The sequence below is a fragment of the Novosphingobium sp. genome (genome assembly GCF_019748365.1).
Lineage (GTDB): Bacteria > Pseudomonadota > Alphaproteobacteria > Sphingomonadales > Sphingomonadaceae > Novosphingobium.
Window position 1 is genome coordinate 1 of the sequence record NZ_JAIEPN010000188.1, and the last position, 57,410, is coordinate 57,410.

The 57,410-nt window shown below is 64.9% G+C and carries 48 protein-coding genes and 1 tRNA gene (1 of these 49 running past the window's edge); 27 read left to right on the forward strand and 22 right to left on the reverse strand.

Annotation, left to right across the window (positions count from 1 at the left end; genetic code table 11):
• On the reverse strand, positions 1-260 hold a 260-nt coding region (locus K5Q19_RS20205; RefSeq protein ID WP_292948862.1), incomplete at its 3' end, for a GcrA family cell cycle regulator.
• Between the two features lie 123 nt (positions 261-383).
• On the opposite strand from K5Q19_RS20205, the gene K5Q19_RS20210 reads away from it, so the two are divergent.
• Complete coding sequence (locus K5Q19_RS20210) at positions 384-1,283, forward strand: ABC transporter permease (protein WP_292949054.1); 900 nt, start codon at positions 384-386, stop codon at positions 1,281-1,283.
• Between the two features lie 38 nt (positions 1,284-1,321).
• Here K5Q19_RS20210 and hspQ read toward each other — a convergent pair whose 3' ends face one another.
• Entirely contained in the window at positions 1,322-1,702 is a 381-nt protein-coding gene (gene hspQ / locus K5Q19_RS20215; RefSeq protein WP_292948864.1) for a heat shock protein HspQ, read from the reverse strand.
• Positions 1,703-1,868: 166 nt separating this feature from the next.
• On the opposite strand from hspQ, the gene K5Q19_RS20220 reads away from it, so the two are divergent.
• Positions 1,869-1,958: transfer RNA gene (locus K5Q19_RS20220), tRNA-Ser, on the forward strand.
• A gap of 150 nt (positions 1,959-2,108) precedes the next feature.
• A complete protein-coding gene (locus tag K5Q19_RS20225) occupies positions 2,109-2,723 on the forward strand; it encodes an integrase arm-type DNA-binding domain-containing protein (protein ID WP_292948866.1) in 615 nt (204 codons plus the stop codon).
• Positions 2,724-2,755: 32 nt separating this feature from the next.
• On the opposite strand, the gene hutU is transcribed toward K5Q19_RS20225, so the two are convergent.
• The 4 genes from hutU to hutI form a co-directional block, all read right to left on the reverse strand.
• Positions 2,756-4,432: a urocanate hydratase gene (gene hutU, locus K5Q19_RS20230; RefSeq protein WP_292949056.1), complete on the reverse strand. Its 1,677-nt coding sequence runs from the start codon at positions 4,430-4,432 to the stop codon at positions 2,756-2,758.
• Between the two features lie 103 nt (positions 4,433-4,535).
• Complete coding sequence (gene hutG, locus K5Q19_RS20235; protein WP_292948869.1) at positions 4,536-5,321, reverse strand: N-formylglutamate deformylase; 786 nt, start codon at positions 5,319-5,321, stop codon at positions 4,536-4,538.
• Positions 5,318-6,838: a histidine ammonia-lyase gene (gene hutH / locus K5Q19_RS20240; RefSeq protein ID WP_292948872.1), complete on the reverse strand. Its 1,521-nt coding sequence runs from the start codon at positions 6,836-6,838 to the stop codon at positions 5,318-5,320. Before hutH ends, hutG begins: the two co-directional genes overlap by 4 nt.
• Positions 6,839-6,900: 62 nt before the next feature.
• Positions 6,901-8,112, reverse strand: a complete 1,212-nt coding sequence (gene hutI / locus K5Q19_RS20245; RefSeq protein WP_292948875.1) for an imidazolonepropionase — start codon at positions 8,110-8,112, stop codon at positions 6,901-6,903.
• A gap of 57 nt (positions 8,113-8,169) precedes the next feature.
• On the opposite strand from hutI, the gene K5Q19_RS20250 reads away from it, so the two are divergent.
• Both K5Q19_RS20250 and K5Q19_RS20255 read left to right on the forward strand, forming a co-directional pair.
• Entirely contained in the window at positions 8,170-9,516 is a 1,347-nt protein-coding gene (locus tag K5Q19_RS20250) for a formimidoylglutamate deiminase (RefSeq protein ID WP_292948878.1), read from the forward strand.
• A gap of 120 nt (positions 9,517-9,636) precedes the next feature.
• A complete protein-coding gene (locus K5Q19_RS20255; protein WP_292948881.1) occupies positions 9,637-10,362 on the forward strand; it encodes a UTRA domain-containing protein in 726 nt (241 codons plus the stop codon).
• Between the two features lie 18 nt (positions 10,363-10,380).
• Here the strand turns inward: K5Q19_RS20255 and K5Q19_RS20260 are convergent, their stop codons facing one another.
• Both K5Q19_RS20260 and K5Q19_RS20265 read right to left on the reverse strand, forming a co-directional pair.
• Entirely contained in the window at positions 10,381-10,656 is a 276-nt protein-coding gene (locus K5Q19_RS20260; RefSeq protein ID WP_292948884.1) for a hypothetical protein, read from the reverse strand.
• Positions 10,657-10,665: 9 nt separating this feature from the next.
• Positions 10,666-10,836, reverse strand: a complete 171-nt coding sequence (locus tag K5Q19_RS20265; RefSeq protein WP_292948886.1) for a hypothetical protein — start codon at positions 10,834-10,836, stop codon at positions 10,666-10,668.
• Positions 10,837-10,989: 153 nt separating this feature from the next.
• Between K5Q19_RS20265 and K5Q19_RS20270 the strand changes: the two genes are divergently transcribed.
• From K5Q19_RS20270 to K5Q19_RS20290, 5 genes are all read left to right on the forward strand, one after another.
• Positions 10,990-11,532, forward strand: a complete 543-nt coding sequence (locus K5Q19_RS20270) for a heme NO-binding domain-containing protein (RefSeq protein ID WP_292948889.1) — start codon at positions 10,990-10,992, stop codon at positions 11,530-11,532.
• Between the two features lie 175 nt (positions 11,533-11,707).
• Positions 11,708-12,244: a heme NO-binding domain-containing protein gene (locus K5Q19_RS20275; protein WP_292948892.1), complete on the forward strand. Its 537-nt coding sequence runs from the start codon at positions 11,708-11,710 to the stop codon at positions 12,242-12,244.
• A 51-nt stretch (positions 12,245-12,295) separates the two neighbouring features.
• Positions 12,296-14,203 carry an ATP-binding protein gene (locus K5Q19_RS20280; RefSeq protein ID WP_292948895.1) on the forward strand — a complete coding sequence of 636 codons (1,908 nt, stop codon included), beginning with the start codon at positions 12,296-12,298 and terminating at the stop codon, positions 14,201-14,203.
• Between the two features lie 28 nt (positions 14,204-14,231).
• A complete protein-coding gene (locus K5Q19_RS20285) occupies positions 14,232-14,570 on the forward strand; it encodes a hypothetical protein (protein ID WP_292948897.1) in 339 nt (112 codons plus the stop codon).
• Positions 14,571-15,101: 531 nt separating this feature from the next.
• Positions 15,102-16,544 (forward strand): sigma-54 dependent transcriptional regulator, encoded by a 1,443-nt coding sequence (locus K5Q19_RS20290; protein WP_292948936.1) that lies wholly within the window; start codon positions 15,102-15,104, stop codon positions 16,542-16,544.
• A gap of 12 nt (positions 16,545-16,556) precedes the next feature.
• On the opposite strand, the gene K5Q19_RS20295 is transcribed toward K5Q19_RS20290, so the two are convergent.
• Positions 16,557-17,678 carry an aromatic ring-hydroxylating dioxygenase subunit alpha gene (locus K5Q19_RS20295; protein WP_292948939.1) on the reverse strand — a complete coding sequence of 374 codons (1,122 nt, stop codon included), beginning with the start codon at positions 17,676-17,678 and terminating at the stop codon, positions 16,557-16,559.
• Between the two features lie 88 nt (positions 17,679-17,766).
• Here K5Q19_RS20295 and K5Q19_RS20300 point away from each other — a divergent pair, with 88 nt between their 5' ends.
• From K5Q19_RS20300 to K5Q19_RS20310, 3 genes are read left to right on the forward strand one after another with little or no spacing between them, the layout of a single operon-like run.
• Complete coding sequence (locus K5Q19_RS20300; protein ID WP_292948942.1) at positions 17,767-19,380, forward strand: NAD(P)/FAD-dependent oxidoreductase; 1,614 nt, start codon at positions 17,767-17,769, stop codon at positions 19,378-19,380.
• Positions 19,380-20,783, forward strand: coding sequence for an APC family permease (locus K5Q19_RS20305; protein WP_292948944.1), 1,404 nt, complete (start codon positions 19,380-19,382; stop codon positions 20,781-20,783). Before K5Q19_RS20300 ends, K5Q19_RS20305 begins: the two co-directional genes overlap by 1 nt.
• Before the next feature lie 2 nt (positions 20,784-20,785).
• Positions 20,786-21,412: a TetR family transcriptional regulator C-terminal domain-containing protein gene (locus tag K5Q19_RS20310; RefSeq protein WP_292948947.1), complete on the forward strand. Its 627-nt coding sequence runs from the start codon at positions 20,786-20,788 to the stop codon at positions 21,410-21,412.
• Positions 21,413-21,418: 6 nt separating this feature from the next.
• Here K5Q19_RS20310 and K5Q19_RS20315 read toward each other — a convergent pair whose 3' ends face one another.
• The 3 genes from K5Q19_RS20315 to K5Q19_RS20325 all read right to left on the reverse strand — a co-directional run bounded on the left by K5Q19_RS20315 (position 21,419) and on the right by K5Q19_RS20325 (position 25,933).
• The gene (locus K5Q19_RS20315; protein WP_292948950.1) at positions 21,419-22,444 is read right to left on the reverse strand and encodes a cyanophycinase; all 1,026 of its coding nucleotides are present in this window, start codon (positions 22,442-22,444) and stop codon (positions 21,419-21,421) included.
• Between the two features lie 50 nt (positions 22,445-22,494).
• Positions 22,495-24,246, reverse strand: a complete 1,752-nt coding sequence (locus K5Q19_RS20320) for a M10 family metallopeptidase C-terminal domain-containing protein (protein ID WP_292948953.1) — start codon at positions 24,244-24,246, stop codon at positions 22,495-22,497.
• Between the two features lie 187 nt (positions 24,247-24,433).
• Positions 24,434-25,933, reverse strand: coding sequence for a glycerol-3-phosphate dehydrogenase (locus tag K5Q19_RS20325; protein ID WP_292948955.1), 1,500 nt, complete (start codon positions 25,931-25,933; stop codon positions 24,434-24,436).
• Between the two features lie 253 nt (positions 25,934-26,186).
• Here K5Q19_RS20325 and K5Q19_RS20330 point away from each other — a divergent pair, with 253 nt between their 5' ends.
• On the forward strand, positions 26,187-27,488 hold the full coding sequence (locus K5Q19_RS20330; RefSeq protein WP_292948957.1) for a dienelactone hydrolase: 1,302 nt from the start codon (positions 26,187-26,189) through the stop codon (positions 27,486-27,488).
• A 43-nt stretch (positions 27,489-27,531) separates the two neighbouring features.
• Here K5Q19_RS20330 and K5Q19_RS20335 read toward each other — a convergent pair whose 3' ends face one another.
• On the reverse strand, positions 27,532-28,542 hold the full coding sequence (locus K5Q19_RS20335) for a LysR family transcriptional regulator (protein ID WP_292948960.1): 1,011 nt from the start codon (positions 28,540-28,542) through the stop codon (positions 27,532-27,534).
• Between the two features lie 95 nt (positions 28,543-28,637).
• On the opposite strand from K5Q19_RS20335, the gene K5Q19_RS20340 reads away from it, so the two are divergent.
• The 5 genes from K5Q19_RS20340 (at position 28,638) to K5Q19_RS20360 (ending at position 33,738) form a co-directional block, all read left to right on the forward strand.
• Complete coding sequence (locus tag K5Q19_RS20340) at positions 28,638-29,594, forward strand: LysR family transcriptional regulator (protein ID WP_292948963.1); 957 nt, start codon at positions 28,638-28,640, stop codon at positions 29,592-29,594.
• A gap of 139 nt (positions 29,595-29,733) precedes the next feature.
• Positions 29,734-30,870, forward strand: coding sequence for a TauD/TfdA family dioxygenase (locus K5Q19_RS20345; protein WP_292948966.1), 1,137 nt, complete (start codon positions 29,734-29,736; stop codon positions 30,868-30,870).
• Positions 30,867-31,586, forward strand: a complete 720-nt coding sequence (locus K5Q19_RS20350) for a class II aldolase/adducin family protein (protein ID WP_292948969.1) — start codon at positions 30,867-30,869, stop codon at positions 31,584-31,586. Before K5Q19_RS20345 ends, K5Q19_RS20350 begins: the two co-directional genes overlap by 4 nt.
• Before the next feature lie 106 nt (positions 31,587-31,692).
• Positions 31,693-32,778: an alcohol dehydrogenase family protein gene (locus tag K5Q19_RS20355; protein WP_292948972.1), complete on the forward strand. Its 1,086-nt coding sequence runs from the start codon at positions 31,693-31,695 to the stop codon at positions 32,776-32,778.
• 6 nt (positions 32,779-32,784) lie between these two features.
• The gene (locus K5Q19_RS20360; RefSeq protein WP_292948975.1) at positions 32,785-33,738 is read left to right on the forward strand and encodes an NAD(P)-dependent oxidoreductase; all 954 of its coding nucleotides are present in this window, start codon (positions 32,785-32,787) and stop codon (positions 33,736-33,738) included.
• A gap of 33 nt (positions 33,739-33,771) precedes the next feature.
• Here the strand turns inward: K5Q19_RS20360 and K5Q19_RS20365 are convergent, their stop codons facing one another.
• The 6 genes from K5Q19_RS20365 to K5Q19_RS20390 all read right to left on the reverse strand — a co-directional run bounded on the left by K5Q19_RS20365 (position 33,772) and on the right by K5Q19_RS20390 (position 44,269).
• Positions 33,772-35,391, reverse strand: a complete 1,620-nt coding sequence (locus K5Q19_RS20365) for a GMC family oxidoreductase N-terminal domain-containing protein (RefSeq protein ID WP_292948978.1) — start codon at positions 35,389-35,391, stop codon at positions 33,772-33,774.
• Positions 35,391-36,578 (reverse strand): mandelate racemase/muconate lactonizing enzyme family protein, encoded by a 1,188-nt coding sequence (locus tag K5Q19_RS20370; RefSeq protein WP_292948981.1) that lies wholly within the window; start codon positions 36,576-36,578, stop codon positions 35,391-35,393. The genes K5Q19_RS20365 and K5Q19_RS20370 overlap by 1 nt, the downstream gene beginning before the upstream one ends.
• Entirely contained in the window at positions 36,575-38,017 is a 1,443-nt protein-coding gene (locus K5Q19_RS20375; RefSeq protein ID WP_292948984.1) for an aldehyde dehydrogenase family protein, read from the reverse strand. The genes K5Q19_RS20370 and K5Q19_RS20375 overlap by 4 nt, the downstream gene beginning before the upstream one ends.
• Positions 38,010-39,320 (reverse strand): MFS transporter, encoded by a 1,311-nt coding sequence (locus tag K5Q19_RS20380; protein WP_292948987.1) that lies wholly within the window; start codon positions 39,318-39,320, stop codon positions 38,010-38,012. Before K5Q19_RS20380 ends, K5Q19_RS20375 begins: the two co-directional genes overlap by 8 nt.
• A 28-nt stretch (positions 39,321-39,348) precedes the next feature.
• A complete protein-coding gene (locus K5Q19_RS20385; protein ID WP_292948991.1) occupies positions 39,349-41,403 on the reverse strand; it encodes a tetratricopeptide repeat-containing sulfotransferase family protein in 2,055 nt (684 codons plus the stop codon).
• A 124-nt stretch (positions 41,404-41,527) separates the two neighbouring features.
• Complete coding sequence (locus K5Q19_RS20390; protein WP_292948993.1) at positions 41,528-44,269, reverse strand: TonB-dependent receptor; 2,742 nt, start codon at positions 44,267-44,269, stop codon at positions 41,528-41,530.
• Between the two features lie 557 nt (positions 44,270-44,826).
• On the opposite strand from K5Q19_RS20390, the gene K5Q19_RS20395 reads away from it, so the two are divergent.
• The 8 genes from K5Q19_RS20395 to K5Q19_RS20430 are packed head-to-tail and all read left to right on the forward strand — an operon-like array spanning position 44,827 to position 54,753.
• Positions 44,827-46,038: an aromatic ring-hydroxylating dioxygenase subunit alpha gene (locus tag K5Q19_RS20395; RefSeq protein WP_292948996.1), complete on the forward strand. Its 1,212-nt coding sequence runs from the start codon at positions 44,827-44,829 to the stop codon at positions 46,036-46,038.
• A complete protein-coding gene (locus K5Q19_RS20400; protein WP_292948999.1) occupies positions 46,028-47,293 on the forward strand; it encodes a cystathionine gamma-synthase family protein in 1,266 nt (421 codons plus the stop codon). The genes K5Q19_RS20395 and K5Q19_RS20400 overlap by 11 nt, the downstream gene beginning before the upstream one ends.
• 3 nt (positions 47,294-47,296) lie before the next feature.
• Positions 47,297-48,757, forward strand: a complete 1,461-nt coding sequence (locus tag K5Q19_RS20405; RefSeq protein WP_292949002.1) for an NAD(P)/FAD-dependent oxidoreductase — start codon at positions 47,297-47,299, stop codon at positions 48,755-48,757.
• A gap of 2 nt (positions 48,758-48,759) precedes the next feature.
• Positions 48,760-49,971, forward strand: coding sequence for an FAD-binding oxidoreductase (locus tag K5Q19_RS20410; protein WP_292949005.1), 1,212 nt, complete (start codon positions 48,760-48,762; stop codon positions 49,969-49,971).
• Complete coding sequence (locus K5Q19_RS20415; RefSeq protein ID WP_292949007.1) at positions 49,968-51,227, forward strand: sarcosine oxidase subunit beta family protein; 1,260 nt, start codon at positions 49,968-49,970, stop codon at positions 51,225-51,227. Before K5Q19_RS20410 ends, K5Q19_RS20415 begins: the two co-directional genes overlap by 4 nt.
• A gap of 13 nt (positions 51,228-51,240) precedes the next feature.
• A complete protein-coding gene (locus K5Q19_RS20420) occupies positions 51,241-51,504 on the forward strand; it encodes a sarcosine oxidase subunit delta (RefSeq protein WP_292949010.1) in 264 nt (87 codons plus the stop codon).
• Positions 51,501-54,266, forward strand: a complete 2,766-nt coding sequence (locus K5Q19_RS20425; RefSeq protein WP_292949013.1) for a 2Fe-2S iron-sulfur cluster-binding protein — start codon at positions 51,501-51,503, stop codon at positions 54,264-54,266. The genes K5Q19_RS20420 and K5Q19_RS20425 overlap by 4 nt, the downstream gene beginning before the upstream one ends.
• Entirely contained in the window at positions 54,259-54,753 is a 495-nt protein-coding gene (locus tag K5Q19_RS20430; RefSeq protein WP_292949016.1) for a sarcosine oxidase subunit gamma family protein, read from the forward strand. The genes K5Q19_RS20425 and K5Q19_RS20430 overlap by 8 nt, the downstream gene beginning before the upstream one ends.
• 27 nt (positions 54,754-54,780) lie before the next feature.
• Here K5Q19_RS20430 and K5Q19_RS20435 read toward each other — a convergent pair whose 3' ends face one another.
• The 3 genes from K5Q19_RS20435 to K5Q19_RS20445 form a co-directional block, all read right to left on the reverse strand.
• A complete protein-coding gene (locus tag K5Q19_RS20435) occupies positions 54,781-56,145 on the reverse strand; it encodes an FAD-dependent oxidoreductase (protein ID WP_292949018.1) in 1,365 nt (454 codons plus the stop codon).
• A gap of 103 nt (positions 56,146-56,248) precedes the next feature.
• Positions 56,249-56,647, reverse strand: a complete 399-nt coding sequence (locus K5Q19_RS20440; protein WP_292949021.1) for a PilZ domain-containing protein — start codon at positions 56,645-56,647, stop codon at positions 56,249-56,251.
• 190 nt (positions 56,648-56,837) lie between these two features.
• Positions 56,838-57,410, reverse strand: the 3' portion of a protein-coding gene (locus K5Q19_RS20445; RefSeq protein ID WP_292949024.1) for a pirin family protein. 126 nt of this gene lie beyond the right edge of the window; only the last 573 of its 699 coding nucleotides appear in the window; the start codon falls outside the window, past its right edge; its stop codon occupies positions 56,838-56,840.

A 57,410-nucleotide genomic window follows, 5' to 3' on the forward strand; every position in this document is an offset into this window, starting at 1 on the left:
GGGGCCGGACGCGGCGCGGCGGCGCGCGGTTCGGCTGGCGCGGCGGGTTCTGGGGCCGGACGCGGCGGCTTGGCGGGGGCGGCCTCGCTCTTCTCGTTGGGCTTGACCGGCGAAGGACGCGCCTTGAGGCCGAGGCGATGGGCCTTGCCGATCACGGCATTGCGGCTGACCCCGCCCAGTTCTTCGGCGATCTGGCTGGCGGTCGCGCCGCCTTCCCACATCTTGGTCAGTTTTTCGATCCGCTCGTCCGTCCAGCTCATGCCGTCTCAAATCCTTCAGAACTCGTCCTGCGCAGGTGTTTTGCCGCAGGACCGTGCCCAACCCGTCAGGGTGGGCGGTGCAATGCCTTGCCTTGCCCCGACATGCGCGATACCGCACCGGACATGGCCGATCAACCAACTCCAGAAATCTCTGGGCCCCACGCCGGGGATGCTTCCAACCGCGAACTACCCAGCCGAGCGGGGGATTTTCCACCGCCGGGCGAAGTGCGCTTCCGCAGCATCAATCGCTTGGGGCTGTGGACCCTCTATATGAAGGAGGTGCGCCGCTTCTTCAAGGTGCAGACCCAGACGATCTGGGCACCGGCGGTGACAACGCTGCTCTATCTGATGATCTTTACCCTTGCTTTGGGCGGCGGCGGCCGCGTGGTGCTTGGCGTGCCGTTCGCCACCTTCGTCGCGCCGGGGCTGATCGCGATGGGCATGATCAACAATTCCTTCGCCAATTCGAGCTTCGGACTGCTGGTCGGCAAGATCCAGGGCACGATCATCGATTACCTGATGCCACCGATATCGAATGCCGAACTGATCCTCGCGCTAGTGGCTGCCGCCGTGACGCGCGCGATCCTTGTCGGCCTCGCCGTCGCGGGGGCGATGATGTTCTGGCCGGGCGTGGACCTCACCGTCCAGCATCCCTGGGCGGTGATCTGGTTCGGCCTGATGGGTTCGATCCTCCTCGCCCTGATCGGCGTGCTGACCTCGCTGTGGGCGGAGAAATTCGATCACAACGCGGCAATCACCAATTTCGTGATCACGCCGATGTCGATGCTGTCGGGCACGTTCTACGTGATCAGCAATCTTTCGCCCACGTTCCAGATGATCAGCCGCTTCAACCCGATCTTCTATGTGATCTCGGGCTTCCGTTTCGGCTTTCTGGGGCAGAGCGACATCGGCACGACCAACGAGGCCGTGCTGCACGGCGCGATCGGGCTCGGCGTGCTCAACCTCGTGCTGTGGGTGGCGATCTACTATATCTTCCAGTCGGGCTGGAAGCTGAAGAACTGAGGGCAGGCGAGGCGGCGGCTCGCCCTCAGCGCATCGGATCAGTGCGAGAGGCCGCGGCGCAGGCGGTAGCGACCGTCGCGAAAGGCCTCGAACATTTCATGCACCGACGGGTGATCCACCGGCCCGCCTTCGGCATCCGACATCAGGTTCTGCTGGCTGACATAGGCGACGTAGCTGTTCTCGTCGTTCTCGGCGAGCAGGTGATAGAAGGGCTGTTCGCGCGGCGGACGAATTTCGGCAGGGATCGATTCGTACCACTCTTCGCTGTTCGCGAAGACCGGGTCGATATCGAAGATAACCCCGCGGAAATCGAACAGCTTGTGGCGGACGACATCGCCGATGCCAAACCGCGCTTTTGCAACATGAGGAGCCGTGATCTCACGGCCAGCCTGGGGCGAAAAGAAAATCGCTCTGTCCATGAATAGGAATATAGGGCGATGAGGGACGGAAACAAGCGAGCCGAGGTGCAATGCCGTGGATTGTAGGGCAGGTGTAACCTATTTTCCCTTGGCAAGCGGCAGACCATGCGCTAACGGCGCCCTTCCTCGACCGGGACGGCCTCGAGCCGGCTCAACGACACTTCGCGGAGAGGTGGCAGAGTGGTCGAATGCACCGCACTCGAAATGCGGCATACGGGTGACCGTATCCAGGGTTCGAATCCCTGCCTCTCCGCCAAGTGCCCATCTACAGACGTTCGCTAACGTCTGTAGATAATCTGGCAAATGCCTAGAATTCCATGGTATTTTTCCACCACTGATCGGCAACGTCTGTCACCGGGTCGGAACATTGGGCCGCTCGGTGGTGGGATAAGTGGTGGGAAGCTCAATGCCTCTGAAGAATGCCCAGATCCTGTCAACAGGCCCCGGCATGCATGTCGATGGAAATGACCTCTATCTCAATGTGACCCCCCAGAGGGCCAAGAGTCGCATTTCCCGATACCAGTTCAAAGGCAAGCGCTGCGAGATGGGCTTTAGCTCACTTGTTGGTCTCCCCGCGCCTGAAGCGCGCGCACTGGCCGCTAGGCTCAGGGCCAATGTCGCAAACGGGATTGACCCGCTCGCCCAGCGCCACGCGGCACGCGAGGCCGAGAAGGCAGCCAAGCGGGCAGCGGAACGGGAGTTGCGGCGGCAGCAGCATACTTTCCGGGCTGCAGCAGAAACCCATAGCAGCCTTGCCAACAATCCCAAGTTAAAGAAGCCGGCAGAGACTGCCGATCATGCGGACGGCTGGGGCTGGTACATGGCGGGACAGCCGTTCCATGAAGCATGGCGTCTCGTGATCGCGTTGGATGCAAACGCTGACAATGCTCGTCACTTGTCGCACCTTTATGATCACTTATGCGCCGCCAGGGCATGCTCCAGATCGGCTAGGCCGCTGACACTGGTCTCGACCGAGCCATCGGCGCGCTGCAACGCGGCCGACAGCGACGGCAAGCGATAGCGCGGGCGAACGGCATCGACCTGTACCGCAAACTAGGTCATCTCCTGCGCTAAGCCGAGGATCGCGGGTAGCTCGAGGCCCTTTTCGCGCGCGCAATCAAGGGCGAGATCGTACCCGGCATCTGCGTGGCGCATCACGCCCGTAGCGGGGTCGTTCCACAGCACGCGTTCGATCCGCGCCGCCGCTTCCTCGGTGCCATCGGCCACGATCACCATCCCGGCATGCTGCGAATAGCCGATCCCGACGCCGCCGCCGTGGTGAAGCGAAACCCACGTCGCCCCGCTGGCGGTGTTGAGCAGCGCATTGAGCAGCGGCCAGTCGCTGACCGCATCGGAACCATCGCGCATCGCCTCGGTCTCGCGATTGGGGCTGGCGACAGACCCGGAGTCGAGATGGTCGCGGCCGATCACCACCGGCGCCTTGAGCTCGCCGTTCGCGACCATTTCGTTGAAGGCGAGGCCAAGCCGGTGCCGGTCGCCCAGACCGACCCAGCAGATCCGCGAAGGCAGGCCCTGAAACTTGATGCGTTCGCGCGCCATATCGAGCCAATTGTGCAGATGGGCATCGTCTGGCAGCAGTTCCTTGACCTTGGCGTCGGTGCGATAGATATCCTCCGGATCGCCGGAAAGCGCGGCCCAGCGGAACGGGCCGATGCCCCGGCAGAACAGCGGGCGGATGTACGCGGGCACGAAGCCGGGAAAGTCGAACGCATCGGCCAACCCCATGTCATGGGCCACCTGACGGATATTGTTGCCATAGTCCAGCGTCGGAATACCCATCCGGTGGAAGGCCAGCATGGCCTCGACATGTTCGCGCATCGAAGCGCGCGCCTCGCGGTCGACCGCTGCCGGATCATCTTCGCGGCTGCGCATCCAGCGGTCGAGGGTCCAACCCTTGGGCAGATAGCCATTGATCGGATCATGCGCCGAGGTCTGGTCGGTCACCACGTCGGGACGGACTCCGCGGCGGACGAGTTCGGGATAGAGTTCGGCGGCATTGCCAAGCAGGCCCACCGACACCGGCGCCTTGGCGGTGGTGACGATGTCGAGGGCTTCTTCGAGGCTTTCGGTTGCACGGTCGAGGTAGCCGGTGGCGAGCCGCATCTCGATCCGGCTCGGCTGGCATTCGATGGCAAGGCAGGATGCCCCCGCCATGGTCGCTGCGAGCGGCTGCGCGCCACCCATGCCGCCAAGGCCGGCGGTGAGGATCCAGCGGCCGGACAAGTCGCCGCCATAGTGCCGGCGCCCCACCTCGACAAAGGTCTCGTAGGTGCCCTGAACGATGCCCTGCGTGCCGATGTAGATCCAGGAACCGGCGGTCATCTGGCCGTACATCATCAGCCCGGCACGATCGAGCTCGTGGAAATGCTCCCAGGTCGCCCACTTCGGCACGAGATTGGAATTGGCAATCAGCACGCGCGGTGCATCGCGGTGGGTGCGAAACACGCCGACCGGTTTGCCCGACTGGATCAGCAGGCTCTGGTCGTCCCCCAGCGCGCGCAAGGCGGCGACAATCCGGTCGAAGCTCTGCCAGTCGCGCGCCGCCCGGCCGATGCCGCCATAGACCACCAGCTCCTGGGGATTCTCCGCAACACCCGGATCAAGGTTGTTCATCAGCATCCGCAGCGCGGCTTCGGTCTGCCAGCTTTTCGCGGTGCGCTCGGGGCCGTGGGGCGCACGGATGATGCGGCTGTTGTCGAGGCGGTTCATCATCGACCTTTCATGGTTGGCATGGTGTGATGGTGGACATGCTACGCGGATCGCGCGGCTGAAGGCTGATCGGGTCGCTGGAGCATGGCCATGACCGGTTTGCTCATTGACTGCCTGCAGCAAAATCGATGCAGGCTTCGAGGACCTTGCGAAGCGTAGCACGAGCCTCCGCGGCGCGGGCCTCGTTCCATTCGGTCGATGGTTCATCAAGATAGACGCGCTGGGCCAGCTCCATCTGCACCGCATGGACACCTGCGGCCGGATTGCCGATCCGGCGGGTGATCCAGCCGCCACGGAACCGGCCATTGACGACGCGTGGCTCCGGACACAGTGAGGCGATCCGCTCTGTCAGCGCGGCATCGCAGGCGCTTCCGCCATTCGTGCCGATGCTGAACGCGGGCAATTCGCCGTCGAACAGACGCGGCACGCGGCTGGCGATGGAGTGGGCGTCGTAGACGACGACCGTGCCATGCAGGCCGCGCAGCCTTGCGATCTCTGCATCGAGCGCGCTGTGGTAGGGGTCGAAAAAGCTCGCCCGGCGCGCCGCGACTGCGGCGGCATCGGGTTCTTGCCCTGCGCGGTAGAGCGGCGTGCCGTCGAAGCTGGTCATCGGGCACAACCCCGTTGTCGCCTGACCGGGATAGAGCGATGCGCCCGAGGGATCACGGTTTACGTCCACCACGATACGGGACATGGCGGTTGAAACCAGCGTCGCTCCGAGGTCCCGGGCGAAACTGTAGAGCTTGTCGACATGCCAGTCAGTATCGACAAGCGCGGCAGCCGGATCCATCAGCGCGGACGAAACGGCATCAGGCATCCGGATGCCGGCGTGCGGTACGCTCACAATCAGGGGGGCGTCCCCCTGCGCAAGATGCAGCCAATCGTTCATTCGACCCCCGGCAAGTCCGCCAGCGCGGCCAGACGCCCCGAACGGATCAGGCCGATGGCTGCCAGGATATCGGGGTGGAAGTGGCGATCGTCCGTAAGCGTCGGGACTGCACCACGCAGCAGCGCGCGGGCTGCCTCAAGCGTGGCGCTCGAGCGGAGCGGCGCGTGAAAATCGCAGCCCTGCGCTGCCGCCAGATACTCGACCGCGAGGATACCGGCGAGGTTTTCGGCCATCGCCGTCAGCCGGCGCGCACCATGGCCTGCCATCGAGACATGATCCTCCTGGTTCGCCGAAGTCGGGATCGAATCGACCGAAGCGGGATAGGCGCGCTGCTTGTTCTCCGAGACCAGTGCGGCCGCGGTCACCTGCGGGATCATGAAGCCCGAATTGAGGCCCGGCCGGGGGGTCAGGAATGCCGGCAAGCGGGAAAGCGCCGGATCGACCAGCATGGCGATGCGGCGTTCGGCAAGGCTGCCGATCTCGCAGAGCGCCATCGCCAGCATATCTGCAGCAAAGGCCACCGGTTCGGCATGGAAGTTGCCGCCGGATAGAGCTTCGTCAGTATCGGCAAAGATCAGCGGATTGTCCGATACGCCGTTGGCTTCACGGATCAGCGTGGTGCCCGCCTGGCGAAGCAGATCGAGGCACGCGCCCATGACCTGAGGCTGGCAGCGCAGGCAGTAGGGGTCCTGAACACGCGCATCGTCGACCAGATGCGAGGCGCGGATGGCCGAACCTTCCATCAGGCGGCGGAGAGCGCCTGCGGTCTCGCGCTGACCGGGATGTCCGCGCAGGTCATGGATACGGGCATCGAAAGGCGTATCGGATCCCTTGGCGGCCTCGGTCGACAGGGCCCCGGTCAACAAGGCACTGCGATAGAGGTCTTCCGCCGCCAGCAAACCTGCAAGCGCGTAGGCCGTTGAAAACTGGGTCCCGTTGAGCAGGGCGAGACCTTCCTTGGGGCCGAGCTCGAGCGGGGTCAGCCCAGCCATTCCGAGGGCCTCGGCTGCGCCCAGCCTTTTCGTGCCGATCTGGACTTCGCCCACCCCGATCATCGCCGCTGCCATATGCGCCAGTGGGGCAAGATCCCCGCTTGCGCCAACCGAGCCTTGCGAGGGAACCACCGGGGTCAGGTCATGCTGCAGCATCAGCTCGAGCATCCGGACGGTTTCAGGCCGGACACCTGAAGCCCCATGGCCGAAGCTGGCAAGCTTGAGCGCCATCATCAGCCGTGTCACCGGCACTGGCATCGGTTCGCCGACACCTGCGGCATGGCTGAGCACGATGTTGCGCTGCAGGGTCGCCAGATCTTCGCTCGCGATCGAGACGCTCGCCAGCTTTCCGAAGCCGGTGTTGATTCCATAGGTCGGTACGCCCCTGCCGATGATGCGCGCGACTGCAGCGGCGCTTCGCGCAATGGGCGCGGCGGTGGCGCCGGATAGCTGCGCGGCGGCACCGCCCACAATCTGACGGCATTGCGCCAGAGTGATCTGGCCGGGGGCGAGTTCAACGACCATTAAAGCGGCATCCTCTTGTCTTCACCATGTGCGATCATTGACCGCTCGCCGAAAGCCCTTCCTCACTGGCCCCACCGGATGCGCTGCCAAAGGGGATTGGGCCCGATCTGGCAGACCAGCTCTTCCGGCGTATCGATGTCCCAGATGGCAAGGTCGCACCACTTGCCGGCTTCGAGCGAACCGGTCTGCTCGTGCAGGCCGAGCGCGCGGGCGGCGTTGATCGTCATCCCGGCGAGCGCTTCGGCGGGAGTAAGGCCGAACAGGACAGCGGCAAAATTCATGGTGACGAGCGGCGAGGCGAGCGGCGAAGTGCCAGGGTTGCAATCGGTGGCGATGGCGATCGGCACTCCGGCTGCGCGCAACTCTGCGACAGGCGGTTTGCGGGTCTCGCGCAGGAAATAAAACGCGCCGGGGAGCAGCACCGCGACGGTACCCGATGCCGCCATCGCTGCAATCCCGGCGTGGCTGACATGCTCGAGATGATCGGCTGACAGCGCGCGGTGCCGCGCGGCCAGCGCCGCGCCGCCGCTGTCCGAAAGCTGCTCGGCATGGAGCTTCACCGGCAGGCCCGCCTTCGCCGCGGCAGCGAACAGGCGGTCGATCTGGGCGGGCGTGAACGCAATCGTCTCGCAAAAGCCATCGACGGCATTGGCCAGCCCGGCTGATGCGGCCGCCGGAATCATGACGTCGCACAACAGATCGACGTAGTCATCAGACCGGCCGGCAAACTCCGGCGGAACAGCATGCGCGCCAAGGAATGTGGTCGAAACCGAGACCTGTCGTTCATTGCCCAGCCGCCGTGCGGTGCGCAGCATTTTCATCTCATCGATGGGCGACAGGCCATAGCCGGACTTGATTTCAACCGTAGTGACGCCCTCGGCGATCAGCGCATCGAGCCGGGGCAGCGCGGAGCCGACCAGTTCGAGCTCGCTGGCCGCCCGTGTCGCCCGCATGGTCGAGAGAATGCCGCCGCCTGCCCGCGCAATCGCAGCATAGTCTGCGCCTGCAAGCCGCATCGCGAACTCGTTCGTGCGATTGCCGGCATAGACCAGATGGGTATGGCAATCGATCAGGCCCGGCGTGATCCAGCGGCCGCCGCAGTCGATCGTCTCGCTCGCCATCAGTGCTGGTGCGCGTTCAGCCGCGCCGGCCCACATGATCCGGCCATCGCGCGCTGCGACAAGCCCGTTTTCGACAATGCCGAGGCCGCCAGCTGTCATCGACGCGAGCCTTGCGCCGTGCCACAAGCGATCACAATCGACGGACCTGGTCATGCCTTGCTTCCTCTCATGTCCTGATTTATATGTCTAGTCATATCTGGAGATCAGTGCATGATCCTTTGGTTTGGCGAAGCACTCTTGCCCGATGGTTGGGCAAACCGCGTGCGGGTGACGGTGAGTGGCGATCGCATCGCGGAGGTGGTATCTGATTGCGAACCCGGCTCCACCGATGAGCGCCATGCCGTGGGCCTGCCCGGCATGGGAAATGTCCACAGCCATGCCTTCCAGCGCGGTATGGCAGGACTTTCCGAGCAGCGTGGTGCGCCCGATGATGATTTCTGGAGTTGGCGGGAAGTGATGTACCGCTTCCTCGATCGCCTCGACCCGACGGCGATCGAGGCGATTGCGGCGCTGGCCTTTGCCGAGATGCTCGAGTCTGGCTACACGCATGTCGGCGAGTTCCACTACCTGCATCATGATCCGGCCGGGCATCCTTATGCTGCGCTGGCGACGACCGCGCAGAGTATTGCTGCGGCGGCGCAGACGACCGGAATCGGGCTCACGTTGCTGCCGGTTTTCTATGCGCATGCAGACTTTGGCGGCATGCCCGCAAAGCCCGGCCAGCGGCGGTTTGTGTGCGATCTCGATGGTTTTGCTCGCCTGTACGAGAGTTGCCGGACCGTGCTGCGTCCCGGTGACAGGATCGGCCTCGCGCCGCACAGCCTTCGCGCTGTCACCCCCGATGAACTGGCCGTGCTGCTGCCGTTGGCGGGGGAAGGACCGGTGCACATTCACGCGGCAGAACAGACCAAGGAGGTAGACGATTGCGTAGCAGCGCTCGGCGCTCGTCCTGTCGAGTGGCTGCTGGCCAATGCGCCAGTCAACGAGCACTGGTGCCTCGTTCATGCCACCCATCTCTCGCCAACTGAGACGGATGCGCTTGCTGCCAGCGGGGCTGTGGCGGGACTTTGCCCGATGACCGAAGCCAACCTTGGCGATGGCAACTTTCCCGCAGTCCGCTATCTGGCAGGCGGCGGGCGCATGGCAACCGGGACGGACTCCAACATTCTGGTGGATGCGGCCGCAGAACTGCGCCATCTCGAATACAGCCAGCGTCTTCTTCACCGCGGTCGCAATCTGCTGGCCAGCGACGACTATCCTTCGGTGGGCCGCCGCCTGTTCGATGCCGCGCTTGATGGCGGCGCCCGGGCACTTGGTGTCGATTTGGGTATCGCGCCGGGATGCTCTGCCGACATCATCACCCTGGCAACGCAGCATCCTTCGTTTGCTGCAGCATCTGGCGACGGCGTGCTCGATCGATGGATCTTCTCCAGCCGTGGACAAGCGATCGATGCGGTTTGGCGCAGCGGGCGGAGGGTGGTGAGCAATGGCCGCCACCATGCCCGCGAGGCCATCGAACGCTCCTATCGTGCTGCGATCATCGCTGTCCTGGGCTAGGCATATTGCTCCGATCCGGGTCTTTACCGGCAGTCATGGAGAGTTTAGCGATAGGTTCTGGAGCAAGGGCAGGCACGCGGGACGCACTGAGGGCCAGCACGGGATTGACAGGAACTGATCTTGAAGCCCCACAAGGCCAAAGCTCTGCATGCACAGATCCGCGAGGACATCGAGACCAGGATCGTGACCGGACAGTTGATGCCCGGCGATCAGCTTCCGTTCGAAGTCGAACTGATGCAGCAATATGGCTGTGCGAGGATGACGGTTAACAAGGCCATGTCGGGCCTTGTCGCTGACGGCCTTGTTGTGCGCCGCAAGAAAGCGGGAAGCTTTGTTGCCCATCCCAAGCTTGAACAGAATGTCATGGAGACGATGGACATTCCCGAGTACGCGCGGCGCTTGGGAAAGTCTTACCGGTTCCGGCGCCTCTCGCGGACGGAGGAGTTCCTCGACAACGCGGCGGCGAAGGAAATGGGTGTGCGGCCACGCCGTGAGGTCGTGCGCGTGACCGGACTTCACATCATTGGCGGCCAGCCGCTGGCGCATGAAGCCCGTGTGATCTTCCTTGATGCGGTGCCAGAGGCGCGCGATGCCTTGTTTGAAAGCGAAGCACCGGGCAAGTGGCTTCTGGACCATGTTCCCTGGAGTTCCGCGGAGAACGAGATTTCGGCAACGCTCGCCGGGCCCGAGATTGCAGAGCTGCTCGATACTCAGCCCGATGCCCCCTGCCTCGTGCTGCTGCGCAGTACCTGGCGCGATGGCGTGCAGGTTACCTTCGTGCGCCAGACTTTCCCGGCGGATCGCTATCGCTTCAAGGGCCGGTTCACCCCGGGCAGCGATCGGTAACCGGACAAGACGGCCAGCTTATTCGAGGGTGAGCAGTTCTGCACGCTCGAGATCGAGGCCCACCTTTGCGACCGGAGTGACCGGGCCTGAGAACGCAATGCTATTGTGATCGATCCGCACTGCGGGGGTTGCGCCGTTGGGCTGCAGGATCGCGAACTCACTTGCGTCAGGCGGCCTTGCGGCACTGGCTGCGGCAACGCTTCCGGAGCCGCAAGCCGTTTCCAGATACAGGGCTTGAGACGTAAGCACCTTGACCAGCGGCTTGATGCGCAGCGCATACTCGCCAGCGTTCATTGTCTCGATCTAGCCGATTGCCGGTACGGTGCCGAGCAGCTCGGCACGAGCTGCAGGCATGAACTTGGCATGCGCGAGCGCGATGGCCTCGCCGACGCAGCTTGACAGCATGGCGGTGGCAAGGATCGTGCGGCCCGGCAGCAGGGCCATGGTGTGTGAGATGCTCTCGTCGATGTTCATTGTATCCCGTCGTCGAAGCTGCGGCGCTCCGGTTGCGGCAGGGCACGCAGGCGCGGTGATGCACCGCTTCGGCATCAATCGTGCAAATCCGCATTAACCACCAAAAAATTCGGGGGTCTTGTCACGTTACGTTTGTCATGCAAACGGCGAGGCATGAAGGGACTGGTCTTTTCCGAAATGCTGGGCTGGGCGGAACACGCCTATTCACCGGCGCTGGTCGATCGGATGATCGTGCAATCGGGGGTGCCGAACGACGGCGCCTATACCTCCGTAGGCAATTATCCGCATGGTGAGGCGCTCGCGCTCTTCGGCGCGCTGTCTGAACTGACGGGCGAGCCGATTGGCGATCTGGCGCGGGCCTATGGCTACTGGCTCGCAGGGCGGTTCGTGACGCTCTATCCGGAGCTGGTTGGCGTCTATCCCGATGCGGAAAGCCTGCTTGCGGGTGTGGGCCCGCATATCCATGAGGAAGTGACCCGGCTCTATCCCGAAGCCCAGCCGCCGCAGGTTCATTCAAGCCCGATCGAGGGCGGGATGCAGCTCGACTACGTTTCCCACCGGCCTTTCGCGCCGCTGGCGCACGGGCTGATCGAAGGGTTTGTGGCGCACTTCGGCAATCACCACACGATTGCGCGCGAAGATCTGGATGCTGGCGGAAAAGCCGCGCGGTTTACGATTTCGCAAATCTCGAACTGAACCCTTCTTTGCAGTTTGCGATCGGTATTTTTGCAAACTGCAATGAGTGTTGGTGCAAATTGCGAAGGCTCGTTGCGTGCAATTGTGCCCGTTCACCTGCGTGGCCAACTGTTTGAACCCATGGCACGTTGCTTGCTTCAGACCCGGTGAGCGGCACTCACTCCGGGAAAATTACATGAAGGGCGTTATCTTCTCCGAGCTCATCCGGTGGGTGGAGGAGTCCTATTCCCCGAGCGTGGCCGATCAGATGATCCGGCAGGCGCAGCTTCCGGGCAATGGCAGCTATACCAGCGTGGGCACTTATCCCCACGTGCAGGCGCTCGCGATGATCGGGCAGCTCGTCGAGATCACCGGCGAGCCGGTCAATGCTCTGGCCGAAGCCTATGGCTATTGGCTCTCGGCGCGGTTTGCCGAACTCTATCCCCAGTTCTTCGTCGGCTTTGATGATGCGATCACCTTTCTCAAGGCGATTGACGGGATCCATCAGAAGGAAGTGACCAAGCTCTATCCCGACGCGCTGACGCCCAGCGTAATCGCCGAGGTGGATGGGCAGGACCTGCTTGTAAGCTATGCCTCGCACCGCCCGTTCGCGGAAGTCGCGCATGGCCTCATCCGGGGGTACATCGGTCACTTCGGTGATGATCTCGTCATCCTGCGGGATGAAACGACGCCGGGGCCCCATGCGGCGCGCTTCATCCTGCAGCGCAAGTAGGGTATTAACCGCAGGCCTTTAGATAGCGGTCGTTCACGAGCAGGCTTGGGCATGGATGCGGCAGCAGCAATGATACCGGAAGAGGTCGAGGCGGAACTGGCGCTCCTGCGCCGCCGTCTTGCGCGTTCGGAAGCGGCGCGCGCGGAGGCTGAAGCGCTGCTCGAGGTCAAGAGCCGGGTTCTGGCGCAGGCCAACGAGCAACTGAAAGCCAATCGCGAGCACCTGCGCATCGAGCTGGGCCAGCGCACGCGCCAGCTGCTCGAGGCACAGCGCGTGGCGGGCTTCGGCACGATGATCTGGGATGCCGAGGCCTTCAAGGGCGAAATGTCGCCGCATTGTCAGGCCCTGCTCGGTCTGCACGGTCTTGCCGCGATCGATGGCGTAATGTCCGTGGACGGCTCGCATCCGATGCTCGACCGGGTGGTCCCGGAAGAACGCCGGAAAGTGTTCGAGTTCTCAAAGCGGCTGACGATCCGTGCGCTGGAGCTCAAGCGGAGCGGCGTGGCCGGTCACAAGGATACCAGTCACCAGGTCTGCACCACCGAGGATTGCCAGACTTGCGCGCATATGGCCGATTGCGACCGCATGCTGGAGTTTCGCATCATCGGCCTGTCTGATGGCGAGCCCAATCGCATGATCCGGGCGCTGGCGGAAACCTCGTTCGACGAGGACCTTGGCCGCGCCCTGGTGTTCATCACGGTGCAGGACATCACGCGCGAGATCGAGGCGGCGAACGAAGCCGATGCGCTGCGCCAGCGCGATCAGCGGCGCATGCGCGAACTTGAGCAGCTTGCTGTCGAGCTGCGCGCCGCGCGGGAAGTGGCAGAGCGGGCCAATGCCGCCAAGACCCGTTTCCTCGCAATGATGAGCCACGACATCCGCACGCCGATGAACGGTGTCATCGGCATGCTCGAACTGTTCGATGATGCGGGCCTCAGCGAAAGCCAGCATGAAATGCTGCAGCTGATGCGCTCGAGCGGTGATCAGCTGCGGATGCTGCTGGATGACATCATCGATCTGGAGCAGGCCGAATCCGGCAAATTGACGCTCGCGGCCTTTCCGCTCGAAGTGGGCACATTTCTCGGTACGTCGATCGGCTTCTGGGCGCGCGCGGCACGCAACAAGGGCCTCACGCTCCAACTGGAGCGCGCGGCTTTCGGCTATGATCGGCCGCTGGTCGAATGGATCGTCGCGGACCGCTACCGTCTGCGTCAGATCATCGACAATCTCGTCAGCAATGCGGTCAAATATACCAAGCGTGGCGGTATCGTCGTGCGGGTCGGCCCCGTTGCCGAAAACCGCTTCCGGTTCGAAGTGATCGATACCGGCATCGGCATCCCGCCCGAGCGCCGCGCCGAGATCTTCGTCGATTTCGGGCAGCTGCACACCGTTGATGTGCAGGCGGGCGGATCGGGCCTTGGCCTCGCTATCTGCCGCCGCATCGTCGATCTGATGGGGGGTACCATCGGGGTGGAGGCCGGGCCCGGCGGTATCGGCTCCTGCTTCTGGGTCGAGCTGCCTTTCGTCGAGGTCGACGGGCCGACCGCAGCCAAGCAGAAAGAGGAAAAGCGACTGCGCCGCTTCGATGGCGGGCGGCTTCGCGTGCTTGTGGCGGAAGACGTGGAAACCAACCGCATTGTCGCGCGCGGCATGCTTGGCAAGCTTGGCTGCGATGTCGACCTGGTGACCAATGGCGAGGAAGCGGTCGAGGCCGTACGGAACGGACAGTTCGACGTCGTGTTGATGGACATGAGCATGCCCGTGCTCGATGGTCCTGAAGCGACCCGCCGGATCAAGGCGATCCCGGGGGCGGTCAGCCGCACGCCGATCATCGCCCTTACCGCCTATTCAGGACGTGCTGAACTTGCGCCGATGATGACCGCCGGCGCCATTGGTGTCGTGAAGAAGCCGATCGTGCTCGAAGAGCTCTACCGCGCCATCAGATCGGTCTGCCACTGAGCGCACCGCCCTTACGGAGTTTTCTGCAATGTCCTTTCCAGCGGCCGCGAATCTGGTCGATCCGCAAGCGGTCGAAGCGCTGTTCGGGGGCATGGACCCAGACACCCGCAACCTGCTCCTGGATGCCGCGGCCGCCGATGCGACCGAGTGGACCGAGCGGCTGGTGCAGGCCTGGCAGGATGGTGATGTCAACGATCAGAGCAAGGCACGCCATTCGCTGAAAGGCATCTGTGGCAACTTCGGCATGGCCTGCCTGTTCGAACGCTGCGTGGGCGATCTTGCCGTTTCTGCTGCGGCGCAAGACCTGCGCGACTGTCGCGATGCCAGCCTTGCGGCTTTGCGCGTTGCCGTCAGTCGCTTTCCGTAGGCCCCTGCGCTGTCAAAACTGCGCGCTGGATAAGCGCGATATCCTTCAGGAACGAGCGCGTGCGCAAAAAATCCGTCGCGCTTGTCGGCAGCGCGCAGGCCGTTGTCGGCGCCGGCCATTGTGGCAATTGTGCGCTTAAGGAGAGAGCAAGGGGTCTGCCAGCCTTGCATTTCGCCGGCGAACCAATGGAAAACTTCTCTGGACGCCAGAGTAGCGAGGGGACAAGGCAGATACGCTCTTTGCAATTTGCACAGGATCCCGCATGCAAATTGCGAAAAAAGTGTGTCGCAGAATGCAAATCGCAGGTCGCGAAATCACCGAAATGCAAGCACTCTCCGGCTTGGCATGCTTCCTGCCAAGCAAAGCGCACCAAAGCGTGCGGACCTACGCCTGGATGCAGATATCGGCGGTCCGCTCGCAAAGGGACAAAGCCGATCGACCGATAGCGCCTGCCGCCAGGGTAGCCGCTTTCGATTGATCGGTTGCAATTTGGAAAGCACTGCGTTTGCATAATGCAAGCGGCACCGTGAAGTGGATCAGCGTATGGCGCGCGAGAAAATTCTGATCGTGGAGGACCTTGCCTCGCTGGCAATGGCTTACGCTGCCCAGATCGAGAAGGCAGGATACCAGCCGTTCGTCGCCCATTCCGCAGGCGCCGCGCTGGCGGCGATAGCCGAGACACCCGACTTCGGCGCCATCCTGCTGGACCTGCAGCTGCCCGATGCCGATGGTCTGGATTGGCTGCGTGCCAATCCGGCGATCTGCGAGACCTATCCGGTCATCGTCGCCACGGCGGACGGTTCGCTTTCGCGCGCGATCGAGGCGATGCGGATCGGTGCGTTCGACTTCCTGGTCAAGCCGATGGCCGGCGCCCGGCTGGTTGCGGTGCTGGCGAGCGCCATCGAACTCGGCAAGTCCGCCAGCCCCGCAGCGCCCGCGGGTGCGCAGCCGAAGGTGAAGAAAACCAAGCCCGGCACGTTCATCGGCAATTCGCCGCAGATGCAGGAAGTCTACCGCCAGATCGAATGCGTCGCCTCAAGCCGCGCCACGGTGTTCATCACCGGCGAAAGCGGGACCGGCAAGGAAGTCTGTGCCGAGGCCATCCATGGGGCGAGCGGACGTGCCGGCGGCCCCTTCATCGCGCTGAACTGCGGCGCGATCCCCGAGAACCTGCTGGAATCCGAGATCTTCGGCCACCTCAAGGGCTCGTTCACCGGCGCGGTGAGCGACCGCGTCGGCGCCGCGCAGGCCGCGCACAAGGGCACGCTGTTCCTTGACGAAATCTGTGAGATGGCGCTGCCGCTGCAGGTCAAGCTGCTGCGATTCCTGCAGACCGGCTCGATCCAGCGCGTCGGCTCCAACCGGGTCGAGGAAGTCGACGTGCGCATCGTCTGTGCAACCAACCGCGACCCTGTGCGCGAAGTGGCCGAAGGGCGCTTCCGCGAAGACCTGTTCTACCGCCTCGCCGTGGTGCCGCTCCATCTGCCGCCGCTGCGTGAGCGCACCGGCGATGTTCGCGAGCTTGCCGAGGCATTCCTCCAGCGCTTCGCGCGCGAGGAGAACAAGACATTCAGCCCGCTTGGTGCGGCCCAGCTTTCCGCGCTGGAACAGTATCGCTGGCCGGGCAATGTGCGCGAACTGCAGAATGTGATGCGCCGCGCGGCAGTGCTGCACATGGGGCCCGATCTGCCGGCTTCGGCCTTTCCGCTGACCAGCCAGATCGCTGCGCCGCCCCCTCCGGCCGAACGGCCTGCTCAAGCCAGCGCGCGGCTTCCGCTCGAAGCCGACAGCGCCACCGATCTGCTGGCCGTGGTCAACGCGGTGAAGGGGCTCACGCTCGACGAGCTGGAGCGGATCGCCATCGAGGCGGCGATTGACAACGCGGGTGGCAGCCTGCCTTCGGCGGCCAAGGCGCTCGGGGTAAGCCCCTCGACACTCTATCGCAAGCGTGAGCGGTGGATGGCCGCGGGCTGAGCGCCCGCGCGCCTAAGGCTCGCCGCAGCGCTCGATATAGCGCCGGATATCGAGGCTGAGGTCCTCGATCGGTGCATAGTAGCCATGGGTGTGGACCCGCGCGGCGATGCCGGATTGCACGCGTTCGCACACCGCCCAGTCCTGCCGGTTGACGAGGTCCCAGAAATCGACCGCGTCCGACGGGTCGAACTCCGCCTTCGCGATCTCGTCCGGGTGGAACAGGAAGCGGCACTCGATCAGCGTGCGGTCGGCGGCGAGCGGCCACAGCACGAAAGCGGCGGCGTGCTCGCAGCTCACGCTGAACATCAGGTTGGGATAGATCAGCTCGCCCTTGTGGCGGACCTTTTCCTCGTCGGAAAGGCCGGGGAAGGGCGCCCGGTTGGTCGTGCCGGTCATCGTGTAGGTATACGCACCCTCGCGGTGCGGGATGCCCGCTTCCCAATCGAGGTCGATCCCGCCGCGCACCTTGAACGCGGGCACGATCGCGGTCAGCTCGGGGTGGACACCGGGGCAGTGATAGCACTCGTTGTAGTTCTCGAGGATCAGCTTCCAGTTCGCGTTGACTTCGTAGCGGATCGTCTGCGCGGTGCGCAGATCGGCGAGCGGATAGTTGGCGAGGCGGCGCGCCGGTTCGGCCAGCTCGGCGGCGAAATCGGGGGCAGTTTCGGGCGAGAGATTGAGGAAGACGAAGCCGCCCCAGGTCTCCACCGCCACGGGATGAAGGCTGAACGCGCTCTTGTCGAAGCCCGGCGCATCCTGAAGCTGGGGCGCCGCCAGCAGGCGGCCATCGAGCGCATAGGACCAGCCGTGATAGGGGCAGCGGATCATCGTCTTGCCGACAACGCCGGCATCGAGCGTCACGCCCCAGCGCGCGTCGCTTACCGCATCGCACATCCGCCCGCCGCGGTGGCGGCAGACGTTGTAGTGCGCATGGAGCGCGCCATCCTTGCCGCGCACGACGATCACGCTTTCGCCCGCTACATCAAGCACCTGATGATCGCCGGGACCGGGCATGTCCTCTTCGCGGCCCGCGCAGAACCACTGGCGATGAAAGATCGCGGCCTTGTCACGCGCGAAGGCTTCGGCGGTCAGGTAGGCGGTGCTTTCGAGCGACTGTTCCATTCCGCCGTTCATGTGCGCGCTCCTTATTGGACGCTTGCCTTATAAGCGCCATTGCGGCACTCATCCAACCAGAAAGCAAGGGGGCACTGGCCGCGCGACCATGGATGTGACGGGCAAGGTCTGGGATGCGATCGTCGTCGGCGCGGGGCACAATGGGCTGACCGCGGCGGCCTATCTTGCGAAGGCGGGCCGTTCGGTGCTGGTCCTGGAAGCCCGGCCGATCGTCGGCGGTGCCTGCGTGACCGAAGACGTCATCCCCGGCCACCGCGTCTCCTTCACATCCTACATCGCCTCGATGCTGATGCCGACGGTGATCCGCGACCTCGATCTTGGCCGCCACGGCCTGCGCATGGTCGCCTGCGATCCGATCCTGACGGTGCCGCTGGGAGATGGTGAGATCATCCGCTGGTGGGCAGACCCCGAGCGCACCGCACAGGAAATCGCCCGCTTTTTCGCGCGCGATGCCGAGGCGTTTCTCGAAGTCGATCGCAAGCTGAAAGCGCTCGCCGCCTATCTCCAGCCTTTCTTCCTTGAATCCCCGCCAGACCTTGCTGCGCGCGGGCTGGACCGGGTCAGGGAAGGGCTGCGGATGATCCGCCGCTTCCGCCGGATCAAAGGCACCGAGATCGGCGAGATGGTGCAGTTCCTCACCGGCAGCCTCGGCGAGTTTCTCGACCGGCATTTCGAATCCGATGCTGCCAAGCGGATGATCCTGGCCAACAATGTCTACGGGAAACACGGCGGCCCCTATGAGCCGGGCTCGGCGGTCGGCCTGCTGTTCCACCTGCTCGCGGGCGGTGACAATGCGGTTCAGGGCTTTAACGGCCATGTCATGGGCGGCATGGGCTCGGTCTCGGGCGCGATTGCCGCTGCCGCGCGCGGCTTCGGGGCGGTGATCGAGACGAGCGCGCCAGTGGGCAGCATCGACGTGTTCGGCGGGCGCGCGACCGGCGTTACGCTGCTCGACGGGCGGCAGGTACGCGGGAAGGTCGTGCTCTCCAACGCCGATCCCAAGCGCACCTTCCTCGGGCTGCTGGCCAAGACCGATCTGCCCGATGATTTCCGCCGCGATATCGCCGGGATCAAGATGGGCGGCCCGGCGGCCAAGCTCAATATCGCGCTTTCGGGCGAACCCACCGTGATCGGCCGCAAGCCGGATGCGAGCCCGCTCGAGCGCGCGCTGCTGACGATCGCGCCCACGCTCGAAGGCGCGCAGCGCTGCGCTGATACCGCGCGATTTGGCGATGTACCGGAAGAGCTGTGGATCGATTGCGTGATCCCCAGCCTTGTGGATGACAGCCTTTGCCCGCCGGGCCATCACATGCTGACCTGCTTCATCCAGTACGTGCCCTATAGATTGCGTGAAGGCACATGGGACGAGAAGCGCGAGGCATTGGCGGAAGCGATCATCGATCAGATCAGCCGCCATATGCCAAACCTGCGGGAGATGATCCTTGGACGGGTCATGCTCACCCCGCTCGATCTGGAGCGGATCTACGGCCTTACCGAAGGCAATATCTTCCACGGCGACCTGCATCCCGGCGCGCTGTTCTCGATGCGTCCGGTGCCGCGCTGGTCGCAGTATCGCACGCCGGTCGAGGGGCTCTATCTCTGCGGTGCCGGCGCGCATCCGGGGGGCGGGGTGACCGGCGCACCGGGGCATAATGCGGCTTGCCAAGTGCTGCGCGACACCAAACGGCAGGGCAAGCCCTGATGGCCGGCGGCGCGCCCCATCCACCCAAGGTGATGGGCGTTGCCGATCTTGCGATGTTCTATGTCGTGACCGGGGTCAGCTTGCGCTGGATCGCGACGGCGGCGGCCTTCGGGCCCAGTTCGATCGTGATCTGGGTGGGCGCGCTCTTGTGCTTCTACCTGCCGTTCGTGCTCGCCATCGTCGAGCTTTCCTCGCGCTACCCGCAGGAGGGCGGGCTCTATATCTGGACGCGCGAGGCCTTCGGGCCTTACGTCGGCTTCATGGCGGGGTGGAGCTACTTCACCTCGAACCTCCCCTATTTCCCCAGCGTGCTCTATTTCGATGCGGGCAATGCGCTCTACATCGGGGGGACGAGCTGGCTGCACCTGCGCAGCAATCCGGTGTTCTTCATGAGCTTTGCGCTCTGCGCGCTGGCTTTCATCACCGCGATCAACATCTTCGGTCTGCGCTTCGGGCGCTGGCTGCACAATCTCGGTGCGGTCGGCATGTGGGGGCCGGCGCTGATCGTGATCGTGCTCGGCGTGACGGCGTGGTGGCAGTTCGGCTCGGCAACGGAGTTCACGCCCGCCTCGTTCGTGCCGGTGTTCGATATCCGGCACATGATCATGTGGGCCGCGATCGCCTTTGCGCTCTCGGGCGCGGAGACCGCCTCGTTCATGAGCGGCGAGATCAGGGACCCGCGCCGCACGATCCCGCGCGCGCTGCCGATTGCGGGCGCGGTGATCGTCTCGTGCTACATCATCGGCACGTTTGCGGTTCTGCTCGCGATGCCGTCGAGCGAGGTCAACACGCTGCAGGGCCTGATCCAGGCCGGCGCGGTTGCGGCCGAGAAAGTGGGGGCAGGGTGGATCGTGATCCCGCTCGCGCTCCTCATCACGCTCGGCAATCTCGGCGCGGCGAGCGGCTTTCTCTCCTGCGCCGCGCGCATTCCCTTTGCGGTGGGGATCGACCGGCTGTTGCCGCCGGTCTTTGCCAAAGTTCATCCCAAGTGGGGCACGCCCTATGTCGCGATCCTCGTGCAGGGCGGGCTGGGCGCGGTGCTCTGCATCCTTGGGCAGGCTGGAACGGGCGTGAAAGGCGCCTATGACGTGCTGGTGAGCATGGGTATCATCGCTGCCTTCCTGCCGTTCGCGCTGGTGTTCCTCGCCGTGATCCGCCTGCAGGGGCGGCCATCGGAGGTGGAACTTACCCGGCTGCCCGGAGGCCGCGTGACTTCGACCGTCTTCGCGTGCATAGGGCTTGCCACCACGCTGACGGCGCTTGTGCTGGCAGCCTTTCCGGCCACGGATGAACCGAACAAGCTCCTCGCAGTGATCAAGATTCTTGGCCTTACCGCCGTGCTGCTGAGCAGCGGCACTCTGGTCTATTACCTCGGCCAGCGCTCGGCACGGCGCAGCGCCTGATCGTGGCGAGTCCAGCACCCGAGCTGCCCGGCGCACCGCGCCGCCGCCGCGCGCCTCCGCTGGTGCGGCGCGCGGACCTCGTTGCGGCCACGCTGAGCTGCCTTGCCCGTCTTGGCGCCAAGGGTACCACGGGGCGCGAGATCTGCCGGCAGGCGGGGGTCAGCCACGGCCTCCTGCGGCACTACTTCCGCAATCCGGACAACCTCCTGCTCGAAACTTACGAGCAGCTCTGCGAGGATATGCTCGCGCAGCTCGAAGCGGCGGCCTTGCCTTATGCGGACGACCCGCGCGAAGCGCTGCACCGTTATTTCGTCGCGGTCTTTTCGGACGATTGGGCCGGCCCGGACATCATCGGCGCGTGGATGGTGTTCTGGCAGCAGGCGCGCAGCCGCGCCGATTTCGCTGTGGTTTCGGATAGCTTCAACTTGCGCCAGCGGGCCCTGCTTGAGCGCCTTGTCGCAGTGCTTCCTGCCCGCGCTGATGCGCTCCCCATGGCCGACGCCATCGCGCTGCTTTCGGCGGTGCTCGACGGGCTCTGGATCGAATACTACCTTTCGGATGAGCGCACCCCGCGCGAGCGCTGCATCGCGCTGTGCGATGCCGCTGTGCGCCGCCTCTTTGGCGCCTGAACGGGATCAGGGCAGCGCGGTGATCGTGCCCCCGGCCGCGCTGTAGTTCTTTTCGGCGATCGGATCTTCGACTTTGCCCGCAGGGAGCCGCACCAGCGACTGCGGCCCCGCAATTGTTACCCGCACGCGCGCGGCGACCAGGGGACCGGGGGCGGCCAGGCGCGGGAGGGCTGCACCGGAGACTATCGACACACCGGTGCCGGGCGTCGAGGGATAGACCCGCCCCGTCCCGTCCGGCTCGACCGCGAGGGCGACGCCTTCATCGATGCCGAGTCCGAGCAGCGGCGGGGCATCGGCCGGGCGGCTCGCCTGCGCCTTGGCGAGGAAGGCGAACAAGCGCCCAAGCCGGTCGCGCTGGGTAAAGTGGCTATCGGTGATCACGCCCTTGAGCAGGTCCAGATGGAGAAATCCGGTCTCGATCGTGGTGCCCTTGCCGAAGGGATCGGCCAATGCCTTCACGCTTGTCAGGCTCTGGCCATCCATGGCGCCATAGAGATACTCGCCCAGGATCGCGAGACCGGCGCTGGTCCCCGCCAGTGGCTTGCCCGCCCGGACATGCGCGTCGAGCGCCTCGGCAATCGGCGTGCCGCGCCAGCGCCGCACGTAGCGCGCCTGATCACCGCCCGCGATGTAGATACCATCTGCCTTGCCCAGCGCTGCCAGCAGGTGCGGATCGCGGCTGGCGGAGCGGGCATGCGTGACGAACGTCTCGGCCGAGAGCACGCCGCCGATCTCGCGGTAGAACTCGGTGCCGGCCTCGCCGTGCTGCGAGGCGCGCAGGATCACGATATGGCCATGCCCCGCCTTGGCGATGAACCAGCGCATCGCCTCGAGGGTGCGATCGCCCCCGCCGATCAGCAGCAGTCCGCCCGAAACCGGGGCAGGGGCGGGGCCTGCAGGATCACCCTCGAGATAGACGTCGAGCGCCCGCGCGGTCGCCGTGGGCGCCGCCAGCGCCGCCGCAAGCGCAATCAGCGCGGCCGAAACGGCTCTGGGGAATGGCGGCAAAGCGGGCTCCTTGCGAAACGGCACGTGCGCCTTCTGGCACAACCCTGCCTGCCTCGCAAAACGCCGGACCGCGCCTAGAGAATGAAATCCGCCGCGACGAGTGCCGGGCCGCCATCGATCCGGATCGCGAAATCGGCGGTGCCGTTGCCGTCGATATCGCCGCTGACAAGCCCGACCCCGTTTGTGATCGCATAGCGCAGCTGACCCGCGACCTTGGAGAAGGCCGCACTGCCGATCCACGTGAAGGCGTCGTTCACGGCGGCGGTCTGCTTGATCGCATCGACGCCGGAAAGATCGATCCGGTCGTCATGTGCCCGGTTGAAGTCGACGATCACATCCGCGTTGGTCGCCGTGGCCCCCGAAAGTTCCTTGATCGAGGCGAAGCGGAACACATCGCCGCCTTCGCCGCCTGCCAGTATGTCGCGCCCGCCGCCGCCGATCAGGACGTCGGCCCCGCCGCCGCCGGAAAGCTGGTCCGCCCCGTTCCCGCCATCGATCACATTGGCGCCACCATCGCCAATGAGAATGTCTGCGCCGGTGCCGCCAATCAGGTTTTCGATACCCGTCAATGTATCGATTCCGGCACCGCCAGTGGCTTGCGCACCGGTGATCGCAAGACTCACGCGCACCGCCGCGCTGCCGGTGGCAAAGCTTGCCGTATCGCTTCCCGCGCCGCCATCGAGCGTGTCATTGCCCGCACCGCCGATGAGCACATCGTCGTTCTCGCCGCCGGACAGCGCGTCATTGCCCGCGCCGCCATCGATGAGGTCATTGCCAACGCGCCCCAGCAGCGTGTCGTTGCCGGCATTGCCGCGCAGCGTATCGCCCCCTGCGCCGCCGTCGAGCGTATTGTCGAGTTGGTTGCCCAGGAGCGTATCCCCGCCCGAGCCGCCCAGCGCGTTTTCGATGTTGCAGCGAAATGCGATGCCGATGTTATTGGTGAGCGTCACACCGTTGTAGGCGAGCGACGAATAGGCCCCCGGGTTCAGGTCGACCGTGCAGCCATTGCTGAACGCTGCGACACTGAACGTGTCCGTCCCGCCCGCATCCCAGATCGCCTCGAACGAGGGGGCAGCAGGGTTGAAAGCGTAAGTGTCATCCCCGGTGCGCGTCTTCATGTTGGCGCCGTAAAGCGCCTGGATCGCCTGAATGTCATAGACCATCGGCGTCTTGACGAGGAATTCGGCCGTCCCCGTTGCGGGGTTGGTCCACCAGACCTTCTCGGGCGAGGTATAGGACATGATGGTATAGCGCTGGTTGTCGTATCCGGCCGGAATTTTCGGCGTTTCGAACGGATGCTTGAGGCCGAGGCTGTGGCCGATCTCGTGCAGCATCGCCATGTAGTTGTAGGTGCCCGGCGCGAAGGACTGGCCGATCATGGCCTTGTCGATCCAGATATCGCCATGGGCATTGCTGCGCCCGTCCGAAACGCCGAGCGAATAGCCCCAGTAGCCTGCCGAAACTGCCGAGGTTATGGCGATGCGGATATCGCCCACTGTGCCGTCGGCGGTCTCGGCCACTTTCGTGAAGCTGATGTTGGCGATGTCCGCCCAGGCGTCGAATGCCCTGGAGATCATCGCGGCCTGGCCACTGCTTACCGCCACCGTCACCGCCGCCGTGTTTTCGCCGCGGCCGTAAGGGCTGGTGAACTGGCTGGCGGCGCCGTCTGCCCAGGGGAAGCTGTAGCTGATCTGCGTGGTGCCGCCGGCGTCCTTGCTTGACCAGACCAGCCGGAACGCCGCTTGCGAGGGGAGAAGCGCGTTGATGAAGGCGTTGGTGCTGGCGCCGACGCGCCCGACAGAGGAAAGATCGCTGAAGCGGGGCATGGTTGGGGCTCGCGCTGGAAAGGGTTTCCAGCGCAGTCATGTCAGCACTTGCTGAAGTCCCGTATAAGCGCCCTGCGCGGGCTTTTCCGTAACGGGAATCCTCGCTTTTGCCACGTTGGCCGCGCCCAAATCGCGGCTCAGTGCAGAACTGCGCGCCGCGCGATGGTTAAGCGCCTTGCACGTGAGTTTAAGAGATCCGCGCCGCGAGATAGCCCTCGACTGCCTCGGCTGTACCCGGCGGCACATGGAGGCCCAGCTTGCTGCGGCGATAGAGCACGTCCTCTGCCGTACGCGCCCATTCCTGCGCGGCGAGGTATTCGACTTCCGCCTGTGTCAGTCCGCCGCCGAAATCGGTGCCCAGCGCGTCCAGCGTTTGCGCGGTGCCGAGGATGGCGCGCGCGCGGGTGCCATAGGCGCGGGCAAGCCGCGTGAGCAGCGCTCGCGGCAGACTGGGATGCGCCGACGCCAGTTGCGCCGCGAAGGCTTCGAAATCATCGCCGGGAATGTCGCCGCCGGGCAGATCGGCACCGGCGGTCCAGTCTCCCCTGGCGCCCGGGTAGAACGGCACCAGCTTCTCCATCGCGTGTTCGGCCAGCTTGCGATAGGTTGTGATCTTGCCGCCGAACACGCTGAGCAGCGGCGCTTTCCCGTTGCCGCCATCGAGATCGAGCACGTAATCGCGGGTGACGGCCGAAGCACTGGCAGCGTGGTCGTCATAGAGCGGACGGATGCCAGCATAGCTCCATACCACGTCTTCGGGATGGATCTGCTTCGCGAAGTAGCGGCGCACCGTTTCGCACAGGTAGTCGGTCTCTTCCGGTGAAATCTGCGCCTTGCCGGGCTGGCCTTGCCATGGCTCGTCGGTCGTGCCGATCAGCGTGTAGTTGTGTTCATAGGGGATCGCGAAGACGATGCGGCGATCGGGGTTTTGCAGCATGAAGGCGTGATCGCCTTCGTAGAGCTTGGGCACGATGATATGGCTGCCCTTGATCAGGCGCACGCCGCGGTCCTGGCTGGCGCTGGCGGCGCGCTGGAGCACGTCTTCCACCCAGGGCCCTGCCGCATTGACCATGCCGCGCGCCATGACCGTACGCGCGCCGTTACCTCCGACGATCTCGGCCTTCCACAGCGCACCCTCGCGCGTTGCCGAAACCAGCTTGGTCCGCGTCTCGATCCGCGCGCCGCGCTCGGCCGCATCGCGGGCATTGAGCACGACGAGGCGGCTGTCTTCGACCCAGCAGTCGGAATAGACGAACGCTGTTTTTGCCCCCGGCTTCAGACCGTTGCCCAGCGGCGAACGGGTGAGGTTGACCGTCCGCGTCGCGGGCAGCTTCTTGCGTCCGCCAAGGTTGTCATAAAGGAACAGCCCCAGCCTCACGAGCCAGGCCGGGCGCGGCGAATTCATCTGCGGCAGTACGAAGGCCAGCGGCCAGATGATGTGCGGGGCCATGCCGAGCAGCCGCTCGCGCTCGATCAGCGCCTCGCGCACGAGGCGGAACTCGTAATACTCGAGATAACGCAAGCCGCCGTGGATCAGCTTGGTGCTGGCCGAAGACGTGTGGCTGGCAAGGTCTTCCTGCTCGACCAGCAGGACAGACAAGCCGCGCCCGGCCGCATCGCGGGCGATCCCGGTGCCATTGATCCCCCCGCCAATGATCAGCAGGTCATAGGTTTCCGGATCCGGCACGTGGTTGCTCCTGCCTGCCAATGGGGCACTAAGATGGTGGCGTCCGCTCCTTAGCCAAGCTCACGTGGTCGGACAAATGCAGCTAGCGCAACAAGGGATGCGAATACAAGATGGCGTAAGGGCCGGTAATTGCGGTAACAGGGGCCATGCGAGAGGATAGGCCAAACCCGGCGCATGACCGGGAAACACGAATGAATCACCCGGATTGTGCGCTGTTTCGCGCCATTTCCCCTAGCCGCGGGACGATTCGCGCTTGAAGCCGCTGTCGGTTTTTGCCGCGATGCTAACGGCATCGTCTGTCGCCGCCGCGCCTGCCGAAGCCGCGCCGCCGAGCATTCCGGAAGTCGGCGCCCCCTCGCTTGCCGCGCTTGGCCCCAATGGCGTTGGCGTGATCGAGAAGGTCGTGGTCGACAAGAACGCGGTCGATCCGCTCGGCAGCCTCGCCAAGGGCGCACTCGTCCGCGCCGACCGCACGATGCCGCTGGTGATCTGGTATCCCGCGCACGTCGGCCCCAAGGACCGCCGCGCCACCTACCGGGCGAGCCTCGTGTCCGAACCGCCCAAGCCGCCGGCCTATTTCACCGTGCCCGCGCTTGCGGTGACCGATGCGAGGCCCGCCGGGAAGGGCTACCCGATCGTACTCCTCTCGCATGGCTACAACAACGATCCGGTCATGCTCTCGTGGCTGGGCGAGAACCTTGCGACCAAGGGCTACGTCGTCGTCGCGATCCGGCACCACGATCCGGCCATCACCGATACGGCCAAGACCCCGGCCACACTGATCCGCCGCCCGCTCGATATCACCTACGTCCTTCGCCGTCTCCGCAGCGGGCTGCTCGGGCCGCTTGGCGATATCACGCGCATTGCGCTCGCGGGCTATTCGTTTGGTGGCTATGGCGCGCTGACGGTGGCCGGGGCCGAGCTTGATGCGGCGAGCCCGGCGGTGGGGCGCTTGCCCCCTGCGCTTGTCGAACGCTATACCGGCAAAGGCGAGGAGGCGGCCGCGCTCCACGATCCCGCGATCAAGGCGGTTGTTGCCATTGCCCCGGCTGGCGGCGCACCCTGGGCCGCCTGGGGCGCAGACGGCCTGTCGGCGATCAAGGCACCGCTGCTGGTCGTCGCCGGGACGGCTGACCGCACTGTCGGCTACGATCCCGGCCCCGCGGCCATCTTCCGCGATGCCAAGGGTTCGGATCGCTGGCTGCTGGCACTCAAAGGCGCAGGGCATGCCATCGGCACCAACCCGGCCCCTGCGGAAATGCGCGGCACTGTCTGGGATTTCGATTGGTTCGAGGACCGCATGTGGCGCAAGCCGCGCGTCAACTCGATCGCGCTCCATTTCATCACGGCGTTCCTCGATCTCCAGCTGAAAGGTGAGGCGGCCAAGGCCGAATACCTTGCCGTGCCGTCAGAGGAATCGGATGGCGCCAAATGGACGAGCGAGGACAAGCGCTACGATGCTGTCAGCGAGGGCGGGGCAAACCCCACGTGGAAGGGCTTCGTGAAGGACCATCAGGACGGGCTGCTGTTGAAGCACTTGCCGCCGACGCCTTAGGTTCAACAAGTCCCTCGCAATGACGATATTGAGGGCGGCTCTCTCAGCCGCGCATTTCCGGCACCATCTCGGTGGGCGCCGGGGCATCGCGGCCCATGCCGCCAGAGAAGTGCCGGATGATCCATTCGCGTAGGAGGAAGATCGCCGGATCGCCCAGATCCTCGGCGTGGGTCTTGAGGTAATAGCCGAAGCCATCCGCCGAAACGCGGTCGTAGGGCATGACAAGTTGCCCGCTGGCGATTTCCTGCGCGAACATGTCGATGTCCGCGAGCACCACGCCCGAAGCGGCGATGGCATAGCGCACCGCCGAAAACGCGGTGTCGAAGGCAAGTCCGTCACCGGACTCGATGTTGAGACGCTGCTGCGCGGCGTAGCTCGACCAGAGCAGCCCGCGCGGTTCGCCTTCCAGCTTCACGTGCAGCAGTTCGTTGTCGTGCAGGAACTGCTCCAGCGTCTTGCTCTTGTGCGTTGCCGCCGTCTCCGGCGAGCAGAGCGGGGCGACGCGCACCATCCAAAGGAGGTCCGCCACGGCATCGTCGACATTGGGCCGGTCGAACACGATGGCCATGTCGACATTGTCGCGCGGGGCGCCGGTGACGTTGGACGTCACCACATCGATGCGGATCTCGGGATGTTCCTTGTGGAACTTGGCCAGCAGCGGCAGCGCGTTCTGGTAGAGCAGCGAGGGCGGAATGTGCAGCCGGATCGGGCGGCTTTCCAGATCCTTGTTGCGGATGGTGTTGATCGTCTGCTCCATCCGGTCGAGGCACTTGCTCACGACCGGAAGCAGGATCGAGCCCGCAGGCGTCAGCTTGAGCCCCGTCGGCCCACGCTCGAACAGCGGGCGCCCGATCAGATCCTCAAGGCTGCTGACATGGCGGCTCATCGCGCTTTGCGACACCGTGAGCGCCTGCGCGCCCGCGGTGAAGCTCATGTGCCGCCCCACTGCCTCGAACGCACGCAGCGCGTTCAGTGGCAGCCAGCGGCGGTTGATGAGGCGATCGGGCGCGATTTCGGGTTCTCCGTTGCGTTGCGTGTATTTTGCGCTGCGCATTGATCTACGTCAATCCGCGTTGCCCGTACGAACGTTCTTGCCGCAGGATAACGGTTTATAATATGAGGCTTCACGCATTTTTATCGTGAGGTCCGATGCTGCTCCCCGCCGAGTTCGATTTCCATGCGCTGGAAGTCTTCGTCCTCACTGTCGAGCTGGGCGGGATGACCGCGAGCGCGCAGCAATTGCGCATCACCCAGTCCGCCGTCTCGCAGACCATCGCGCGGCTGGAGCAGGGGATTGGCGCGACCCTGTTCGACCGGACCCTGCGCCCGCTCGGCCTCACCCCGGCGGGCCGCGCGCTTTATGAACGCGCGACGCATCTGCTCGCCACCGCGCGCACCATGGTCGATGAAGTGCGCGAGGGCGCCAACCAGCCGATCGACAAGGTGACGGTGGCGATGGCGGAATCGCTTGCGATCCTGCTCACCGGCCCGTTGCTGAGCCGTCTTGGGCCAAGGGTGGCGCGGTGGCGCGTGCGCTCGGGCATCTCGCTCAACCAGCAGCAGGATTTCCTCGCCCGGCGCGTCGATCTCCTCATCACCGGCAGCAGCGTGCTCGAAAAGCAGGAAGGCGTCGTCCACCATGATGTGCTCGATGATCCCTTCGTGCTGGTATTCCCGCCAAGCTTCCGCGGTGTCGCCGATCCGATTGCGGCCGCCGAAGGCCTGCCGTTCGTGCGCTACTCGCTCGATACCGGCATGGGCCAGCGCATTGAAAGCCAGCTCACCCGCATGCGGCTGCGCCTGCCCAATGTGATCGAGGTCGATATCGTGCCGCAGCAGCTGAACGCGGTCGCGCTCGGCATCGGCTGGAGCATCACCTCGCTGCTCTGCCTCGCTGCCATGCCCGCGCTGATCCCGGATTTGCGCGTCGAGCCGCTGCCGCGCGCGCGGTTCGCCCGCCGCATCCAGGTCGTCAGCCGCGCAGGCGAACTGGGCGATCTCGCGATGGAGACCGCGACGCTGGCGGGCGAGACGATCCGCAAGGAAAGCCTCCCTCCCATTCTGGCGCAGCTCCCCTGGGCGGAGGACCTTCTCGGCAGCACCTGATGCATTCACGCGAATGCATTACGGTCATTGATATGATATATGATTCTTGATGATGCACTGCTGACCCGGACCATTCCGGGCTAAAGTCCTGTGGTTCAGAGCGGCATTCAGTTCGCCACACATCCCAGCGGGGGAACACATGACCACCACCACCTCGTCCGCAGCACCGGTCACGCTGACCGAAACCGGGCTCGAAGTCATGCTTCCCGGCGGGCGCCACGCCTATTTCAACAACTACTGGCTGCGCGACAACTGCCCGACTTCGTTCGACAGCCAGACGCGCGAACGGGTGTTCGATATCTTCCACCTCGAAGCCGCACCGCGCCCGCGCCGCGCCGAAGTGGTGGATGGGGCGCTGGAGATCGCGTGGGACGGCGAGAACCACACCAGCCGCTACCCGCTCGAATGGCTCGCCGGCTATGCCGAAGGCAAGCGCCGCCACGATCCGTCCGATCTGCCGCGCCGCGCGTGGTATGCCGATCACTACCCGAACCTGGCGCGCTTCCCGCAGGCGGACCTCATGGCCGACAAGGCCAAGGTCGCCGAATGGCTCAAGGCCCTGATCGTCGAAGGCGTCGCGCTGGTAACGGACATGCCGGACAGCGACGAGGGCCTCACCGAGCTGGTCAAGCTGATGGGCCATGTTCGCCCTACGTTCTTCGGCGAATACTTCGATGTGATGACCCATATCGAGCCGACGAACCTTGCCTACACCGCCAAGGCGCTCGAACTCCACACCGATACCCCGGCAGAGGACATGGCCCCCGGCGTCCAGTTCCTCCACTGCCGCGCCAACAGTGTGGAGGGCGGGGCCAACCTGTTCCTCGACGGCGTCGCGGTCGCCAACGATTTCCGCGAACTCTACCCTGAAGACTTCAAGCTCCTCGCCGAGACCGAAGTGCCCTTCTACTGCGAGCACGACACTTACGACGTCCGCTCGCGCCAGCGGGTGATCGAGCTTGATGCGCATGGCGAGGTTTCCGGCGTCACCATCAGCCAGCACATGGCCGATGTGTTCGATCTGCCGCAGGACCTGCTCGACCGCTATTACCCTGCCTTCTGCCGCTTCGGCCGCATGCTCCAGTCGGACAAGTACCTCATGCGCTTCCGCATCAACGCGGGAGAATGCATCGTGTTCGACAACCACCGCATCGTCCACGGGCGTGAGGCCTATTCCGCCACCAGCGGCGCACGTTATCTGCGCGGGACCTATGCCGATCGCGGTGAAATGCGCAGCACCTACCGCGCGCTGACAAGCGAGGGCCGCTTCAAGTGACGGATGCCGAAGTCGCGACGCTGCGCGAGGACCTTGCCGCCGCGTTCCGCATCACCGCTCAGATGGGCTGGTCGGAATCGGTCGGCAACCATTTCAGCGCGGCGGTTTCGGCGGACGGCAAGCAGTTCCTTTTGAACCGCAAGTGGCAGCATTTCGCCAGTATCAGGCCCGAAGACCTCATGCTGCTCGATGCCGACGATCCGGACGTGATGAACCGCCCCGATGCGCCCGATGCCTCGGCCTGGACCATCCACGGCACTGTCCACCGCCAGTGCCCTGCTGCGCGCGTGATCATCCACTGCCATCCGCCGCACGCCACCGCGCTCGCGACATTGGCGGACCCACGCATGTTGCCGCTCGACAACAACACCGCGCGTTTCTTCAATCGCCTTGCCATCGATCAGGGTTTTGGCGGCATTGCCGACGAGGCGGAGGAGGGCGAACGACTTGCCGCAGCCCTTGGCAACAAGAAGACGCTGCTGATGGGCAATCATGGCGTAACCTGCACCGGCGCGACTGTGGCGGAGGCTTTCGAGGACCTCTACTTCTTCGAGAAAGCCGCGCAGACGCTGCTGCTTGCCTATGCCAGCGGCCAGCCGCTCAATGTCCTCTCCGATGAAGTGGCCGAAAAGACCGCCCGCGGCTGGGACGATTATCGCGGCATGTCCTACGCGCACTTCGACTGGCTGAAGTCGCAGCTTCCGGCGTTGGGCTAGCTTCCATGAACCCAAGCCAAAGCCCGTTCGTGTCGAGCGAAGTCGAGACACCAGGCGCCGCGCGTGGTGTCTCGACTTCGCTCGACACGAATGGTTGGGGGTGAAGATGACGGAAATCCCCGCCACCATGTCCGCCGTGCTGCTCACCGGCAATGGCGGCTTCGAGTGCCTGTCGTACCGCACCGATGTGCCGGTGCCGCAGCCGCGCGCAGGCGAAGTGCTGATCCGCGTCGGTGCGTGCGGGGTCAACAACACCGATATCAACACCCGCACCGCCTGGTATTCCAAATCCGTCACCGCCGCGACCGAAGCGGGCGGCGGCGATGGCTTTGCCGAAGCGAAGACGGAGGACTCCGGCTGGACCGGCGCCGTCCCGCAGTTCCCGCGAATTCAGGGGGCCGATGCTGCGGGCAGCATTGTCGCGGTGGGGGCGGGCGTCGATCCCGCCCGCGTGGGTCAGCGCGTGCTGGTGGAGCCGGTGTTCCGGGGCGCGACGCGTTTCGAGGCCACCTACTTCGGCTCGGAAGTCGATGGGGCCTTCGCGCAATTCGCCCGCGTGCCCTCGGTCCATGCGCATCCCATCGAAACCGCGCTCACCGATACCGAGCTCGCCTCGTTTCCTTGTGCCTATTCCGCAGCGGAAAACATGCTCACCCGAACCGCGCTTGCGGCGGGTGAACGCGTTCTCATCACCGGGGCTTCGGGCGGGGTGGGCTCTGCCGCGGTGCAGCTGGCAAGACGCCGGGGCAGCGACATCACCGCGCTCGCCAGTGCCGAAAAGGCCGATGGCGTCCGCGCGCTCGGTGCCGCCCGCGTCGAACCGCGCGATGCCGATCTGGTCGCGCTGTTCGGGCAGGAACACTTCGACGTGGTGATCGACGTCGCCGGCGGCACCGGCTTTCCGGCGCTGCTGCAGGTGCTGAAGCGCGGCGGCCGCTACGGCGTGGCTGGCGCGATTTCCGGCCCGATCGCCGAGCTGGACTTGCGTACGCTCTACCTGAAGGACCTCACGCTCTACGGCTGCACGATCCTCGAGCCGCAAGTCTTTCCCAATCTCGTCGGCTATATCGAACGCGGCGAAATCCGCCCCGTCGTTGCCGGGACCTATCCGCTTTCTCAGATCGTCGAGGCGCAGCGCGCCTTTCTCACCAAGCAGCACGTCGGCAAGATCGTGCTCGTTCCTGGAGCATAACTCCCCATGAAGATCGGATTCATCGGCCTCGGCAATGTCGGCGGCAAGCTCGCGGGCAGCCTGATCCGCAACGGCCATGACGTCACCGTGCGCGATCTCAATCCCGAGCTCGTCGCCGAATATGTCGCCCGCGGCGCCAAGGAAGCGGCGAGCCCGCGCGAACTGGGCGAGGCGGTCGATGTGATCATCACCTGCCTGCCGTCCCCCGCTGCCAGCGCCGCCGTGGCCGAGGGCGAGGACGGCTTCCTCGCCGTCATGCGCCCCGGGCAGGTCTGGATGGAAATGAGCACGACGGACTATGCCGAAGTCCTGCGCCTCGGCCCGCTAGTCGAGGCACGCGGCGGCCTGTTCATGGAATGCCCCGTTTCGGGCGGCTGCCACCGGGCAGACACCGGCAATATCTCGATCTTCGCCGCAGGCCCGCGCGCCGGTTTCGAGCGCGTGCTGCCGGTGCTGACCACGCTGGGCCGCCGCGTGCTGCATACCGGCGATTGGGGCACCGCCTCACAGCTCAAGGTGATGACCAATTTCCTCTGCACCGCGCACCTCGTCGCCCTCGCCGAGGCGCTGACAGTGTGCAAGGCGGTCGGGCTTGACATGAACACGACCTACGAAGCGATCCGCATTTCCTCGGGCAACAGCTTCGTCCACGAGACGGAAAGCCAGGTGATCCTCAACGGCAGCCGCGACATCAACTTCACGATGGACCTCGTCTCGAAGGACGTCGGCCTGTTCGACAAGATCGCGCAGGAAACCGGCGTACCGGTCGAAATGTCCCCGCTGATCGTGCGCCTGTTCAAGGAAGGCGAGGCCGCCTTCGGCCCGCGCGAGCATTCGCCCAATATCATCCGCCGCTACGAGGAGCCCCTTGGCATCAAGGTGCTGGGCACGGGCTTCCCCGAGCAGATGGTTGACGACGAGCCCGAAGAGCAGGGCTACGAGGTCGTCCCGCGCCGGTAAGGAAAGCGGGGGATGCGAAAATAGGGACAGTCCCTATTTTCGCGCGTCCTCCAGGATCATCGCCGCGCCCTTCTCCGCCACCATCACCGTCGGCGCATTGGTGTTGCCGCTGGTGATATTGGGGAAGATCGAGGCGTCGATCACACGCAGCCCTTCGATGCCATGCACCCGCAGCCGCGCATCGACGACCGAAGTCGCCGCATCCGGCCCCATCGCGCAAGTGCCGGTGGGGTGATAGACCGTATCGGCCCGCGCGCGGAAATCCGCGAGCTGGTCTTCCTCGCTGGCGACGGCAGGGCCGGGGATCAGTTCTTCGGTGATCATATCCGCCAGCGGCCGGCTCGCCGCGATCGTGCGCAGCAGGCGGTTGCCCGCCTGCACCTCGGCGATGTCCTGCTCGGTCGAAAGGTAGTTCGGCTGGATCAGCGGGTGCTGCAGCGGATCGGCGGAGCGCAGTTCGAGATGCCCCCGGCTCGTAGGACGGCAGGGATTGAACGAGAGCAGGAACGCCGAAAATGGATCGGGATTGAGCAGCTTGCGCGCAGCCAGCGGCGTCTTGGTATAGCTCACCGGGCTGAAATAGAGCTGCAGATCGACGTTCGGCGCGTCCTTTCCGCTGCGCACAAAACCGCCGCTCTGATTGACGCTGAGGGACAGCGGCCCGCGCCGGTCAAATGCGAAGCGCAGCGCCGCCTGCGCCTTGCCGAGCAGCGGATGAAGCTCGTCGTTAAGCGTCGCGGTGCGGACCTTGTAGAAATACGAGACCGCAAGATGATCCTGCAGATTGCGGCCGACGGCGGGAAGGTGGCTCTCCACCGCAATCCCATGCTGCACCAATGCTGCACCATCGCCGACGCCGGAAAGCATCAGCAATTGCGGCGAATTGATCGCCCCGCCCGAAAGGATCACCTCGCGCCGCGCGCGAACCCGATGCAGCTTGCCGCCGCGCCGATACTCGATGCCGACGGCGCGCGAACCTTCGAACAGCACGCGCGTCGCCTGCGATTTTGTGCGCAGCATGAGGTTCTTGCGCTTGAGTGCCGGATGCAGAAAGGCATTGGCGGTCGAGGCGCGCCAGCCCCCGCGGGTGTTGATCTGATAGAAGCCGACGCCTTCCGGATTGCTGCCGTTGAAATCGCTCGTGACCGGAAAGCCGAGGCCTTCCGCCGTCTCGATAAAGCTGTGGCACACCGGATGGACGTGCGGCGTGATCTCCGTCACGTGCTGCGGCCCGCCCCTCCCGTGGTGCGCGCTGAAGCGGTCGAAATCCTCGCTCTTGGTGAAGAAGGGCAGCACGTCGTCCCAGCCCCAGCCGGGATTGCCCGCCGCGCGCCAGTCGTCGAAATCGCGGGGCTGCCCGCGCACATAGACCATCGCGTTGATCGAGCCCGAGCCGCCGATCACCTTGCCGCGCGGCCAGTAGCTGCTGCGCCCGCCGAGGCCCTCGACGGGCTCGGTATCGTACATCCAGTTGATCCGCCGGTCGAAAAACGTGCGGCCATAGCCGATTGGCATCTGGATCCAGATCGACAAGTCGCTGCCGCCCGCTTCGAGCAGCAGGACAGTGGACTTGCCATCCTCGGTCAGCCGGTTGGCCAACACGCATCCGGCGGTGCCTGCGCCCACCACGATGTAGTCAAAAGCGTCGGTCATCAGAACACCGGATGCTGCGTCATTTCCAGGTGCAGCATATCCCCGGTGTAGGGATGTGCGCGGGCGACGTCCTCGTTGAGTTCGACGCCAAGCCCCGGCTCGGTCGGCGGGATCACATGGCCTTCCTCGAAGCGGATCGGCTTCTTGAGGATCTCGGTATGGAAGCCGCCCCAATCCTCGATGCTTTCCAGGATCAGGAAGTTGGGCGTCGCGGTCGCCAGCTGGATATTCGCCGCGCCCACCACCGGCCCGCAATAGAGATGCGGCGCGATCTGCGCGTGGCGGACTTCGGCCATGCCGGCGATCTTCTTGGCCTCGAGCAGTCCGCCGACGCGCCCCAGATTCATCTGCAGGATCGCCGCACCGCCGGCATCGAGCAGCCGCGCGAAGTCATACTTCGTCGAAAGCCGCTCGCCGGTCGCGATGGGGATCGAGGTCGCGCGCGCCACCTTGGCCATTTCTTCGGGCGCATCGGGCGGTACAGGTTCTTCGAGCCACAGCGGGTCCGCCGCCTCAAGCCGCTTCGCCAGCCGGATCGCCCCCGCCGCGGTCATCTGACCGTGGGTGCCGAACAGCAGGTCCGCCTTGCTGCCCACTGCCTCGCGCAGCGTATTGGCAAAGCGCTCGGAAAGATCGAGCGCCTCAAGCGACAGCTGCCGCCCGTCGAAGGCCGTGTAAGGCCCCGCCGGATCGAACTTCAGCGCGGTGAAGCCCATCGAGAGGTATTCCGCCGACCGCTCCGCCGCGAGGTCGGGATCGTGGTAGACGTCGGTCTGATCGCCCGGGCGCGGGTAGATATAAGTGTAGGCGCGCAGCCGCTCATGCACTTGCCCGCCGAGCAGCTTGTAGACCGGCTGACCCGCCGCTTTGCCCACGATATCCCAGCACGCCATTTCCAGCGCGCTCAGGACGCCCATCAGCGACAAGTCGCTGTGCTGGGTAAACCCGCTCGAATAGACGCGCCGCCAGAGGTTCTCGATATCGTGCGGATCGCGCCCCACTGCATAGCGCGCGAAGACATCCTCGATCATCTTCGCCACCAGATACGGCGAGAAGGGGACGCAATAGGCTTCCCCGATCCCGTTCACCCCGCAGGCGGTCGTCAGCTTGACGAACACGAAGTAGCGCCCGCCGAAATGCGGCGGCGGATTGCCGACGACGAAGGTTTCGATATCGGCGAGCTTCATGCCGGTTCGAAGCCGTTGATCACCTTGATTTCGAGGTAATCGTGAAGGCCGAATTCGCCCCATTCACGCCCATTGCCCGATTGCTTGTAGCCGCCGAAGGGCGAGCAATAGTCCTGACCCGCGCCATTCAGATAGACGCTGCCCGCGCGCAGTTTGCGCCCGACGCGCCGTGCACGCTCCATATCGCCGGTCTGGACATAGGCGGCGAGGCCATAGGGCGTGTCGTTGGCAATCGCGACGGCATCGGTCTCGTCGTTGAAGGGGATCATCGCCAGCACCGGGCCGAAGATTTCCTCGCGCGCGATGGTCATCTGGTTGGTGACATCGGCAAAGATCGTCGGCTTGACGTAGTAGCCGCGGTTGAACCCGTCAGCGCGGCCCGGACCGCCCGTCACCAGCCGCGCGCCTTCGGCAATGCCCGCTTCGATCAGCTTCTGGATGCGATCGAAGTGGACCTTGCTGACCACGGGGCCGAGATGCGGACCCTTTTCCATCGGGTCGCCCAGCGTGACGGTTTCGGCCACCGTCTTGGCAATCTCGACCGCCTCGTCATAGACCGAAGCCTCGACCAGCATGCGCGTCGGCGCATTGCATGATTGGCCCGTGTTGTTGAAGCAGTGGCGGACACCCCGCGCCACCGCGGACTCCAGCCCGGCATCGGCAAAGACCAGATTGGGAGACTTGCCGCCCAGTTCCTGGCTGACGCGCTTGACCGTCTCGGCGGCGGATTTTGCCACCTGAATGCCCGCGCGGGTCGAGCCGGTGAAGGAGACCATGTCCGCTTCCGGATGGCTGGTCAGCGCGTCGCCAATGCCGGGGCCAGTGCCGTGGACCATGTTGAACACGCCCGCCGGGAAACCCGCCTCGTGGATGAATTCGGCAAAGAGCTGCGCGGAAAGCGGCGCGATCTCGCTGGGCTTCAGCACCATCGTGCAGCCCGCGACCAGCGCCGGGCCGATCTTGGCTGCGAGCTGGTTGATCGGCCAGTTCCACGGCGTGATCAGCGCGCAGACGCCAACCGCTTCGTGCACCAGACGCCCGCGCCCACCCAGCGGCCGCTCCCACACCATCTCGCGCGCGGCCTTCACCGTTTCCTTGAGGTGGCCGGGGCCGCATTCGGCCTGCGCATTGTAGGAAAGGTCGTAAGGCGCGCCCATTTCGGTGCTGATCGCGGTGACCATCTCGTCATAGCGCGCTTCGAACACCGCAATCAGCTTCTCGACGAGGGCAAGCCGCGCGTCGAGGCTCAGCGAAGAATAGCCGTCAAACGCCGCGCGGGCTGCCGCCATGGCGTGATCAACATCGTCCGGGCCGCACAGCGCGACGCGCGCGCAAGGCTCTTCGGTCGCCGGGTTGATCGCCTCGAACATCTGCGTCGAGGTGGCGGGCAGTGTCCACGCGCCGTTGATGTAAGAGGGGAGGGGGGAGAGATCAGACATAACCGATGGCTCGCTTCTGGTCCTCGACGATCGTGCGTGCGGCGAGGAAATAGTGGAACGCCGCCCAGAACCCGGTCGGCGCGAGGATAAGGAGCGCCGAGCGCAGCGAATTGGCATCGGGGCCGGCGGGGCCGGCAAACCAGTCGCTCAGCATGCCGACGCCCTGCGGCGCGACGATGAGGTTGAACACGTTGGCAATCAGCAGCGCAATCGCGCTGAACATCGCGCGCATCTTGGGCGGCGCAAGGTTCTGGCCCAGCGCGAAGGCCGGGCCGATGTAGAAATAGATGCCCGGGATGAACAGCCACAGCGAGACCGTCGCAAGGGTCAGGTTGTGCGTGTAGATCGCGATGATGCCCGGCACGGTCGCCACCGCCGTCACCGCGCCCAGCAGATAGACGATCTTGCGCGGATCGGTGTACGAGGGGCGGGCAAGGATCCAGGCCGTCAGCAGCGAGGCACCGATACCCATCACGAGATGGATCGGCCCGACGATCGCGCCGGCTTCACCCACGTCGATCTGGTATGTGCGCTGGAGGAAGGTGGGGATGAACCACATCAGGCCCCAACCCCACAGCGCGCCGACACCGCTGCCCATCATCACGTGGAACGCGGAACGCTGGCTCAGGCAGAAGCGCAGCGTTTCCATCAGCGTCGGGTTGTCATCGCTCTTGATCACGTCGAGGCAGCCGCGCTTGGGCTCGCGGATCGTCGCCATGATCAGCAGGGCGAGCAGGATGCCGGGGATGCCGAGCACGAGGAACGCCGCGCGCCAGCCATGGTCCCGCGCGATCGCGCCTGCGAATTCCGCGCCGACCCAGGCACCGATCGGCGCGCCGAGGCAGAAGATCGTCAGCGCCATCGGGCGCCGCGCGGCGGGGAAATAGTCGCAGATGATCGAATTGCAGGAAGGCGTGCCGCCTGCTTCGCCCACGCCCACGCCCATGCGCGCCAGCAGCAGCTCGATATAGTTGCGCGACAGCCCACAGAGCGTGGTCATCAACGACCACAAGGTGATCGAAATCGCCAGCAGGTTGCGCCGGTTGTAGCGGTCGGCGATCCACGAGAGCGGAATGCCCATGCTGACATAGAACAGCGCGAGCGAAACGCCGGTGAGGAAGGCGACCCCGCCATCGCTGAGCTTGAGGTCGACGCGGATCTGTTCGAGCACGGTCGACATCACGTAACGGTCGGCGATGTTGATCGTGTAGGCCAGCATCATGATGATCAGCACGTACCAGCGCAGCGCGACCGAAGCATTTTCCTCGCCCGCCGGGGCTGCGCTTGCGCCTATCGCTGCCATTGCTGTGTCCTGTCCCTGTTATGGTTGATCACTGAGGCACAAGGTCCGGCCCTAGCGCCTTGCGCAAGGGCTCGAGCCAGGGCTCGAAATTCTTCCACTGCTCCAGCCCGTCGCGGAAGATCGGCTGGCGGACCTGTTCCGAACTCGGCGTGCGCACGCTGCGCTTGGTCTTGTGGAATTCGATGCAGGCCTCCTCGAAAGGGAGGCCGCAGTAATCGAGAATGCGCCGCACGCTGCCTTCGAGATCGTCGACCACGTCCTCGTGCTGCACACGCAGCACGCGCCCCGGGAGCACCGCATCCCAGTGGTCCATCAGCTCGACGTACGTCTTGTAGTAGCGCGCGATGTCCTCGATGCCGTAAGTGAATTCCTGCCCCTGCGCGAAGAGCTGCTTGAGGTTGCTGAAACAGCACGCCATCGGATCGCGCCGCGCGTCGATGATCTTCGCGTTCGGCAGAATCAGGTGAATCAGGCCGACGTGCCGGAAATTGTTCGGCATCTTGTCGATGAAAAAGGGCCGACCGAGGATGCGGTTGGGCATCGTATCGGCGATATAATGCTCGCCGTAGCGGCGCACCGCTGCGGCATCGAGATCAGCCATCGAGCCGGGATAGAGCGGCTTGTCGAAATTGAGCTCGCGGCCCTGCAATTCGTGCACGATGCGCTGGATATCGGGCAGTTCCTGCGTGCCTTCGACCATCGAGTGCGAGGCGAGGATCTGCTCGAGCAGCGTGGAGCCCGAGCGCGGCAGGCCGAGCACGAAGATGGGTGAGGGGTCGTCCAGCCCCCAGCCAGCGCGCTTGGCAAAGAACTCCGGCGTGCACACCCGCTTCTGCTCGCGCGTGTTGGTCTCGAACACCTCGGGCACATAGCCGTTGCTCGCCCTGTGCATGGTGTTGCCGCGCGAATAGGCCGCCCAGGAACCCTCGTAGTCGCCGGCATCCTCCAGCGCCTTGCCGAGCGCGAAGGCGATGTGGATGCGGTCGGTTTCGGCTGTCGCGGGATCTTCCAGACGTTCCCGCATGACGGCGATGGCTTCGGCCGAGAAGCGATAGGTCTTGAGGTTGGCGAGGCTCCACCAAGCGTCACCGAAGTCCGGACGGTTGGCGGTCGCGGCCATGTAGGCGTCGATCGCCTCGGCGGTGCGGGCCTCGGTCTTCAGCGCATGTCCCAGCCAGAGGTTGAGATCGGCGCGGCGGACGCGGGCGTCGTGGGTGTCGCCGCCGATCTCCGCGATCATCGCGCGGTATTCGGGGATCACGCTCTCGAAATTGCCGAGGCCGACGCTGATGGTTGCCGCCTGAATGCGGTGTGCGTGATTGCGAGGATCGCGCTTCAGCAACGGCTCCAGCGCCGCGCGTGCTTGCGGGAACTTGTGCCGCGCGATCAGCACCTGCACATATTCGTGCCGGGCCGCGTCGTGATCCGGCACCATCGCCACCACGCCTTCGTAGAGCGCTTCGGCATCATCGAGCACATTGCGCTGGTGCCCGATCTGGGCGAGCAGACGCATCGCTTCGGGATGATTGCCCGCCTCGAGCAGGAACCGGCGGATGAGCTCCTCCGCGACATCGATCTCGCCATCGCCGAACAGGACCTTGGCGTGGACGATCTGCGGCGGGAGACTGGCGAGGTGTGCGAAGTGACCGGCCGCAAGCTCGGCGCTGCGCAGATCGCCCGTCATCCGGTAGAGCCCGTCGAGCATGCGCCAGCCCATGGCGAGGGCCGGATTGAGCGTCACGGCAGAGCGCAGATCGAAGATCGCCGCAGGCGCATCGCGCCGGGCAACGTGGCACAGGCCGCGCTCCAGATACATCTGGCTGAAACGGGAATGATGCAGGCCGAGCCGTTCCAGCGCAGCGAGTGCAGCATCGGTCTGCTGCATCATGCGCAGCGAGTGCGCTTCGATCAGCAGGAGATCGCGGTTGATCGGCTCGGCTGACAGGAGCCGGCGGGCTCCACTTGCCGCCGCAGCGTAATCACCTTTTGCCTGGAGGGCGTGAAGTGCCCTGATTTCTGGCTCCAGCGAGGCCGGAGCTGAGGGGGTATTCTTGGAGCGGGGCAGGTCTGCTTGCGTGGCCATCTACACGTAATCCTGTCGGCCAACGTCGTCCGTGTCCATCAACTGCGCCCGCCTGTTTCCTTGCACCACCGAAAGAATGGGGGTGGCACTTGCGGCACCACCCCTATCCTTCATCGGTATCCGATCACAGCTTGGCAGCGATCTTGATACCATAAGTCCGCGGACGCACGATCGTCGAGGTCTTGATGTACTGCGACGAGTTGGTGAACGTCGAGGCGTGGGTATTGAAGATGTTGTCGCCGAAGATCGTCACCGTCCAGTTGTCCTTGGTGAAGCCGATCTGCCCGTCTACCAGGCCATAGCCCGGCATACGGTAGCGCAGCACGGTCGTTGCAGGAACGATGATCCCGTTCGGACCAAGCACGTTGCCGTTGCCCGGGACGTCACCCGAAGGATAGGTCGAGGGCTGGTTGAACTGTGCGCTGATGTAGTTGCCGCCAACCGCAGCGAACCAGTCCATGCCGTTCTTGCCGGCCCACTCGTAGCGGACACGGATGTTGCCCTGGAACTTGGGGCTGAACGGCGTGATGCTGCCGACAGTGCCGAACGGGCTCTGGACAGGCAGGGTCAGCGGATTGCCGGCCTGATCGTAGCCATTGCCAAAGCGCTCGGTAATGCAGTTGCCGAAGCTCGACGAGGTCGGGTTGTTGGAGATGAAGCAGGGCGCATTGGACTGCTTGCTGCTGTTGTAGGTCGCTGAACCGTTGATCGTCAGGCCATCATAGGGACGCGCAGAGATCTGAGCCTCGACACCCTTGATGTTGTAGCTCGGGCCGTTGGTGGCGAAGGCGGTATTGCCGAAGCCGGCCGCGGGGTTGAAGAAGCCGATCTGGATGTTCTTCCAGTTCATGATGTAACCGGAAAGGTTGAACGTCACCTTGCGGTCGAACAGGTCGGTCTTGAGGCCCACTTCGTAGTTGATCAGGTTGTCCGGCGCATAGGCGGCGGGCACCAGCAGCTGGAAGTTGCGGCCATTGCCGGTGTTGGTCACCGAACCCTGACCGGCTGCGTTCAGGAACGGCAGCCTCGGATCCTGCACGCGGGCAGAAGGACCGCGGTTGAACGCACCCGGACGGAAGCCTTCACTGTAGGTGAAGTAAAGCAGTGTGCCCGGCTGCGGCTTCCAGGTGATCGTGCCCTTGCTGCGGAAGCCCTTGTAGGTCGTCTTCAGGCCAAGTGCATCGAGGTTCGACCCCGTGGTGCAGACCGGAACCTGATAGCAGCTACCGCTGAAGGACGAGTAGACCGAGCCCTTCTGGAAGTTGTCATAGTAGTAGTAGCGCGTGCCGCCGGTGATGGTCAGGTTCGGCGTGATGTCGAAATCGACCGAGCCGAACGCTGCATACTGCTTGTAGCCGCGGGTGATGTCCTGACCAAAGGCAACGCCGATCTCGCGCGGACCGGGGCGGTTGAGGGTGGCATTCGGGTTGGGCGCAACGCGGCCGAGGCAGACCGTGCCGGCTGCCCGGAGATCCGCCGCATTCGAGTCAAGACCGCAGTCCGGAATGGTCTTGTAGGACCAGTTCATGTCGTCCTGGATCAGGAAGTTCTCGTAGTAACCGCCGACGATCGCACGAATCCGGCCGGTGTCCGGCGTCGAGATGCGGAACTCGTGGCTCTCGTGCGTGTTGCGGACCCGGTCCTTCCAGAAGCTGTTCGGCTCGTAGCAATAAGGCGGTGCGCCGACGTTCCAGTAGTAGTTGCCGGCACCGGTGCACTGGTAGAAGATACCGTAGGTCGCACGGGCGTAGTTGGTATAGTCACCCTGCTGCGTGATGTGACGCGTGAGGTACGAACCGGTGTAGATCACCTTGAAGTCGCCGACCTTGCCGCTCAGCGTCCAGGCCGTGTTCCAGTAATCGTCCTCGTTGAACTGGGGCGAGAACAGCGTCGACGAGAGGCCCGTCAGCGGCGCGTAATCGTAGGTGTAGGTCTGGACGGCGAAGGTGCCGCGCGACTTGAGCTTCTGGTAGGCCTGCGTGACGAGCAGATCCCAGTCCGGCGTGATCTGCCAGGAAAGTGCCGCGCGGGCACCGGTGTAGTCGACCGGGTTGAAATTGTCTTCGACCAGTGCCTGGTTGTCATACTTGCCCTGGCGGCTCTGCTGGTCCGGGGTCAGCTGGTTGCCGTTGCCCTGATACGACAAGTAGTACGAGCCGAGGTCGCTCGGCCGGCGCGTGAAGGTCGAGAACTTGTTGTCGATGTAGCCGCCGCGGTGATCGGTATAGGCAACCACGCGGATTGCCAGCTTGTCCTCGATGATCGGCACGTTGATCATCGCGTTGAACGAGCCGTTGGTGCTGCCCCCGGAGGTGCCGCCGAAGCTGCCCTCGAAGCGGCCTTCGAACTTGCTCAGCTTGGGCTTGTTGGTGATGTAGCGGACCACACCGGCCTGCGCGCCGCCGCCGAAGAGGGTGCCCTGCGGACCCTCGAGCACTTCGACGCGCTCCATGTCGGCCACGTAGACGTCGACGTTGCGGGCCGGGAACTGCAGCGCTTGATCGTCAAGATAGACGGCCACGTTCGGGAAGCCGCCAATCGTCGCGGAGGACTGCTGACCTGCGAAACCGGCCGAAAGGCCGCGCAGGAAGATCGCGCCCTGGCCCGGGCCGTTGTTCGAGAAGGTGACGTTCGGGGTGTACTTGAGCAGGCCCTCGATCGAGGTCACGTTGAGCTTGCTCAGCGTGTCGGTGCTGAACGCCTGAAGGGTCAGCGGAACGTCCTGGATGGACTGGTCACGGCGCTGTGCCGTCACGATGATCACATCCGAGTTGGAGGCGGCTGCGTCTGCCTGCGGTTCGGCATTCTGCGCCAGCGCAAAATCGCCCGAGCCCAGCGCGACGGCCGCAGCTGCGCACGACAACATAAACCGTGATTTCATTGGTACCCCCATCGTTTCCATTCCCTGTCGGCACAAGGCCGCATCCCGTCAAATCGCGGCAAGGCAAGCGAAAGCAGGGGCAACTTTCAGGTCAGGGCCAGAGGGGCAAGGGCATCATGTCCGCCGCTTCAATCCGGATTGGGCCTTCCGGGTCCAATCTTCCGCACGCTGGCAATTCCCTGATTTTACTCCCCGTTTTGGCTCGCGCTTTACCGCGTTTGGGCAAGCCTAGGTCAAAGCAGGCGCTAAATCCACCCCCAGATTGCGTCAGTGCAAGGTCGCAACCGACTGTGGCATTTTGGTCCTCCCCACCGTGCATCGGCGGCTGCAATGATACAAGATTATGATTTTAAATAAATTTGTTCGGATTTGGACGAGTATGTAACCTTTCGTCCGATGTGCTTCGGCACCGCGATCGCCGCCTTGGCATGCCTTTTTGTCAATTTTCCATGGCGGCATAAGGAAATCCGATTGGCTGCATTCGCGCGCTTGGTCCACCCCTTGGGCTATCTGTTTCTCGCGCTAACGGGACAACCCAACGCATGATCGACCTCAGCCGGATCGGCTCGCTCCTGGCCCAGCGGCCGGAAGGGCACTGCCTCCCCCAGGCACTCTATAACGACGCTGAAGTCTTCGACTTCGACATGGCTGCCATATACGGCACCAGCTGGCTGATGGCCGGATACGAGTGCGAATTGCCCAAGGCCGGCAGCTACATCTCGCAGATGGTCGGCAAGTGGCCGGTGCTCATCGTGAAGGGCCGCGACGGCGAGATTCGCGCCTTCCACAACACTTGCCGCCACCGTGGCTCGATCCTGTGTGCCGCTGGCAAGGGTGCCGCGCCCAAGATCGTGTGCCCCTACCACCGCTGGACCTACGAGCTCGACGGTTCGCTGCTTTCGGCAATGCGCATGGAGCCAGATTTCGACAAGGCCAGCCACAGTTTGCGCCCGATCCAGCTCGAGCGCGTGGCCGGATGCCTGTTCATCTGCTTCGACGACAACCCGCCGCCGTTCAACGAGTTCGCCATCAAGCTCGAGGAATACCTCGCGCCGCACGACCTCAAGAACGCCAAGCTCGCCTTCGAAAGCACCATCATCGAGTACGCCAATTGGAAGCTCGTGATGGAGAACGGGCGCGAGTGCTATCACTGCGCCACCGGTCACCCGGAACTGGCTCGTACCTTCCCGGTGGGCATGTCGAAGCATTTCGAGATCGATGGCGACACGCAGGTCCAGACCTTCCACGAAAGGATGGCCGCCCTCGGCCTCGCCACCGAGGCGATCGAGGGCGAATGGTGGCAGCTCGCGCGCTTCCAGCTCAACCCCGAAGTCGTCTCGCTTTCGATGGACGGCAAGCACCTCGTCAAGAAGCTGATGTGCGATCGCAATGGCGGCGATATAGGTTCGATGCGCCTTGCCGTCGATCCGCACTGCTTCACCCACTCGACCGCCGATCATACCTTCATGTTCAGCGCGATGCCGGTGGGCCCGCATGAGACCGCGGTGACCGGCAAGTGGCTGGTCCACAAGGATGCCGTCGAAGGTGTCGACTATTCGGTCGAGGAACTTGCCGACCTCTGGACCCGCACCAACCTGCAGGACAAGGAACTGGCCGAGAACAACCAGCTCGGCGTGAATAGCCCGGGCTTCGTCCCCGGACCCTATTCGCAGGAGGCCGAGATGCTCGCGCTTCGCTTTACCGACTGGTACTGCGACACCGCCCGCAAGTATGTCGAGACGCATGGCCGCTGATTCTCCCAAGGGACTCCGTCCCGAAACGCTCGCTGTCGCTTTCGGCTATGATCCGGCGGAGGCGCTCGGCGCGGTCAAGCCGCCGGTCTACCTGACCTCAACCTTCATCTACCCCAGCGCCCAGCACGCGAAGGATGTGCACGAGGCGTTCTTCGACGGTACCGGCCCGCTGGCTGGCAAGAAGGGCGAGGGGCATATCTATTCGCGCCTCGGCCATCCGGGGCTCGACATTCTCGAAACCCGCCTCGCCGCGATCGACGGGGCGGAAGCTGCCGCCGCATTCTCGAGCGGCATGGCTGCACATTCCTCGATCGCGCTGACGTTCGTGAAGCCGGGCGACAGCGTGCTCCATGGCCGCCCGATCTACGGCGGTGTCGACATGCTCTATGGTTCGGTCATGCCGGGTTTTGGCACCCATGTCGAAACCTATACCGACGGGTGCGACCCGGGTCATGTGCGCGCGGCTGCCCGCGCCGCGCTCGCCAAGGGGCCGCTGGCGCTGATCGTGGCGGAAACCCCGGCCAACCCCACCGCCGCCATTGTCGATCTTGATCTCATGGTCGCGGTAGCCGACGAGATCGGCCGCGAAACCGGCCGCCGCCCGCTGGTGGTCGTCGACAACACACTGCTCGGCCCCTTCGCGCAGCGTCCGATCGAGCACGGTGTCGACCTCTGCATGACCTCGCTGACCAAATACTGCGCCGGGCACAGCGATCTGCTGGCGGGCGGGGTGAGCGGCAAGCTGGACCTCATCCACCAGTTGCGCACCTTGCGCACCACCTGGGGCAACCACCTCGATCCCTTCACCGCGTGGCTTGTCGTGCGCAGCCTCGAATCCGCCTCGGTGCGGATCGAGCGCGCGATGTCCAACGCGCGGAAGGTCGCCGAATTCCTGCAGGGTCACCCCAAGGTCGCGGGCGTCACGTATCTCGGCTTTCTGGCCGAAGGCACCCCGGCGCGCGCGGTCTATGATCGCCAGTGCAAGGGCGCGGGCTCGACCTTCTCGTTCCACCTCCATGGCGGCGAGGCGGAATCGTTCCGCATGCTGGACGCGCTGAGGCTCCTGAAGCTCGCGGTCAGCCTTGGCGGCTCGGAAACGCTGATCTGCCATTCGGCGACGACCACGCACTACGCCGTCCCGCGCGAGGGGCGTCTTGCCGGCGGCATCACCGACGGCACGATGCGCCTGTCCGTCGGGCTCGAACACGCCGATGATATCATCGCCGACCTTTCCCAGGCACTAGAGGCTGTCTGAATCATGCATATCAACAACGGAACCGATCCCCACGCGATCGGCACCAAGCTGCCTGCGCCTGAGGCGCGTTATGACCTGGTCGTTGTCGGTGCCGGTCCTGCCGGGCTTGCCGCCGCGATCGCCGGGGCGGGGGAGGGCAAGTCGGTCCTGCTTGTCGACGAGAATCCGATCCCCGGCGCTGCCATGGGCAACGACGTGCCGCTGCTCTTCGGCGGCCGCATGACCACCGCAACGCAGAACGCCGAGCGCATGCTCGAAACCGTGTTCATGAGCGAGCCGATGCTCGAAGCCGCGATGGAGGCGGGCGTTGAAGTCCTCCTCGGCACCAGCGCCTGGGGTGTCTACCGCAATGGTCCCGGCATAACCGGCCTGCCGGAAAACGTGGTCGCGCTGGCAGACAAGGATCGCGGCTGGATCGTCGGCTATGGCGAACTCGTCCTCGCCACCGGCGCGCGCGATCTGGCTATCGGCTTTCCGGGCTGGAACCAGCCGGGCGTGATGGGCGCCGCCGCGCTCGAACGCCTGCTGGCGCATTATGAAGCATTCGCCGGCAAGCGCGTGCTGATCGTCGGCAGCCATGATCTCGCGCTCGAAACCGCACTTCTGGCTCGGGACAAGGGTGTCGATGTTGCGGGCCTCGTCGAAGTTCGCTCGGCGCCGCAGGGCGATGCCGCGCTGGCTGAGGCCGTCCGCGCCGCGCAGATCCCCTTCTATCTCGAAGACGCCCCAGCCGAAGCCATCGGCGGCATCGACGGCGTCGAGCGCGTCCGCCTCCGCTCGGGCGCGGTGATCGATGTCGATACCGTGGTGCTTGCCATCGGCCTCGTCCCCTCGATCGAACTGATCGACGCGATGGGCGGCAAGCGCGTGCTCGATGGCGCCCGCGGCGGCTATATCCCGGGCGACAACGCGGGTGTCACTTGTGTCGGCGATTGTGCAGGGCTTGCCGATACCGGCTTCGACCATGTCGAATACCGCATGGAATGGGCGCGCGAATTGGGCAAGCTCTCCCAGCCCGACACCATCGTCTGCCAGTGTGAGGAAGTGACCCGCGCCGACCTGCTCGGCGTGCAGCCCCCGAATTACCTGAGCCGCCCCGCGCCGATGCAGGCGCGCTCATTGGATACGCTGATTCAGGACGGCCCGCCGAACCCCGATCAGATCAAGCGCCTCACCCGTGCCGGCATGGGCGTGTGTCAGGGCCGCCGTTGCCGCGATCAGGTCGCAATGATGCTGGCGATGGCCGCGAACGGTCCGTTCGGCTCGGTCCCGCTCGCCACGCACCGCGCGCCCGTCCGCCCGCTCCCCTTGCGCATTCTCGCAGATTGGGAAGAGAGCGAGGACATGCGTGCCGGGTGGGACGTCTGGTTCGGCATCCCCACGCAGTGGGTGCCCTACCGGGATATCGACACCCCGCGCGAGCGTGAGCATCAAACCGCCATCGCTGAAGGCTGGAGCCTCTGACCATGACTTATGTTGGTATGCCCACCCCCAGCGAAACGCCGCAGGAAACCATGGCGAAGATCGCCGGCACCGCGGCGAAGATGAAAGTCGTGATCATCGGCGGCGGCGTTTCCGGCCTCAGCGCCGGCTGGTGGCTCGCGCGTTCGGGCGCATCGGTGACCGTGCTCGACAAGGGCATCGTCGGCTGGGAAGCCTCGGGCCGCAACGGCGGCGGCGCCTCGCACTATCAGAGCCCGCTGTTCGAAGAAGAGCAGCGCATGTGGCCGCACATGGACGAATTGCTGGGCTATCCGACCGAGCACCAGCAGGAACGCCTCGTCATTGCGGTCAGCCCCAAGCAGCTGAACCAATACCATTATCTTGCCAAGATGAACAACGACATGGGCTACCGTGTCGACTTGCTCGACGGCGATCAGGTGCGCGCGATGGTGCCGCTGGCGGGCGACAACTGCCTTGGCGGCATGCACTACCGGTTCGGGGGCCACGCCAATCCGCAGCGCTCGGTGCAGGCCTATGCCTGGGCCTTGCAGGACCTCGGCGGCCGTATCGTGCAGCACAGCCCGGTGACGGGGTTCGAGACCGACGGCGGCAAGGTCGTCGCGGTCCACTCAATCAGCGGCCGCTATGAAGCCGATGCCGTGGTTGTTGCGGCTGGTCCGCAGATCCAGGCCCTGATGGCCAAGCTCGGCGTAGAAGTTCCGCTCGCCGCCGCGCGCGCGGAAATGATCGTCACCGAACCCGCGCCGATAATGCCGATTGGCGGTGTGGATGGGAACGGCCTCTATGGCCGCCAGACCCTGCGCGGCAATCTCGCCTATGGCGGCGGCCCGCACGAATGGCTCGAAACCTTCGAGGCTGGCCCCCCGGCGCGTCCCAGCTCGCCGCTCACGCGCAACCTCGCGCGCCGCGTCGCAGAGCTGTTCCCCAAGGCCGCGCACCTCAACGTGATCCGCTCGTGGGCGGGCATTGTCGAGAACACGCCCGATGGCCGTCCGATTATCGACCGGATGAAGGACCCGGAGAACGTCACCGTCGTCACCATGTCGGGCGTCGGCTTCGGCCTTTCGCCCGCTTCGGGCCATGCGGTGCGCGATCTCGTCGTCGATGGGCATTGCAGCTTTACCGATATCGCCAAGCTCAGCCTCTCGCGCTTCGATGGCATCGGTGCCGACTGGCGCGAGCAGCGCGGCTGGCAGCCCTCTCAGGCAGCATGAAGACCCCTTATTCCGCCTTCAGCCTGCTGCGCGGTGCGCTGAACGGGCAAAAGCACTGGGAACCGGCCTGGCGCGATCCGGAGCCGAAGGCGAGCTATGATGTGATCATCATCGGCGGCGGCGGGCACGGGCTTGCCACCGCCTACTACCTCGCCAAAGTCCACGGCATCCGCAATGTCGCGGTGCTGGAAAAGAGCTGGATCGGCGGCGGCAATGTCGGGCGCAACACCACGCTTGTGCGCTCGAACTACCGTCTGCCGCAGCTGCACAACTTCTTCGAGTTCGGCCTCAAGCTTTGGCACAATCTCAGCGACGATCTCAATTACAACGTGATGTTCAGCCCGCGCGGCGCGATGTTCCTCGGCCACAACGATGGCGACATGATCAAGCTCGCCGAACGCGGCGATGCCATGCGCTGCGACGGGATCGACGCGGAACTGCTGACACCGAAGCAGATCGCGAAGATCGAGCCGCTGCTCGATCTCTCCCGCAATGCCCGCTTCCCCATCGACGGCGCGCTGATCCAGTGGCGCGCCGGCACCGCGCGGCACGATGCCGTCGCTTGGGGCTATGCCCGCGCAGCCGATGCGCTGGGCGTCGATATCATCCAGAAGTGCGAAGTGACGGGCTTCGTCAAGGATGGCAACCGCATCACCGGCGTCGAGACCACGCGCGGCCGAATCCTCGCTGCACGCACCGGTATCTGCGTTGCGGGCCACAGCGGCCATGTCGCGGGCCTTGCCGGGCTGCGCCTGCCGATTGAATCACAGACCCTGCAGGCTCTCGTTACCGAAGGCGTGAAACCGATGGTGCAGTCGGTCGTCATGTCGCAGTCGCTCCATTTCTACGTCAGCCAGTCCGACAAGGGCGGCATCGTCATGGGCGGCGATCCGGACAACTGGCCAAGCTACGCCCGCCGCGGCCAACCCACGATCAAGGAACACGCCATCGCGCAGGCGGTCACGGTCATGCCTGCGCTCTCGCGCCTTCGCATGCTGCGCACTTGGTCCGGCGTGACCGACATGAGCTTCGATGGTTCGCCGATCATCGGGCCGAGCCCCATCGACGGGCTCTATCTCAACGCCGGCTGGTGCTACGGCGGCTTCAAGGCGACCCCGGCTTCGGGCTGGACCTATGCCCACACGCTCGCCACCGGCAAGCCGCACGAACTCAACGCCCCCTTCAGCCTCGAACGCTTCATGACCGGCGCGACGATCGACGAAACCTCCGTCGGTCCGTTCCCGAACCACCGCTGAGACAGGCACAGACATGTACCAGATCACCTGTCCCCACTGCGGCCCGCGCGCCCAGACCGAATTCACTTACGAGCGCACGACCGATTCCATTGTCGATCCCGCCGCCGAGCCGCAGACCGCGATGCAGGCGCTCTACACCCGCGCCAATCCGATGGGCCTCGATGATGAAATCTGGCGCCATACCTATGGCTGCCGCGCGTGGATGGTGCTCACCCGCCACCGTGTGACGCACGAGATCCACGCCGTGAAGGCCATCGGCCCGGAGGCGCTGCCATGAGCGGCCCTACGCGCACCCCGTCAGGTGAGGAAACCGTCCCGTTCACCTTCGACGGCACGACCTATCATGCCCGCCCCGGCGACACGCTCGCCGCCGCGCTGCTCGCAAATGGCGTCGGCCTTGTCGGTCGCAGCTTCAAGTATCACCGCCCGCGCGGGATCATGACGGCCGGGATCGAGGAGCCGAACGCGCTCGTCACGGTGGGGAAAGGCGGCCGCGCCGAGCCCAACACCCGCGCGACCGACCTGTTCGTCTATCCCGGCATGGTCGCGATGAGCCAGAACCGCTGGCCCAGCCTCTCGTTCGATGTCGCCTCGATCTTCGGCCTTGCCGCGCCCGCGCTGGGCGCCGGGTTCTACTACAAGACCTTCTTCGGCCCCGCGAAGCACTGGATGCGCTACGAAGGCTTCATCCGCCGCGCCGCCGGTCTCGGCAACGCGCCGACCGAGCCCGATCCCGACAACTTCAGCCAACGCGCCGGTTTCTGCGATGTGCTCGTCGTCGGCTCCGGCCCCGCTGGCCTCAAGGCCGCGCTCGAAGCTGCCGAGGCAGGCAAGCGCGTCATGCTGGTCGAGCAGGATTCAGCCCCCGGCGGCTCGCTCCTGCGCGATCCCGATCCCGCGATTGATCCCGCCGCGATGGTGGACCGCATCAGGGCGCTCGGCGGCGAAGTCCTCCTGCGCACGACCGCGTCCGGTTACTGGGACCACAACTTCCTCACGCTCACCCAGCGCCTTGCCGAACCCGGCGAAGTGCCGCCGCACGGCTTTGCCCAGCGCTTGTGGCATCTGCGGGCAGGGCGGGTGATCCTCGCCACCGGCCTGATCGAGCGCCCGGTGCCCTTCGCCAACAACGACCACCCCGGTGTGATGTTGTCGCAGGCCGTGCGCAGCTACCTGCGCCGTTGGGGCGTCCTCCCCGGCAAGCGCGTCGTCATCGCCACCAACAACGATGATGCCTACCTCACGGCGCAGGCATTGGTCGAAGCCGGTGCCGACGTCGTCGCCCTGCTCGATGCCCGCGCCAGCGGACCGGCTGCACCCGCTGGCGTCACTGTCTACCACGATGCGCGCCCCTCCAGCGTCACGGGCCGCAAGCATGCCTTGCGCAAGGTCACCGCCGTGATCGGCGGCAGCGAACAGAGCTTCGACGTGGACCTGATCGCCGTTTCCGGCGGCTTCGTGCCCGTTTCCCACCTTCACATGCAGGCGGGCGGCAAGCTGAACTGGTCCGAGGAAGCGCAGGCCTTCGTGCCCGGCGAAACCCCGCAAGCCTGCGAAACTATCGGCGCCGCGCTCGCGCCGCCGCCCGCACCCGCCGTCGCTCCGGCGGGCAAGGCCAAGAAAAGCTTCGTCGATTTTCAGAATGACGTCAGCCTCGCGGACATCGATCTCGCCTGGCAGGAAGGCTACCGCTCGGTCGAGCACCTCAAGCGCTACACCACGCTGGGCATGGCGACCGATCAGGGCAAGACCAGCAATATGGTCGCGCTTTCGCGCCTTGCCGAAAAGCAGGGTGTGAGCGTGCCGCAGGCCGGCCTCACCACGTTTCGCCCGCCGTTCACGCCCGTCACCATGGGGCTGCTGGCGGGCGCCGGCGCACGCAATGCGGGGGCACACGTGCGCCGGATCCCCTTGCACGCGCTGCACGAGGCGCACGATCCGATCTGGCAGCCGCTGGGCTACTGGTTCCGCCCACGCGCCTATCCGGTGGACGGCGAAACCCTTGCCGAAGCCTCGCTGCGCGAAGCCCGCACCGTGCGCACCGTGGCGGGCCTCAGCGACGTTTCCACGCTGGGCAAGTTCGAAGTCTCCGGCCCCGATGCTGCCGCGCTGCTGGAACTCGTCTGCGCGACCACGGTTGGCAAGCTGGCGGTCGGGCGCGGACGCTATACCTTCATGCTGCGCGAGGACGGCATGGTGCAGGACGATGGCACCGTCTGGCGCCTCGCCGAAGACCGCTACCTGCTGACCAGCTCCACTGGCGGCGCTGACCGCATGGCGCACTTCATTTCCTACGTGCGCAACAGTCTGCGGCCTGACCTCAAGTGCTCGGTGGTCAATGTTCAGGAGCACTACGCCGGCATTGCGCTCGCTGGCCCCAAGGCGCGCGGCATCCTCGCCGCACTCATCGGGGCTGAGCCGCCGCGCCATATGGGCTATGCGCCGGGCGTGCTGGCTGGCGTTCCGGTCCACGTCCTCGCCGCCAGCTACAGCGGCGAGCGCGCTTTCGAAATCCATGTCGAGGCGACGCATGCCGACAAGGTCTGGCAAGCCATCGAGGCCGCGACCCGCGCCGAAGGGGGCGCGCCTTACGGCCTTGAAGCCATGGAACTGCTGCGCATCGAAAAGGGCCACGTGGTCGTCGGCGGCGAAGTCGATGGCCGCTCCACCCCGCACGATCTCGGCCTTGGCGGCATGCTCAACAAGGTGGGCGGCTTTATCGGCGCGGCGGGCCTGACGCGGCCTGCCTTGAGCGGTCCGAACCGCAACAACCTTGTCGGCCTCGTCAGCCTCGATGGGCCGATCCCGGAGGGTGGCATGCTGATCCAGCGGGCAGGCCAATCGCCGCAAGGCCATGTCACCGCCGCCGCGCGCCGCATTCTCGAAGGCGTTCCTATCGCGCTGGCGCTGCTGCAGGGTGGCCACAGGCGCCATGGCGAGGAACTGATCGTCACATCACCCACACGCGGCGAGAAGGCCCGTGTGCGGGTGACCGCGCCGCATTTCTACGATCCTGCCGGGGAACGCTACCGTGACTGAAGCAACCTCGATCATCGCGCTCCCGGCCGCCCCGCTGCATGCGCTGGAGATCTGGAGCAACCCGCAATGCGTGGCAACTCGCGTCCACAAGGCACTCCGCTTCGCGCTGCCACCGATGAACCGCAGCGCCGCCAATGCGTCCATCACGCTCATGCGTTTTGAACCCACCGTCTGGCTGGCTGAGGGCGATGTCTCGGTCCTTGCGGATACACTGGGCGATGACGGTGCGCTGACCGCCATTGGCGGCGGGATCGTCCGCTTCCGCATCGCCGGGCCGGGCTGGCGCGAACTGCTGCTGGAAGGCGGCGTGTTCGATACGAGCGCCGCCGCGTTCCCGGTGGGCGCGACTGCCGCAACGGTGATCGATCACGTCGGCGTGCGGCTGTTTGCGGAGAGCGAAGACGCCTGCATCGCCTATGTGCCGTCAAGCTACGCGCAGAGCCTGCACCACTTCTGGGACGAAGCGCTGCCGCTGCTGGGGGCGTGAGCGCTACGTTCGTGCTTGGCCGCTCTCTCAGTGAATCCGCGCGCCCTGCCGCCTGAGTTCCGCCTGCACAGCCGCAATATCCAACTCGGCAAAATCGCGCCCCGTTTTCACCGCAACCGCCGCCGCCACGCCCGCGCCTTGCCCGGACACCGCGCAGCACATCATGTTGCGCACCGCCGCATGGCTCACCTTGTCACCGCCGATCACCCGCCCGGCCACCAGCAGGTTCGTGATCCCCTTCGGCACCAGCGAGCGGTAGGGCACGTGGAAATAGCGCCCCGTCGTCGGCAGGATCAGCAGGCCGTAGCCGTCGATGAATTCGGGGAAGATGCCGATCGAATCCTCAAAACGGCCTTCTCCGCGCACATCCTCGCCGGTCATGTTGTAGAGCGCATCGATCTTGCGCGTATCGCGAATACCCAAGGTCATGCCGAAGTTGCGCAGCTTGGCCTGCTCGCAGCCGGGCATGAAGCCGCGCAGCGCGGCGATGGCGTGCATCGCATCGCGGCGCCCGTGCATCTCGCCGCGCGTCAGGCTGTCGGGGTCGGTGCCGTCGAGGTAGTGGTGGACGAGATTGAGGTAGGTGAGGTCGCCCTGATCCGAAACCGTGCCCCAGGTGCCCGCAATCGTCGCAAGGTTCGGCGGCAGCAGCCCGGCGGCCAGCGCCTGCCGGAACGGCTTGCGCAGGAACGGGGAGAACATCGCGTCTTCCTTGCCGCTCGTCGTGATGTCCCATTCGCCGCCGCCGGACCAGTCGCCATATGTCTGCGGATCGGCCTTCACCGCCTCGATGAAGCGCGCCTTGTTCACCCCGCTCATTGAGAACATGACCGAAACCGACATCATCTCGTCGACCGGATGCTTGATCGTCGGTGCGCCGCCGCGATAGGCAAGATCGGCGTCACCGGTCGCGTCGATGACGCGGCTCGCAAGGATCGCCTCGCGTCCGGCCTTGCTCTCCACGATCACACCGCGGATCGTGCCGCCCTCCATGATCGGCGCCACGACCAGCCGGTGGAGCATCGGGATGACGCCCGCTTCCTCGACCAGCACGTCGGCGACATGCTTGAACGCCTCGGCATCCAGCGCGTGGCTGATCGATTGCGGCTCGGGCAGGGCGGCATCCATCGCCACCGCCCGGTCCTCGAACTCGCGGCCGATACCCTCGCTGTCGATGGTTTCGAGGTGGCGATACCAGGCAAAGCCTTCGACACCGACCTGAGTGATATTGCCGCCAAAGCAGCCGTAGCGTTCGACCAGCGTGGTCTTCACGCCCGCGCGTGCCGAAGCGAGCGCGGCGGCGAGGCCGCCCGGGCCCGAACCCACCACGAGCACATCGGTCTCATGGATCACGTCGATCCGGCGGGCGGGTTCTTCGATCTGTCTCGTCATGGCCGTGCAGCATGGCGCACGTGCGGAAGCGGTCAACCGGTGCGGAGCGCGCCGGTCGCCATTAAGCAAGTCTGATGCGGGGGTTCAGCGGGGGTGATGGCGATCAGACGCGGCGAATGCGCGAAGGATCGGTCATCGGGGTATAGACGCGGTGGCGGGTCTCGACTTTCCATTCGCCGGAAACCTGCGCGACATGCGCCTGCCGCTGCAGTGCACGGCCCAGCGCTTCGAAATCGAGCGGTGTATCAAGCTGCATGCCGAACGTGTGGCCGCCGAACCAGCGGACGATTCCGACAACTTCCTGTTCGCCCGGCAGCACCACCGTCACGCGTTCGCCGCGCACCGGTGCGGGTCCGCGTGCGCTGGCGCCGAGACCGGTGGCTGAGACGTTGCGGATCACGATATCCTGCACTTCGCCATCCCGATGCACCAGCCGTGCACGGATGATCCGTGGCTGGCGTTGCTCGCGCACAACCTGGTCAGTCGGTGGAATGGGAGCCATGAAAGACATCTACCGCACCATCACCTAGAAACTTGCCATGCAGCGCAAGTCGGCGCCTTCGAACCATAATGGACCAGGAACGGTAAATGATCCGTTATGGATGGTCTTTCAGTCATGCGCATTGCGCAATAATTCTGCCGATGAGGCTCGCGGGGAGCCCGGATCTGGTCCGAAGCTCCCCGCTTACTCGTCAGGCCGCGTCGACCATCACGATTTCGCTGTCTTCAAGCGCGGTCAGCGTCACCACGTCCAAATCGCGAATCGCCGCGCCGTCGCGGGCATTCACGGTCACGTCCTTGATTCTCACCGCGCCGGTTGCCGGAACCAGATAGGCCTTGCGGTCCTTTCCGATCGGGTAGCTGGCAGTTTCGCCGGCGCGCAAGGTGAGGCCCAGCACGCGCGCGTCAGTGCGGATCGGCAGGGCATCGCCGTCGCCTTCATAGCCCGAGGCCAGGGTTACGAACTGGCCGGCCCGCTCACCCTTGGGGAAAGGACGTGCGCCCCAGCCCGGAGCCTCGCCGCTGCGGGTGGGCATGATCCAGATCTGGAAGATGCGCGTGGTGACGTCCTCCATGTTGTATTCCGAATGACGGATGCCGGTGCCCGCGCTCATCACCTGGACGTCGCCCGCTTCGGTGCGGCCCTTGTTGCCAAGGCTGTCCTGATGGGTAATCGCGCCTTCGCGGACATAAGTGATGATTTCCATGTCGCGGTGCGGGTGGGGCGGGAATCCGGTCTTCGGCGCGATGGTATCGTCGTTCCA

Bases quoted from the DNA above. Each gene is read 5' to 3' on its own strand.
- K5Q19_RS20380 (WP_292948987.1), bottom strand. From the start codon at position 39,320: ATGGCAGCGATAGGCGCAAGCGCAGCCCCGGCGGGCGAGGAAAATGCT.
- K5Q19_RS20260 (WP_292948884.1), bottom strand. From the start codon at position 10,656: ATGAACGCTGGCGAGTATGCGCTGCGCATCAAGCCGCTGGTCAAGGTG.
- K5Q19_RS20270 (WP_292948889.1), top strand. From the start codon at position 10,990: ATGAAGGGACTGGTCTTTTCCGAAATGCTGGGCTGGGCGGAACACGCC.
- K5Q19_RS20225 (WP_292948866.1), top strand. From the start codon at position 2,109: ATGCCTCTGAAGAATGCCCAGATCCTGTCAACAGGCCCCGGCATGCAT.
- hutH (WP_292948872.1), bottom strand. From the start codon at position 6,838: ATGGTCGTTGAACTCGCCCCCGGCCAGATCACTCTGGCGCAATGCCGT.
- K5Q19_RS20365 (WP_292948978.1), bottom strand. From the start codon at position 35,391: ATGACCGACGCTTTTGACTACATCGTGGTGGGCGCAGGCACCGCCGGA.
- K5Q19_RS20400 (WP_292948999.1), top strand. From the start codon at position 46,028: ATGGCCGCTGATTCTCCCAAGGGACTCCGTCCCGAAACGCTCGCTGTC.
- K5Q19_RS20340 (WP_292948963.1), top strand. From the start codon at position 28,638: ATGCTGCTCCCCGCCGAGTTCGATTTCCATGCGCTGGAAGTCTTCGTC.
- K5Q19_RS20420 (WP_292949010.1), top strand. From the start codon at position 51,241: ATGTACCAGATCACCTGTCCCCACTGCGGCCCGCGCGCCCAGACCGAA.
- K5Q19_RS20275 (WP_292948892.1), top strand. From the start codon at position 11,708: ATGAAGGGCGTTATCTTCTCCGAGCTCATCCGGTGGGTGGAGGAGTCC.
- K5Q19_RS20395 (WP_292948996.1), top strand. From the start codon at position 44,827: ATGATCGACCTCAGCCGGATCGGCTCGCTCCTGGCCCAGCGGCCGGAA.
- K5Q19_RS20385 (WP_292948991.1), bottom strand. From the start codon at position 41,403: ATGGCCACGCAAGCAGACCTGCCCCGCTCCAAGAATACCCCCTCAGCT.
- hspQ (WP_292948864.1), bottom strand. From the start codon at position 1,702: ATGGACAGAGCGATTTTCTTTTCGCCCCAGGCTGGCCGTGAGATCACG.
- K5Q19_RS20300 (WP_292948942.1), top strand. From the start codon at position 17,767: ATGGATGTGACGGGCAAGGTCTGGGATGCGATCGTCGTCGGCGCGGGG.
- hutI (WP_292948875.1), bottom strand. From the start codon at position 8,112: ATGACCAGGTCCGTCGATTGTGATCGCTTGTGGCACGGCGCAAGGCTC.
- K5Q19_RS20425 (WP_292949013.1), top strand. From the start codon at position 51,501: ATGAGCGGCCCTACGCGCACCCCGTCAGGTGAGGAAACCGTCCCGTTC.
- K5Q19_RS20375 (WP_292948984.1), bottom strand. From the start codon at position 38,017: ATGTCTGATCTCTCCCCCCTCCCCTCTTACATCAACGGCGCGTGGACA.
- K5Q19_RS20415 (WP_292949007.1), top strand. From the start codon at position 49,968: ATGAAGACCCCTTATTCCGCCTTCAGCCTGCTGCGCGGTGCGCTGAAC.
- K5Q19_RS20335 (WP_292948960.1), bottom strand. From the start codon at position 28,542: ATGCGCAGCGCAAAATACACGCAACGCAACGGAGAACCCGAAATCGCG.
- K5Q19_RS20410 (WP_292949005.1), top strand. From the start codon at position 48,760: ATGACTTATGTTGGTATGCCCACCCCCAGCGAAACGCCGCAGGAAACC.
- K5Q19_RS20210 (WP_292949054.1), top strand. From the start codon at position 384: ATGGCCGATCAACCAACTCCAGAAATCTCTGGGCCCCACGCCGGGGAT.
- K5Q19_RS20435 (WP_292949018.1), bottom strand. From the start codon at position 56,145: ATGACGAGACAGATCGAAGAACCCGCCCGCCGGATCGACGTGATCCAT.
- K5Q19_RS20265 (WP_292948886.1), bottom strand. From the start codon at position 10,836: ATGAACATCGACGAGAGCATCTCACACACCATGGCCCTGCTGCCGGGC.
- K5Q19_RS20345 (WP_292948966.1), top strand. From the start codon at position 29,734: ATGACCACCACCACCTCGTCCGCAGCACCGGTCACGCTGACCGAAACC.
- K5Q19_RS20285 (WP_292948897.1), top strand. From the start codon at position 14,232: ATGTCCTTTCCAGCGGCCGCGAATCTGGTCGATCCGCAAGCGGTCGAA.
- K5Q19_RS20370 (WP_292948981.1), bottom strand. From the start codon at position 36,578: ATGAAGCTCGCCGATATCGAAACCTTCGTCGTCGGCAATCCGCCGCCG.
- K5Q19_RS20390 (WP_292948993.1), bottom strand. From the start codon at position 44,269: ATGTTGTCGTGCGCAGCTGCGGCCGTCGCGCTGGGCTCGGGCGATTTT.
- hutU (WP_292949056.1), bottom strand. From the start codon at position 4,432: ATGAACCGCCTCGACAACAGCCGCATCATCCGTGCGCCCCACGGCCCC.
- hutG (WP_292948869.1), bottom strand. From the start codon at position 5,321: ATGAACGATTGGCTGCATCTTGCGCAGGGGGACGCCCCCCTGATTGTG.
- K5Q19_RS20440 (WP_292949021.1), bottom strand. From the start codon at position 56,647: ATGGCTCCCATTCCACCGACTGACCAGGTTGTGCGCGAGCAACGCCAG.
- K5Q19_RS20405 (WP_292949002.1), top strand. From the start codon at position 47,297: ATGCATATCAACAACGGAACCGATCCCCACGCGATCGGCACCAAGCTG.
- K5Q19_RS20320 (WP_292948953.1), bottom strand. From the start codon at position 24,246: ATGCCCCGCTTCAGCGATCTTTCCTCTGTCGGGCGCGTCGGCGCCAGC.
- K5Q19_RS20250 (WP_292948878.1), top strand. From the start codon at position 8,170: ATGATCCTTTGGTTTGGCGAAGCACTCTTGCCCGATGGTTGGGCAAAC.
- K5Q19_RS20295 (WP_292948939.1), bottom strand. From the start codon at position 17,678: ATGAACGGCGGAATGGAACAGTCGCTCGAAAGCACCGCCTACCTGACC.
- K5Q19_RS20280 (WP_292948895.1), top strand. From the start codon at position 12,296: ATGGATGCGGCAGCAGCAATGATACCGGAAGAGGTCGAGGCGGAACTG.
- K5Q19_RS20305 (WP_292948944.1), top strand. From the start codon at position 19,380: ATGGCCGGCGGCGCGCCCCATCCACCCAAGGTGATGGGCGTTGCCGAT.
- K5Q19_RS20360 (WP_292948975.1), top strand. From the start codon at position 32,785: ATGAAGATCGGATTCATCGGCCTCGGCAATGTCGGCGGCAAGCTCGCG.
- K5Q19_RS20355 (WP_292948972.1), top strand. From the start codon at position 31,693: ATGACGGAAATCCCCGCCACCATGTCCGCCGTGCTGCTCACCGGCAAT.